Source organism: Spirosoma fluviale (genome assembly GCF_900230225.1).
Classification (GTDB): domain Bacteria; phylum Bacteroidota; class Bacteroidia; order Cytophagales; family Spirosomataceae; genus Spirosoma; species Spirosoma fluviale.
The window spans coordinates 1,671,970-1,729,170 of the sequence record NZ_OCNH01000001.1 but is presented as its reverse complement, the minus strand read 5'-3'; the positions used below and the strand labels follow the sequence as shown (position 1 = coordinate 1,729,170).

61 protein-coding genes (2 of these 61 cut by a window edge) are annotated in these 57,201 nt (G+C 46.0%); 26 read left to right on the top strand and 35 right to left on the bottom strand.

Going from position 1 to position 57,201, the window contains the following annotated elements; genetic code table 11:
• From CRO74_RS07300 to CRO74_RS07225, 16 genes are all read right to left on the bottom strand, one after another.
• Window positions 1-678, bottom strand: the 5' portion of a protein-coding gene (locus tag CRO74_RS07300) for a glycosyltransferase (protein WP_097125320.1). It extends 258 nt beyond the left edge of the window; only the first 678 of its 936 coding nucleotides appear in the window; the start codon lies at window positions 676-678; its stop codon lies off the left edge, out of view.
• Complete coding sequence (locus CRO74_RS07295; RefSeq protein WP_179830142.1) at window positions 675-1,502, bottom strand: glycosyltransferase family 2 protein; 828 nt, start codon at window positions 1,500-1,502, stop codon at window positions 675-677. The genes CRO74_RS07300 and CRO74_RS07295 overlap by 4 nt, the downstream gene beginning before the upstream one ends.
• 311 nt (window positions 1,503-1,813) lie before the next feature.
• Window positions 1,814-3,100, bottom strand: a complete 1,287-nt coding sequence (locus CRO74_RS07290) for a glycosyltransferase (protein ID WP_097125318.1) — start codon at window positions 3,098-3,100, stop codon at window positions 1,814-1,816.
• 1 nt (window position 3,101) lies between these two features.
• Window positions 3,102-3,950, bottom strand: coding sequence for a class I SAM-dependent methyltransferase (locus tag CRO74_RS07285; RefSeq protein WP_097125317.1), 849 nt, complete (start codon window positions 3,948-3,950; stop codon window positions 3,102-3,104).
• 12 nt (window positions 3,951-3,962) lie between these two features.
• Window positions 3,963-4,793, bottom strand: a complete 831-nt coding sequence (locus CRO74_RS07280) for an FkbM family methyltransferase (protein ID WP_097125316.1) — start codon at window positions 4,791-4,793, stop codon at window positions 3,963-3,965.
• 10 nt (window positions 4,794-4,803) lie between these two features.
• Window positions 4,804-6,051 (bottom strand): ABC transporter ATP-binding protein, encoded by a 1,248-nt coding sequence (locus tag CRO74_RS07275; RefSeq protein ID WP_097125315.1) that lies wholly within the window; start codon window positions 6,049-6,051, stop codon window positions 4,804-4,806.
• 20 nt (window positions 6,052-6,071) lie between these two features.
• Window positions 6,072-7,721, bottom strand: coding sequence for an LIC_10190 family membrane protein (locus tag CRO74_RS07270; RefSeq protein WP_097125314.1), 1,650 nt, complete (start codon window positions 7,719-7,721; stop codon window positions 6,072-6,074).
• Window positions 7,722-7,735: 14 nt separating this feature from the next.
• Entirely contained in the window at window positions 7,736-8,584 is an 849-nt protein-coding gene (locus CRO74_RS07265) for an ABC transporter permease (RefSeq protein WP_097125313.1), read from the bottom strand.
• A gap of 137 nt (window positions 8,585-8,721) precedes the next feature.
• Window positions 8,722-9,684: a Gfo/Idh/MocA family protein gene (locus tag CRO74_RS07260; protein WP_097125312.1), complete on the bottom strand. Its 963-nt coding sequence runs from the start codon at window positions 9,682-9,684 to the stop codon at window positions 8,722-8,724.
• On the bottom strand, window positions 9,681-10,256 hold the full coding sequence (locus CRO74_RS07255) for an acyltransferase (RefSeq protein ID WP_097125311.1): 576 nt from the start codon (window positions 10,254-10,256) through the stop codon (window positions 9,681-9,683). Before CRO74_RS07255 ends, CRO74_RS07260 begins: the two co-directional genes overlap by 4 nt.
• A 3-nt stretch (window positions 10,257-10,259) precedes the next feature.
• The gene (locus tag CRO74_RS07250; RefSeq protein ID WP_245877774.1) at window positions 10,260-11,405 is read right to left on the bottom strand and encodes a DegT/DnrJ/EryC1/StrS family aminotransferase; all 1,146 of its coding nucleotides are present in this window, start codon (window positions 11,403-11,405) and stop codon (window positions 10,260-10,262) included.
• 32 nt (window positions 11,406-11,437) lie between these two features.
• Window positions 11,438-12,529, bottom strand: coding sequence for a sugar transferase (locus CRO74_RS07245; RefSeq protein WP_097125310.1), 1,092 nt, complete (start codon window positions 12,527-12,529; stop codon window positions 11,438-11,440).
• A 57-nt stretch (window positions 12,530-12,586) separates the two neighbouring features.
• The gene (locus tag CRO74_RS07240; protein WP_097125309.1) at window positions 12,587-13,858 is read right to left on the bottom strand and encodes a nucleotide sugar dehydrogenase; all 1,272 of its coding nucleotides are present in this window, start codon (window positions 13,856-13,858) and stop codon (window positions 12,587-12,589) included.
• A gap of 41 nt (window positions 13,859-13,899) precedes the next feature.
• Complete coding sequence (locus tag CRO74_RS07235; RefSeq protein WP_097125308.1) at window positions 13,900-16,272, bottom strand: GumC family protein; 2,373 nt, start codon at window positions 16,270-16,272, stop codon at window positions 13,900-13,902.
• Between the two features lie 15 nt (window positions 16,273-16,287).
• Window positions 16,288-17,112, bottom strand: coding sequence for a polysaccharide biosynthesis/export family protein (locus tag CRO74_RS07230; RefSeq protein ID WP_097125307.1), 825 nt, complete (start codon window positions 17,110-17,112; stop codon window positions 16,288-16,290).
• 923 nt (window positions 17,113-18,035) lie between these two features.
• Window positions 18,036-18,554 carry a hypothetical protein gene (locus CRO74_RS07225; protein ID WP_097125306.1) on the bottom strand — a complete coding sequence of 173 codons (519 nt, stop codon included), beginning with the start codon at window positions 18,552-18,554 and terminating at the stop codon, window positions 18,036-18,038.
• 233 nt (window positions 18,555-18,787) lie between these two features.
• Here CRO74_RS07225 and CRO74_RS07220 point away from each other — a divergent pair, with 233 nt between their 5' ends.
• Complete coding sequence (locus tag CRO74_RS07220; protein ID WP_097125305.1) at window positions 18,788-19,963, top strand: MFS transporter; 1,176 nt, start codon at window positions 18,788-18,790, stop codon at window positions 19,961-19,963.
• A gap of 263 nt (window positions 19,964-20,226) precedes the next feature.
• On the opposite strand, the gene CRO74_RS07215 is transcribed toward CRO74_RS07220, so the two are convergent.
• Window positions 20,227-20,919, bottom strand: coding sequence for a deoxynucleoside kinase (locus CRO74_RS07215; protein WP_097125304.1), 693 nt, complete (start codon window positions 20,917-20,919; stop codon window positions 20,227-20,229).
• A 182-nt stretch (window positions 20,920-21,101) separates the two neighbouring features.
• Between CRO74_RS07215 and trhO the strand changes: the two genes are divergently transcribed.
• The 3 genes from trhO (at window position 21,102) to CRO74_RS07200 (ending at window position 23,680) form a co-directional block, all read left to right on the top strand.
• The gene (trhO, locus tag CRO74_RS07210; protein WP_097125303.1) at window positions 21,102-22,082 is read left to right on the top strand and encodes an oxygen-dependent tRNA uridine(34) hydroxylase TrhO; all 981 of its coding nucleotides are present in this window, start codon (window positions 21,102-21,104) and stop codon (window positions 22,080-22,082) included.
• 175 nt (window positions 22,083-22,257) lie between these two features.
• The gene (locus CRO74_RS07205; RefSeq protein WP_097125302.1) at window positions 22,258-22,917 is read left to right on the top strand and encodes a glycosyltransferase family 2 protein; all 660 of its coding nucleotides are present in this window, start codon (window positions 22,258-22,260) and stop codon (window positions 22,915-22,917) included.
• A gap of 7 nt (window positions 22,918-22,924) precedes the next feature.
• Window positions 22,925-23,680 (top strand): hypothetical protein, encoded by a 756-nt coding sequence (locus CRO74_RS07200; RefSeq protein WP_097125301.1) that lies wholly within the window; start codon window positions 22,925-22,927, stop codon window positions 23,678-23,680.
• A gap of 114 nt (window positions 23,681-23,794) precedes the next feature.
• Here the strand turns inward: CRO74_RS07200 and CRO74_RS07195 are convergent, their stop codons facing one another.
• The gene (locus CRO74_RS07195) at window positions 23,795-24,793 is read right to left on the bottom strand and encodes a phytanoyl-CoA dioxygenase family protein (RefSeq protein ID WP_097125300.1); all 999 of its coding nucleotides are present in this window, start codon (window positions 24,791-24,793) and stop codon (window positions 23,795-23,797) included.
• 156 nt (window positions 24,794-24,949) lie between these two features.
• On the opposite strand from CRO74_RS07195, the gene CRO74_RS07190 reads away from it, so the two are divergent.
• The 3 genes from CRO74_RS07190 (at window position 24,950) to CRO74_RS07180 (ending at window position 28,473) form a co-directional block, all read left to right on the top strand.
• Window positions 24,950-25,795, top strand: a complete 846-nt coding sequence (locus CRO74_RS07190) for an AraC family transcriptional regulator (protein WP_097125299.1) — start codon at window positions 24,950-24,952, stop codon at window positions 25,793-25,795.
• Between the two features lie 235 nt (window positions 25,796-26,030).
• A complete protein-coding gene (surE, locus tag CRO74_RS07185; protein ID WP_097125298.1) occupies window positions 26,031-26,807 on the top strand; it encodes a 5'/3'-nucleotidase SurE in 777 nt (258 codons plus the stop codon).
• 121 nt (window positions 26,808-26,928) lie between these two features.
• A complete protein-coding gene (locus CRO74_RS07180) occupies window positions 26,929-28,473 on the top strand; it encodes a GH3 family acyl-acid amido synthetase (RefSeq protein WP_097125297.1) in 1,545 nt (514 codons plus the stop codon).
• A 118-nt stretch (window positions 28,474-28,591) separates the two neighbouring features.
• On the opposite strand, the gene CRO74_RS07175 is transcribed toward CRO74_RS07180, so the two are convergent.
• Window positions 28,592-29,230: a LysE family translocator gene (locus tag CRO74_RS07175; protein ID WP_097125296.1), complete on the bottom strand. Its 639-nt coding sequence runs from the start codon at window positions 29,228-29,230 to the stop codon at window positions 28,592-28,594.
• A 104-nt stretch (window positions 29,231-29,334) separates the two neighbouring features.
• Window positions 29,335-29,883, bottom strand: coding sequence for an NUDIX domain-containing protein (locus CRO74_RS07170; RefSeq protein WP_097126044.1), 549 nt, complete (start codon window positions 29,881-29,883; stop codon window positions 29,335-29,337).
• Window positions 29,884-29,957: 74 nt separating this feature from the next.
• On the opposite strand from CRO74_RS07170, the gene CRO74_RS07165 reads away from it, so the two are divergent.
• From CRO74_RS07165 to CRO74_RS07155, 3 genes are all read left to right on the top strand, one after another.
• A complete protein-coding gene (locus CRO74_RS07165; protein ID WP_097125295.1) occupies window positions 29,958-30,953 on the top strand; it encodes a cation diffusion facilitator family transporter in 996 nt (331 codons plus the stop codon).
• Between the two features lie 152 nt (window positions 30,954-31,105).
• Complete coding sequence (locus CRO74_RS07160) at window positions 31,106-31,822, top strand: SIMPL domain-containing protein (RefSeq protein ID WP_179830141.1); 717 nt, start codon at window positions 31,106-31,108, stop codon at window positions 31,820-31,822.
• A 440-nt stretch (window positions 31,823-32,262) separates the two neighbouring features.
• A complete protein-coding gene (locus CRO74_RS07155; RefSeq protein ID WP_097125293.1) occupies window positions 32,263-32,526 on the top strand; it encodes a hypothetical protein in 264 nt (87 codons plus the stop codon).
• Window positions 32,527-32,599: 73 nt separating this feature from the next.
• Here CRO74_RS07155 and CRO74_RS07150 read toward each other — a convergent pair whose 3' ends face one another.
• The gene (locus tag CRO74_RS07150) at window positions 32,600-33,322 is read right to left on the bottom strand and encodes a helix-turn-helix domain-containing protein (protein WP_097125292.1); all 723 of its coding nucleotides are present in this window, start codon (window positions 33,320-33,322) and stop codon (window positions 32,600-32,602) included.
• A gap of 131 nt (window positions 33,323-33,453) precedes the next feature.
• Between CRO74_RS07150 and CRO74_RS07145 the strand changes: the two genes are divergently transcribed.
• The 15 genes from CRO74_RS07145 to CRO74_RS07090 all read left to right on the top strand — a co-directional run bounded on the left by CRO74_RS07145 (window position 33,454) and on the right by CRO74_RS07090 (window position 41,528).
• A complete protein-coding gene (locus CRO74_RS07145) occupies window positions 33,454-33,678 on the top strand; it encodes a hypothetical protein (protein ID WP_097125291.1) in 225 nt (74 codons plus the stop codon).
• A gap of 54 nt (window positions 33,679-33,732) precedes the next feature.
• Entirely contained in the window at window positions 33,733-34,092 is a 360-nt protein-coding gene (locus CRO74_RS07140; protein ID WP_097125290.1) for a hypothetical protein, read from the top strand.
• A 5-nt stretch (window positions 34,093-34,097) separates the two neighbouring features.
• Window positions 34,098-34,364, top strand: coding sequence for a hypothetical protein (locus CRO74_RS07135; RefSeq protein WP_097125289.1), 267 nt, complete (start codon window positions 34,098-34,100; stop codon window positions 34,362-34,364).
• A gap of 149 nt (window positions 34,365-34,513) precedes the next feature.
• On the top strand, window positions 34,514-34,654 hold the full coding sequence (locus CRO74_RS31510; RefSeq protein WP_179830140.1) for a hypothetical protein: 141 nt from the start codon (window positions 34,514-34,516) through the stop codon (window positions 34,652-34,654).
• A gap of 8 nt (window positions 34,655-34,662) precedes the next feature.
• On the top strand, window positions 34,663-35,670 hold the full coding sequence (locus CRO74_RS07130; protein ID WP_097125288.1) for a Rad52/Rad22 family DNA repair protein: 1,008 nt from the start codon (window positions 34,663-34,665) through the stop codon (window positions 35,668-35,670).
• A 58-nt stretch (window positions 35,671-35,728) separates the two neighbouring features.
• Window positions 35,729-36,022, top strand: coding sequence for a hypothetical protein (locus CRO74_RS07125; protein WP_097125287.1), 294 nt, complete (start codon window positions 35,729-35,731; stop codon window positions 36,020-36,022).
• A gap of 4 nt (window positions 36,023-36,026) precedes the next feature.
• Window positions 36,027-37,175, top strand: a complete 1,149-nt coding sequence (locus CRO74_RS07120; RefSeq protein WP_097125286.1) for a hypothetical protein — start codon at window positions 36,027-36,029, stop codon at window positions 37,173-37,175.
• Window positions 37,172-38,608, top strand: coding sequence for a replicative DNA helicase (locus tag CRO74_RS07115; RefSeq protein WP_097125285.1), 1,437 nt, complete (start codon window positions 37,172-37,174; stop codon window positions 38,606-38,608). Before CRO74_RS07120 ends, CRO74_RS07115 begins: the two co-directional genes overlap by 4 nt.
• Window positions 38,608-38,976, top strand: coding sequence for a hypothetical protein (locus CRO74_RS07110; RefSeq protein ID WP_097125284.1), 369 nt, complete (start codon window positions 38,608-38,610; stop codon window positions 38,974-38,976). Before CRO74_RS07115 ends, CRO74_RS07110 begins: the two co-directional genes overlap by 1 nt.
• Window position 38,977: 1 nt before the next feature.
• Window positions 38,978-39,511, top strand: a complete 534-nt coding sequence (locus tag CRO74_RS07105) for a hypothetical protein (protein ID WP_097125283.1) — start codon at window positions 38,978-38,980, stop codon at window positions 39,509-39,511.
• Window positions 39,512-39,530: 19 nt separating this feature from the next.
• Window positions 39,531-39,683, top strand: coding sequence for a hypothetical protein (locus tag CRO74_RS31505; protein ID WP_179830139.1), 153 nt, complete (start codon window positions 39,531-39,533; stop codon window positions 39,681-39,683).
• On the top strand, window positions 39,658-40,434 hold the full coding sequence (locus CRO74_RS07100) for a nucleoside triphosphate pyrophosphohydrolase family protein (RefSeq protein WP_097125282.1): 777 nt from the start codon (window positions 39,658-39,660) through the stop codon (window positions 40,432-40,434). The genes CRO74_RS31505 and CRO74_RS07100 overlap by 26 nt, the downstream gene beginning before the upstream one ends.
• Entirely contained in the window at window positions 40,377-40,760 is a 384-nt protein-coding gene (locus CRO74_RS31500; protein ID WP_179830138.1) for a hypothetical protein, read from the top strand. The genes CRO74_RS07100 and CRO74_RS31500 overlap by 58 nt, the downstream gene beginning before the upstream one ends.
• Complete coding sequence (locus CRO74_RS07095; protein WP_097125281.1) at window positions 40,675-41,292, top strand: hypothetical protein; 618 nt, start codon at window positions 40,675-40,677, stop codon at window positions 41,290-41,292. The genes CRO74_RS31500 and CRO74_RS07095 overlap by 86 nt, the downstream gene beginning before the upstream one ends.
• 11 nt (window positions 41,293-41,303) lie before the next feature.
• Window positions 41,304-41,528, top strand: coding sequence for a hypothetical protein (locus CRO74_RS07090; RefSeq protein ID WP_097125280.1), 225 nt, complete (start codon window positions 41,304-41,306; stop codon window positions 41,526-41,528).
• Between the two features lie 19 nt (window positions 41,529-41,547).
• Here the strand turns inward: CRO74_RS07090 and CRO74_RS07085 are convergent, their stop codons facing one another.
• The 6 genes from CRO74_RS07085 to CRO74_RS07060 are packed head-to-tail and all read right to left on the bottom strand — an operon-like array spanning window position 41,548 to window position 49,221.
• Entirely contained in the window at window positions 41,548-41,892 is a 345-nt protein-coding gene (locus CRO74_RS07085; RefSeq protein WP_097125279.1) for a hypothetical protein, read from the bottom strand.
• A gap of 6 nt (window positions 41,893-41,898) precedes the next feature.
• A complete protein-coding gene (locus tag CRO74_RS07080) occupies window positions 41,899-42,927 on the bottom strand; it encodes a lipase family alpha/beta hydrolase (RefSeq protein ID WP_097125278.1) in 1,029 nt (342 codons plus the stop codon).
• 43 nt (window positions 42,928-42,970) lie between these two features.
• A complete protein-coding gene (locus tag CRO74_RS07075) occupies window positions 42,971-45,841 on the bottom strand; it encodes a type I restriction endonuclease subunit R (protein ID WP_097125277.1) in 2,871 nt (956 codons plus the stop codon).
• Window positions 45,842-45,888: 47 nt separating this feature from the next.
• The gene (locus CRO74_RS07070) at window positions 45,889-46,515 is read right to left on the bottom strand and encodes a hypothetical protein (protein ID WP_097125276.1); all 627 of its coding nucleotides are present in this window, start codon (window positions 46,513-46,515) and stop codon (window positions 45,889-45,891) included.
• Between the two features lie 49 nt (window positions 46,516-46,564).
• Window positions 46,565-47,641 (bottom strand): restriction endonuclease subunit S, encoded by a 1,077-nt coding sequence (locus CRO74_RS07065; RefSeq protein ID WP_097125275.1) that lies wholly within the window; start codon window positions 47,639-47,641, stop codon window positions 46,565-46,567.
• 2 nt (window positions 47,642-47,643) lie between these two features.
• A complete protein-coding gene (locus CRO74_RS07060) occupies window positions 47,644-49,221 on the bottom strand; it encodes a type I restriction-modification system subunit M (RefSeq protein ID WP_097125274.1) in 1,578 nt (525 codons plus the stop codon).
• Between the two features lie 601 nt (window positions 49,222-49,822).
• On the opposite strand from CRO74_RS07060, the gene CRO74_RS07055 reads away from it, so the two are divergent.
• On the top strand, window positions 49,823-50,683 hold the full coding sequence (locus CRO74_RS07055; RefSeq protein ID WP_097125273.1) for a leucine-rich repeat domain-containing protein: 861 nt from the start codon (window positions 49,823-49,825) through the stop codon (window positions 50,681-50,683).
• A gap of 132 nt (window positions 50,684-50,815) precedes the next feature.
• Here CRO74_RS07055 and CRO74_RS07050 read toward each other — a convergent pair whose 3' ends face one another.
• From CRO74_RS07050 to CRO74_RS07015, 8 genes are all read right to left on the bottom strand, one after another.
• Window positions 50,816-51,517 carry a hypothetical protein gene (locus tag CRO74_RS07050; protein WP_097125272.1) on the bottom strand — a complete coding sequence of 234 codons (702 nt, stop codon included), beginning with the start codon at window positions 51,515-51,517 and terminating at the stop codon, window positions 50,816-50,818.
• A 23-nt stretch (window positions 51,518-51,540) separates the two neighbouring features.
• A complete protein-coding gene (locus CRO74_RS07045; RefSeq protein WP_097125271.1) occupies window positions 51,541-53,430 on the bottom strand; it encodes a hypothetical protein in 1,890 nt (629 codons plus the stop codon).
• 5 nt (window positions 53,431-53,435) lie between these two features.
• A complete protein-coding gene (locus tag CRO74_RS07040; protein WP_144035884.1) occupies window positions 53,436-53,876 on the bottom strand; it encodes a hypothetical protein in 441 nt (146 codons plus the stop codon).
• Window positions 53,877-53,892: 16 nt separating this feature from the next.
• Window positions 53,893-54,621, bottom strand: a complete 729-nt coding sequence (locus tag CRO74_RS31810; RefSeq protein ID WP_218840205.1) for a CHAP domain-containing protein — start codon at window positions 54,619-54,621, stop codon at window positions 53,893-53,895.
• On the bottom strand, window positions 54,608-55,429 hold the full coding sequence (locus CRO74_RS07030; RefSeq protein WP_097125269.1) for a hypothetical protein: 822 nt from the start codon (window positions 55,427-55,429) through the stop codon (window positions 54,608-54,610). Before CRO74_RS07030 ends, CRO74_RS31810 begins: the two co-directional genes overlap by 14 nt.
• A gap of 18 nt (window positions 55,430-55,447) precedes the next feature.
• Window positions 55,448-55,894, bottom strand: a complete 447-nt coding sequence (locus CRO74_RS07025) for a hypothetical protein (protein ID WP_097125268.1) — start codon at window positions 55,892-55,894, stop codon at window positions 55,448-55,450.
• 25 nt (window positions 55,895-55,919) lie between these two features.
• The gene (locus tag CRO74_RS07020) at window positions 55,920-56,654 is read right to left on the bottom strand and encodes a hypothetical protein (protein ID WP_097125267.1); all 735 of its coding nucleotides are present in this window, start codon (window positions 56,652-56,654) and stop codon (window positions 55,920-55,922) included.
• Window positions 56,655-56,856: 202 nt separating this feature from the next.
• On the bottom strand, window positions 56,857-57,201 hold the end of the coding sequence (locus CRO74_RS07015; protein ID WP_097125266.1) for a hypothetical protein. The gene runs 2,007 nt beyond the window's last position; the window shows 345 of its 2,352 coding nt (coding positions 2,008-2,352); the start codon falls outside the window, past its right edge; it ends in the stop codon at window positions 56,857-56,859.

Sequence of the window (57,201 nt, the reverse complement as noted above, 5' to 3'; positions counted from 1 at the left end):
TTCATTAAACCTATATACGGCACAGATTTCATTTATTAACTTTGCCTTACCAAATTTAGAAAGCATTACAAAAAGAGTATCATCATTCATATATGTAGTATAGTACCATTTAGGGAAACTTTTAATTAGATAGTTACGAAATAAAATAGATGACATGTGTGCCAAGGTCTGTATTTCGCCATATTTTGCGGCTTTTAAACTATTATGTTCTTCTAATATATCTCTTGTTGTACAAGTATCCCAAATATTGACTTTAGCCTTTCTTTTCTCATTAGTATAATCATTGATTATATAAGAATTTGTAAAACACATTACATAATCTGCATTGTTTTCTAAAAAATCAAATTGCTTTTGTAGTTTGTAATCATCAATCCAATAATCATCTCCATCGCAATGTGCAATATATTTACCCTTTGCAGACTCATATACTTTTATTGAGTTTTTAACGAAGCCCTGATTTTTGGCAGATTTAAGTAATTTTATTTTAACATTCGGATTCAACTCAATATATTCTTCAATGATTTGAATTGTATTGTCAGTGCTACAATCATCTGAAATAACAATCTCAAAACTGAAATTCACTTTTTGTGACAGCCAACTTTCAATTGCTTGTCCAATGTACTTCTCTCTATTAAATGTAGTTGAACAAATGCTCACTAATGGCTCTTCAAGAATCATAATAATTTTAAAAGTAAATAATATTTCCTTTTTGCAGCATCAGCAACTCTACAATAAATATAAATTGCCTTAAAGTAAACAAATTGTAAATATTTTTTATTTCGCTTATTGTTAATGGCAGCATAGGTTGCCTGTTCTTTTAATTTTGAAAGATTAAGCTTATTTGTTCCTAATTTAACTAACTTCTCAGGCAACTCGTCGAAAAAAAAATCATCTTTCTGTACTGAACTATATCCTGTTTCAGAATACTTTGCAATTATTCTATTAAAAAACCTATTACTAATTCTTTCGCTAAAAAACCATTTTAGATTGAAGTCAGCATCTGCATATACTTTATACCGTATACTGTAACCCCCCAAAATTTCAAATACTTTCTTCTGATAAAAAATAGCTTGATGACAAATTAAGTTAGTTTGAATCTTTTCAAAATTAAATTCACCGTCATTTATTAATCCCGACTGCATCATCAGTACATTCCCGTAGATTACATTAACTTCCTGATTAGATAATTGAATAAAAACATCATTCAATACATCATTATCGAAGAGGGTATCATCACTTCCTATAAAATACAACCATTCTCCTTTTGAACGCAAAATACCCTTGTTCATAGCATCGTAGATGCCTTTATCTGGCTCTGAAAATATTTTAATTCGATTGTCATCATAATCTCGGGCAATTGTTAAAGTATTATCAGAGGAAATACCATCAATAATCAAAATTTCAAAATTACCAAAATTTTGATTTAGTATGCTTTCCAAGCAGCAGTCAATAGTTCTAGCGCTATTATAGGTTGGGATTATTATACTAAAGAAAGGTCTCAAAATTTACTTTATTATTAACCAGAGCTTGGAATTGGACACTAAACGATTTTTATACTATTGAGGTCTTCTAAAAGAATTTTCTTGATGGGAGTTGTTGCATAAATAAAAGATTTAGTCTCAAATAAAAGAATATTCTTTTTCTATGGCCTAAAATTAGATGCGCTCATGAAATAGTATTCTGTAAGCATTCCTTAAGCTGGATAAAATTTGCATTGTTGAAATGTATATCATGAGTTCTTTATCATCATTAATCGCTTGAAATCAATTGGCCCAAAATTATTCATGAAAAACTTTGGGCTAAATAGAGTTTTTCACTGGCTCAGAATAGATTCATAGAGCTGAATATATCTTTGCGCCTGCACCTCTAATGCGTATTTCTCTTTTGCTTCGTGCGCTATTTTTTCTCTATCAAATACAGTAGGATTATCTAAAAACTTCTCTATAGTTTCTCTAAGAGATTGTACGGATATTTCGGGGCAGAGGTAGCCTGTTTGTGCATTAATGACTATACTAGGGATTCCGCCAGTGTTGAAGCCTATAACGGGTGTACCGCAAAGTGCCGACTCGATCATGGTATTGGGGAGATTATCTTCTAAGGAAGGAATTACAAAGGCATTGGCGGCACTGTAGGCCATCGCCATGAGCCGCTCATCATGCACGTGCCCTAGTTCTATCACTTGATGATTGCTGGATAGATGAGCTTTGCTGCCTATAGCGCATAAAAAAACCTCTTGCTGATGCGTCTCCGATAGACATTCGAGGGCTTTTTGCAGATAGACATAACCCTTGCGTGAATTATCTACAGAGTCTGCTACAAAAAGCAATACCGTTTTGTCCTGGGGAATGCCTAAAACTTCTCTGCAAAACAGCCTATCATAAGGTTTGAAAATATCTGTAGGATAGCCATAGGGAATATGATGATGCGAAAACCTTCCGAGTAACTCACTATTTTGAGAACTCTCTACCAACCATTTAGAAGGAGCTACAATGTGTAAATTTTTTACTTGCTCTAAAGCACTTCTTTTAATGTCCAGTATTTTTTTTTCCTCTTCTTGTTCTTGCTCGGTGTATTTTCTTGAGATAGGATAACCCTGTGCATCTAGGCCCAAATAACGCTCCGCATAATGCTCACCTCCCAAAAAAGGGTTTTGGTCGTGTAGTGTCCAGACTACAGGCTTGGTATTTTTGATAAAAAAACTCTGCCAATCCAGAAAATCTGCCACCCAATGCAGATTGATAATATCTGCAGCTAGGTACTCAGGGCTTTGTGTAAGGTCGATATCGGTGTAGTGAAAACTAAAGGCTTCTAGGCCTTTGGGCCTTTGTTTAAGAAAAGTAATTTGTGGAATTATGGGGTCTTTGGGAGGTGCGACTATCTTGAGTTCTAATGCTATTCGCTTCAACTTAGCCCTGATTTTTTTCTGCGTGCTTAGAACTGGTTCTAAAGGCTGAAAACGAACACTGTTTGCAATGTTTTGTGTTTTCTGCTTTAGCAATAACACAGAGGTAATCTCCTCAGCCAATAGCCCTTGATGCAAACGAATACAAGATTTTGCAGCTCCGCCAACGTCAAAGGTGTTGATGAGGGTGATGTTCATGTTATTTTTTGGCTTCTATGAACAGAGAGTCAGGTTTGAAGATAATACCTTCTTTTGTTTCTAGTTCATAACTATTCCAGTTAGGAATTTGACTTTCAAAGGCCGTTTGGATTTTTACCTCTTTGAAGCCTATTTCTGTGAGTAACTTGCTGAGTGAATAGCTATCATACATCCATTGATGAATCTCACCACCCAGACGAAACTTACCTAGTGTTATGTAGTGTAAGTTCTCTTGGTAGAACTTTATTTCAGATTGAAAGAGTACCTGTCGCAAATTATTTTTTAGTTTGCTCAATACCTTTCTAAACATACTCCGTTTGTCTTTTGGGGTGCTTGGCTCTTTTTTAGGTTGATTGAGAGAGGCTAAATTGCCTTTTCTTAGGTTTCTTGCTTCTTCTCCTAGCCTAGCAAATACATAGTCCTCATTAGGGATTTCGGGCTGAAAAATATAATCAGCCATTTCACCTCCACTTTTGCTTCTCACTACTTGGTCATACAGCTCAAGCATAATCCACTCATAATCTTGCGGGGCTTTTGCATCGCCTTCTAGAGCCTTTTCTAAGTTTTTGGTATATTCTCTGACTATTTGCTCCAAATCAGGTACAGCAATTCTGATAGTACCATTTGGCTTGAGTACTCTGTAGCACTCTTGAATAAATTGCTTGCCATCAGCTTTGCTGAAATGCTCCAATATATGAGAATGATAGACTACTTCAAAACTATTCTCAGAAAAGGGTATTCCTTGCAGTAGATTGTGTGCCAATACCCCATCTCCTGTACTCACATAATCTACATTTGTCCACCCTGTTTGGTAGCGATAGCCGCAGCCAAGATTTAGGTAGGTTTTCATAGGGCTGACAAGTTATTGATTTCTAACGGCAAAAATATTTAATTGATTATCCATACCTAAATATTGATGAATTTGACAAAAGGGATGAGAAGAAAATACCCCAATATGTTGTACGTTGTACCTAAACCCAGCATTTGCGAGGAAGAGTAAAAGTTGATGTAATTCCTGTGGCTTATCCACAAAAGAATGATACTCTACAAACAGCCTTTCTACATTATGTAACAAATTGGCACAATCTTCTAACACGGTAGTTTCAGCACCTTCTATGTCTATTTTCAAGAAATCAACTTTTCTATTGAGGTACTTTCTCAGACTTTCTGTAGGCACTTGGATAAGCTGTGTGGCATCATTTTTAACAGCTACCCTGCCAGCGTCAGCTCCCTCTGACATAAATTCTAATTCTGTTTCTTCATTCCAGAGGGCTTTTTTGAGGTATGTTACATTTTCAAGCCCAAAAGACTGCACATTATAACTTAGCGCATCAAATACTTTTTCATCAGGCTCAAAAGCAAGAATTTCGGCATCAGGGTAGAGTTGTTTGAAATACAATACACTTAATCCAATGTTTGCACCTGCATCTATGATGTAGGGCCGTTTGTTATTTGTTTCGAATTGATAGATTTTTTTATTGAACACCTCATCATAGATAAAAGCAAATGATGTAGCATCTGTAAATTTAAAAGGATTACTCAAAATAGTACTTATTCCTCCTTGATAGCGAGGGAGCTTATTTAACCTATTAAACTCCTGCTCTATCTCAAAAATAGCGCTGTATTCAGGGTATTTTCGAAGGCGGTATTGGTGCTTGAAAGTCTGAGGAATAAGTTTTGATAAAATGCCCATCTTTACTAAGTCATTTCAATGGTTTTGGTTCTTTTACCAGATCAATATTATTCTCAATTATAATATCTCCATGGTGTCCAGTATATTTAGACAGCAGGCTGCCCTCATCAATTATTTCAAAAGAAAGGGCACTTACTACATAATCAAATAAAATTTGATTAGGAATATCAACTGCCAGTAAAATAGAATAATGATTAGGTGCTAATAATTTACTAGGCAATTTTATAGAAAAACGATAATTGCCTATTTTACAACTAAAAGGGTATACATTACTGAAAACACGCTGATCAAACTTATTTACTACTGCAAAACTAAAAGATGTATTTGAAGCCTGTATTTTGGATGCAACCTCTACAATAATTTTAACTTCCTCTGAAAATAAGTAACCTTGTTTTTCCCTTTCAAAATAAGCCTTCCTAATAAATACTTCAGTTTCCCCTAATGGAGCGTTGTACTCCGTTCTCTTTGAAACATTCTGCAAATATTCGTCTATAACTGTGTCAATACTACCCTCGCATGTAACTTGTCCTTTACCGATGAGTAATCCACGTGTACATAACTGGCGAAGACTGCCCATATTATGACTCACAAACAACACAGTCCTCCCCCCTCCTTTACTGATGTCTTGCATCTTGCCAATGGCCTTTTTCTGAAACTCAGCATCGCCTACGGCCAGTACTTCGTCCACGATAAGGATTTCGGGGTCGAGGTGGGCGGCAACAGCAAAGCCTAGGCGTACGGTCATGCCTGAGGAGTAGCGTTTTACAGGGGTATCAATGTATCGCTCACAGCCTGAGAAGTCAATAATTTCATCTAATTTCGCGCGAATTTCGCGCTTGGTCATTCCTAAGATGGCTCCATTGAGAAAGATATTTTCGCGGCCAGTGAGTTCGGGATGGAAACCTGTCCCCACTTCCAACAAACTTCCGATGCGTCCGTTGTAGTCTATGCGCCCAGTGGTGGGACCAGTAACTTTTGAAAGTATTTTGAGCAATGTAGATTTTCCGGCCCCATTTTTTCCAATAATTCCTAATATTTCTCCGGGCATTACTTCAAAATTGATGTCTTTTAAGGCCCACACGTATTCACTTTTACCCTTAGTGCTTCGATCATTACTTTCGCCAATTTTCAGGAAAGGGTCATCTTTACCTCGAACTTGGTGCCACCATCTTTTGAGGTCATTGGATAATGTCCCTGTGCCGACGCTGCCGAGTCGATATTGTTTGGAAAGACTCTCTACCTTTATAATGGGCTTCATTCTTAGTAAAATTGCTATTTTTAATTTGCAGATAAATAAAACCCTTGTCCAATGGTTTTACCGCGAAGATGTAACCTATTGTTTATCTCTTCCATACTACACGGTAATTCGCAATCAAGGCATTGTTGAGTTCCTTTCGGATAATAACACTTTACCCTATTATCTATCATGAAGGAATTAAACCGAATAGGTTTTTCGTTTGCTATAGAATATGGAAGAATAACCCTTTCATCAGCATGTTTCATGAAGTGCCACGGATGAAACCATTCTTTAGTCAAAAAATTTGCAATGACAACTAAGCTGAACCCATAAAATAAATACTTGTATAAAATTTTAGTATTACCTATATAATCAGTAACTATCAGGACTAAAGCTAAAATGAACCCAACACTATATACTAAAGTTGGTACGTTGAACATCATAAATAATACCCCGCCTAAACAAGCTATAATAGCTACTAATTCATAATAACCTTTAAATTGTTTTTGAGCTCGAATTTTAAGTAAAAATAGTAACAGTAATACGGGGAGGCTTGCTAAAAGTAATAAATCTATAATATTTTGATGATTTAACCATGAACTTATCCAATCTGATTGACTATTTTTCCAGTTTCCCTGCGCATATATTTTAAGACCCTCTTTTAAACCAACTACATTAATTTTTGGAACTTTCCAGTTGAAAGGAAAAATATCAATATATGGAAAAGGATATAGTAGCCAACCCGTCATTAGCACATTTTTAATTATCCATCCAGTCATAATTACTCCACAACTCAATAAACTTATTACATATTTTCTTTCGAATAAATCTTTATAGTTTATTGCCAGTATTCCTACAACGAGCAAAAGAGCAGGTGCTGCTGATACTCTTATTGTTACCGAAAATACCAGCAAAATTAATGCAAAGTATATATTATCTTTATACTTTTTTAGACATAATATAGATTCAAAGGCTACAATCAGTATTATAAATATTGATATATTAACTGTAGTAGTTGAAAGATGTGGGAAATAATGAAAAACAAATCGTTCAAATATTAATACATAGCAACTAGCTAATAAATATTTTTTGTTCTCTTGAGAAGTAGTAATCTTCTGTAGGAGCCAAACTATAAAGTATAGCGTCAACGTAATATTTATTGAATAAATATTTTGCCCATAAAAATCTTTAAAGGAAGTAGCAGCAAACCAGCTAAATATATTGAAGTTATATCCAAAAAAAGGATTTAAGTTAGCCAGTCCATTTATTGTTGGGTACTCTATAATCCATTTTATAGATTGAATATGATATAGGCCAGCATCGGCGTGAAGAGACGGGGCGTATAATGATTTAAAAAAGCAGATTATACAAATAATAGTCGCAAAAAATGCTGTAGTTTTATTGGTATTAATTTGTGCTATAATATTACACACTGCCTCTCGAATATAGTTATTTAACCATCTGGCATTAAAAACTGCCACTAACATTATTGAGCAACTGAATGAAATAACAACCTTAGTATCAATAGCAAAAAATATAGAAATTAACGTCAAGACTCCATTGCATATGGCAAAGCCAATTAGAAAATCAAGAAAGTAGGATGCCTTCCACCTTGCATATCGTTTTAATAATGCTCCTACTGTGGAAGAGCAAAAAGTTACAAATAAAATTGAGGTTAATTGGGCTATCATCCCTTATTCAATTATTAAACTACGTCTATAAAATTCTTTTCCGTATAATTAAAAACCACCAAACCTACCAGAAAAGCGATTAGGGTAAATCCAGCTGAATAGCCCACCAATTCCCACGAAAATATACCTGTCTTAAAAAAGCCATATTTAAATGTTTCGATAACGCCGGTCATAGGGTTAGCCAGCATGATAGGCTGGTATTTAGCCGGTACAGCAGATAGGGGCAAAATAACCGGTGTAGCATACATGAGCAATTGAACACCAAACTCAACGAGGTACTGTAAATCGCGGTAGCGCGTGGTCATGGCCGAGACGAGCATACCCAAACCCAGGCCCATAAAACCCATGATGATAATGAGCAGCGGCATGAGCAACAATGTGCTGTTTGGATGCAGCGGATAGCCCCGCAGGGCGAAGTACGCATACAATACCAGAAAGAGCAGGAGCCCGATGCCAAACTGAATCAGGTTGCTGATCACCACTGACAGCGGCATCACGGCCCTTGGAAAGTACACCTTGCCAAATAAGCCCGCGTTCGTGGTAAAGGTGTTCGACGTTGACCGCAGGCAGTTGGCAAAATAATTCCAGGCCGTTACACCGGCCAGGTAAAACAGAATGGGGGGCGCACCATCGGTAGAGAGTTTAGCCATACCACCAAACACAATGGCCATGACTGCCGTCTGAAAGATTGGCTGGATAAAGAACCAGAGCGGCCCCAGAATCGTCTGCTTGAACTTGGAAACGAAGTCCCGGCGAACAAACAGGACCAGAAGGTCGCGGTACTGCCAGATTTCCCCCAGGCGCAGGTCGAATAGCTTGTCCTTGGGGGTAATGGAACTGGAATAGGTTTCTTTATCAGTCATTGTTTTTTATCGACAGGATTTACAGGATTGACAGGATTTACTTCTCTTTCGTAAGGATGAGAGGGCTCCGTCAATCATATTCATCCTGTTAATCATGTGAGTCCTGTCAGAAAAACACGTTAAACCTGTCAGGGGATTTACTGAGATACCACCGTCCGCTGGCGGCTGTTGGCCATGGGGTGATAGTCGCCGTTGAGCGGTGTTAGGCTGGCGTTCCGGATATGGTGAACGATCTCGATGGAAGGGCAGGCTTCGAGCAGACCGAATCCTTCACCGGAAAGGATGTGTTCGTAACTGTGGGTGTGTAAATCCGTGAAGCCATCGCTGAACTCAATTTCTTCCCCTTCAATTTGCAGCGAGCGGTAGGTTCGTTTACCGGCCAGTTGAACCGCTTCGGGCAATGCCGTATAGTCGGTGCTCAGGAACCAGCGCACACGGGCGTTTTCCAGCTCCAGGTAACCGGCCGCGTTGTTCTCTTCGTGAATATGTACCTGATTCAGCTTTACCTTACCGAATATCCAGCTGAGCATATCGAAAAAGTGAACGCCAATGTTGGTGGCGATACCCCCCGATTTACTGGCATCGCCCTTCCAGCTGATGTTGTACCATTTACCCCGGGAGGTGATGTACGCCAGATCAAGGTCATAGATCTTGTTGGTGGGGCCTTCGGCAATGCGTTTCTTCAGCGCAACAATACTGGGGTGCAGCCGAAGCTGGAGAATGTTATTCACCCGTTTACCTGTTTCTTTCTCCATTTCGGCCAGGGCGTCGATGTTCCAGGGGTTCAGCACCAGCGGCTTTTCGCAGATCACATCGGCCCCATTTCGCAGCCCAAACCGAATGTGGGCGTCGTGCAGGTAGTTCGGGCTACAGATACTCACATAGTCGATGGGATTCCCCTTCCGGCGCAGCTTATCCACCTGCCGGTCGAAGCGCTCAAATTCAGTAAAGAAATCGGCTTCGGGAAAATAGCTATCCATGACGCCTACCGAATCGAACTTATCGAAAGCGGTGACGAGCTGGTTACCCGTTTCTTTAATGGCTTTTAAGTGGCGGGGCGCAATAAAGCCGGCGGCACCAACCAGGGCAAATCGTTTCATAAAAGAGGAGCTAGTTTACCGTTCGTGAGGATATAGCGGGTACCGCTTTCGGGGCAGGTGGCTAAACCGTCCGGCTCGAAGCGCAGGCGGTGGCCATATTCGCTGATCCAGCCCAGTTGGCGGGCCGGGTTACCAACGACGAGCGCGTAGGGGGGCACCGTTTTGGTAACTACGGCCCCGGCCCCGATAAAGGCATATTCGCCAATGTCGTGGCCACACACAATGGTGGCATTGGCCCCGATGCTGGCTCCTTTGCCCACGTGGGTTCTCAGGTATTGCCCCCGCCGGTTGATGGCACTTCGGGGGTTATTGACATTGGTAAAAACCATGGACGGGCCCAGAAACACATCATCGTCGCAGGTAACACCCGTGTAGATGGATACATTATTCTGGACTTTCACATTATTGCCCAGCACAACGTCCGGCGAGATGACTACATTCTGACCGATGTTGCACTTCTCCCCCAGCGTACAGTTGGGCATGATGTGCGAGAAGTGCCAGATTTTGGTGCCTTCACCTATCGTGCAGCCTTCGTCGACAATAGCGGTTGGGTGTATAAAAACGGACTCCAAAGTTTAGGCGAAGTAAGTGGTTATCGTTTCGGCAATGTAGGCTATCTGCGGCTCAGTAAGCTCCGTATGCATGGGTAGCGACAACACCCGCTGACAAAGCTCGTGCGTAACCGACAAGTCGCCAACGACCCGGCCTACATCCTGATACGCTTTTTGCCGGGTGAGGGATTTCGGGTAATACACCATGCTCGGAATGCCATTTTGTTTAAGAAATTCGATGAGGCCATCCCGTTTTTTGGCCGGTACCTTAATAGTATATTGGTGAAAAACGTGGGTTGAATTGGGAGCCCGGTAGGGAATTTCTACTTCTGAGATGCCATTCAATAAATTATCGTACCAGGCGGCAGCTCTCTGACGGTTAGCTGTATACGTAGCGAGTGATTTTAGCTTTATCAGTAAGATGGCGGCCTGGAGTGAGTCGAGCCGGGAGTTGATACCTACCACCTCGTGTTCGTACTTTCGGGCCTGCCCATGATTGGCAATCATGCGAACTTTACAGGCTAACTCCTCCGTTCGGGTAAAAACGGCTCCTCCATCGCCAAAGCACCCCAGATTTTTCGACGGAAAAAAAGAGGTTGTTCCCAGATCACCCAGACACCCGGCAGCAAGCACATACCCATTGGGAAAGGTGTAGCTGGCACCAATGGCCTGGGCAGCATCTTCAACAATGGCAATCTCGTTGGCCTGGCACAGGTCCAAAATGCCGCCCATATCGGCACACTGGCCAAACAAATGAACGGGTACCACCAGCCGGGTTTGGGGGGTAATTGCTTCAGCTACCAGCTCCTTATTGATGGTGAAGGTTTTGGGATCGACGTCGATGATGATGGGCTTGAGACCAAGTAAGGCAATGACCTCGGCCGTGGCCACATACGTAAAGGCCGGTACGATCACTTCATCATTCGGTTTCAGATCGAGCGCCATCATGGCCAGTTGCAGGGCATCTGTTCCGTTGGCGCAGGATATTACATGCGGCACGTTCAGGTAAGTGGCCAGTTGGCGTTCAAACAGGGCTACCTGTGGGCCTTTGATAAAACTCGTTTCATCAAGACATACCTGAATAGCCTGGTCAACAGCCGACTTATTTTTCAGGTATTGATTTTTGAGATCAACCATCTGTATTTGCCCTATCGTATGCTGACTAGCCATGCCTGTTGTCGTTTACGGACGCTCCCCTCGGTTCACTTACTCCGGACCTTATTTACCAGAATATTGATGATTATTTTCCTGAAATAGCGGATGTCGGTCAGAAAGGGGCTTTCGTCAAAAGCCTTCATGTACTTCAGTTCCGACTCGACAATCTCCTCGAACGTCTCCGGCAGATCGGCATAGAACGGAGGCAATAAGCCAGGTTTGTGTTTTCTCCGGATTTCCTGCGCGTGGGACGGATACAAGCTGAAATAGTGGTTACTAATGGGCCGTACGCCTACCAGCTTCAAATCACCAGTCAAGACATTATAGAACATTGGAATCTCGTCGAGCCAGTATTTACGAAGAATTCGTCCGCCGGTACTTACCCTGAAATCATTTTTAAACTTACCGCCTTTATCCAGGCCCTGGGTGTCGTGAATATATGCCTGCACATACTCAGCGTAGGGGTGCATGGACCGCAGTTTGACGACCGAAATGGGCAACCCATACTGTCCCATACGCTGCATGCGAAAGAAAAAACCTTCGCTCGGCGGAGACTTGATCAAACTTGGGATAGTCCTGGGATTCCGCCTGGCAATAAAGAAAGTTTCACTATCCATTTCGATGAGGTCGACCAGATCGAAACCGGTAAACATCAGTCGGCCAATAAGTTCAGCTTTCGACACATCGACCGGCATTCGAAGCAGGCGGCACAATTTCCGGAACCCGTTGAGTTTGGGCAGGACGCGTCTAAACAGGAAGTATAGGGGGTAATACAGCCACAGAAAAGCCGAAGAATAGTTCTCCTGAAGTTTATGTTTGCAGTTCTCTGCGGTAACGAGGTTGAAGGCAAAATACCCGTCATTATTCAGCAGTTGATGTACCCCCGTAAACAGGGCATTGAGATTCTCCTGTTTATGGCATCGATCCTGAATGAATATATTTTGTACCGGCAGCCGGGTTAGTGACTGGCTGGCATTAGTCCTTAAGAAGGTTGTCCAGGATGCCGGATGCCCATACCCCTCAAGGCAGGCAGGCAGTTCAGCCGAAACCTGATCCGTAGCAATTATTGCTGATGGTCCCGGAGCCGAACTCGCTTTGTCAACCGTTTCCCCGCGTAGCGACAGGTGGCTGTGTCTCATGCGAACGGGGTGTGAATACGGTCAAAAAGAATAGACGTAGCGCAGACCAACAAACCGTTACAGCCGTAAATCAACAAGGTCCTTCTTAAAGATTGACTTAATATCGAACACAATGGAGGTCTTTTCTTTCTTTAGTGAATTGATATCCATTGTCAGGAACTGATGGTGAGCCACCGCGATGATAATAGCATCGTACGTATGCGCCGTTAGGGTAGTGCTGAGGTGAAGCCCGTGATTATGGAGCACATCGTCAGCAGATGCCCAGGGATCGTATACCTCCACGGCCAGACCAAAATCGTTCAGCTCGTGGTAGATATCAATCACTTTCGTATTTCGGCTGTCGGGGCAATTCTCTTTAAAGGTAAACCCTAAAATCAGGATTTTGCTGGACTGAATCTGCAAGCCATTGGCAATGAGCCGCTTGAGCACTTTTTTGGCAACAAATACGCCCATGCCATCGTTCACCAGTCTACCGGATGAGATCACCTGGGGATAATACCCCAAGCTCTGCGCCTTATGTACGAGATAATAAGGATCGACACCGATGCAGTGTCCGCCAACCAGTCCGGGTTTGAACTTGAGGAAATTCCATTTTGTCCCGGCGGCATCGAGTACCTCATTGGTATCGATACCCATGCGGTCAAACATCAGGGCCAGCTCATTGACGAACGAGATGTTAATATCCCGTTGTGCATTCTCGATCGCTTTGGCCGCTTCGGCTACCTTAATGGAAGGCGCGGGGTGCGTACCCGCCGTAATGATGGAGCGGTATAACTGATCGACGAAAGCCGCTGTTTCCAGCGTTGAGCCAGAAGTGATCTTGACTATGGTTGTCAGGGTTCGTTCTTTATCACCCGGATTGATTCGTTCGGGGGAGTAGCCGCAGAAGAACCCTTCATTATAGGTCAGATTACTGAACCGTTCCAGAACCGGCACGCAATCCTCTTCGGTACAGCCCGGATACACCGTCGATTCATAAATAACCGTGTCCCCCTGTTTTAATAGTTTCCCAACGGCCGTGGAGGCCTTTATCAGAAAACTCAGGTCTGGTTTTTTAAATAGATCGATGGGGGTAGGCACGGTAATGATGTATACCGTACAGGCGCTCAGGCTGTCAATAGAACTCGTCAGGGAGAGAAACGTCGCCGAGCGTAGATCTTCCGGCGACATTTCAAGGGTTCCATCGATCCCTTCGGCGAGTTCCTGGATACGTTGTTTGTTGACGTCGAAGCCAACGGTCACGTATTTTTTCCCAAATTCGACCGCTAAGGGAAGGCCAACATACCCGAGGCCTATTACACCAATTTGAATATCTTTCAGAGGAGGCATGGTGAAGATGGTATACAGTGAGATCAGTTATACCGGTAGGATCAGCTGGCTTTACGAAACCGATCGCGAAAGCTTTTCTTTGCGGGTGGTTGGCCATACCCCTCTTTTTGTCCGTAGCCGTACCCATAGCCGTAGCCATACCCATAGTCGGCAGAGTGTTTATAATTGACGCCGTTGAAAATCAGATTCAACGAGGCAAACACTTTCCGTTTGTTCAACTCGGCAATATTTTTCAAATAGAGCCGGGGCGTTTTTTCGTGCCGGATCAGGTAGAAACATACATCGGCATAGGGAGCCAGCAGGGTAGCATCGGTTACCAGGCCAAGCGGTGGGGTATCGATCAGAATAAAGTCAAATGAATTCTCTACCTCTTTCAAAAAGAACTTCATCCGTCCATTGGCCAGTAATTCGGAGGGGTTGGGTGGAATGGGACCACTCGGAGCCAGAAAAACATGCGGAATTTCTGTTTCCTGAATGACCTCGTCGGCTCTTACCCGACCAATGAGGTAATTGGAAAGACCGACCTTATTACTCACATTCATGGTCTGATTGATCTTGGGCTTTCGCATGTCCAACCCCAGAATCAGCACCCGTTTATCAAGTAAAGCCAGCGATGCCGCAATGTTTAGGGTAACAAACGTTTTACCTTCCCCACTGGTCGAGGAGGTCAGCAAAATGACGCGGGCTTTTGCTTCCTGCTCCTCCAGAAACAAATATTGCATGTTAGAGCGGATCATTTTAATCTGCTCACCCACAAAGCTTTTGCTGTCTACATCGATCAGTTCACTTTTATCCTTTTTGGGTTTTACACCCACTTCGCCAAATACTTTTAAACCCGTTTTGCTTTCAATTTCCTTCTTCGATTGAACGGTTAAGGTCAGTAGCTCTTTGAGAAAGATTATGGAAAAGGGGATGATCAGACCCAGCAATAGAGAGGTCATGTAAATATTCTGCCGGTCTGGCCGAATAGCTCCTCCACTGGCAAAGGGCACATCCACCACCCGACTATCCGTAATGGTGGAGGCATAGGAAAGCGCCGTTTCCTCGCGCTTTTTCAACAGCATCAGGTAAAGATTCTCTTTAATACCTGCCTGCCGCTTTATTTCGATGTATTCCCGCTCTTTTTTAGGTACGGCCGAGATGGACCCATCCAGGCGATTATTGAGGGACTGAATGCTGTTTTTAGTGAGGAGCAGGTTATTCTTCTGGTTCGTCAGGTTTTCTTTGATCGCCTGCTTCACATTACGCATCTGAGAATTAACGGTTTCCAGATACGTATTACCCGGCTGCACACTCTGGGCCAGTTTACTGCGCTCTACTTCCAGCTCGGACAGCTGAGCGATGTACGAGTTCAATACAGGATCATTTACCATTAATGTTGAGGGGGCCACCACACTGATCTGCGCCCCGTCGATGTACCGTTCAACCCCTTCCAGAATCTTTAGCTGAAGGTCGACTTCATTGATTTTGGCGTCGTTCTGCTCTACTTTCTGCAGAAAGAGATTGGCTTCTGAACTGATATCCATAACGCCCTTATCCCGCCGGTACTGCTCCACGTCCAGCTCCACGTTGCCCAGCTCAGCAGTTATTAACTTCAGGCGTTCTTCAATGAACCTGAGTGTGCTGGTTGCCTCGCGGTTTTTGTCATCCAGGGACGTGAAGGCGTACTCATCCAGCAGTTTGGAGAGAATATCTTTCCCTTTGTTGGTCAGCGCGTTTTCCAGACTGATCGATAGTAACGAGCTTTTTGGATTTACCGGGGAGATAGCCAGACTACTAATCAACTCCCCAATTAGCGCATCGCGATCATGAAACCGAATTTTGATGGGTGCTGCGTCGGTCATAGCTATCGAATCGCGTCGAAATACCCGGAACTTGCCATACTTGCATTGCACCGGCTCACTATATCTGAATGTGCCTAACACCACTTTTTCCTGGTCCAGTACCTGGAACCGATCTCCGGTTCCCGGCTGAATGAAAAGCGGCTGGCTATAGCCCAGGCCGGTGATGTTGGTGGCATTGATTTTTACGGGGCTGGCGGTATAGATTTCAACATCCCGGCTGCGAGCCTCGGTCCAGTACGTTACCGATAGGTTCAAGGCGTCGATCACCTTACCCAATAACGCCCTCGATTTCAGTACGGCGATTTCATTCTCCAGTTGCTTACTGGCTCCTACCGAAAACTCTTCGACGATGTCATCCCCTTTTTTTACGGCTTTTTCATCCCGGATGAGTAGGGTTGCGTAGACCTGATAAATGGGGGTGTAGCGTTTTAAATACACATAAGCGCCGGCGAGGCTAATACCAATGGTAAGCACAAACCAATACCAGTACCGTAAATACTTGAAAATATAGGCGAGCAGATCGAAGTCATCTTCCTGATCGTCTGCAAAAAAACTGTCACTTGTGGTCATTCGGATGCTGAACTCTTAAAGCCTTGAGAATAAGGCAATCAACGAAATTACTGATGTAAATAAGCCCAGGTAAACAGGGATTCGCTGCAGATTTGGGTTTAACTGCCGGAAAGGAATCTCTTTATCTTTCGTAGGCTCTACGTAGACGATGTCTCCGTTCTGGAGGTAGAAATAAGGCGATTTAAAGACCTCCCGGCTCCGCAGGTTGACCCGCCCGATCTCACGCATGCCATTGTTAATGCGTATGACGGTAACGCTATCCCGTTTACCATAGAGGGTAAGGTCTCCGCAGGCAGCCAGCGCATCCAGAATGGTTGTCTGATCGTCGAGCAGATTAAAAGTGCCAACCTGATTTACTTCGCCCAGCATCGAAAACTTGTGGTTCATGAACCGGATGTTGACGGAAGGCTCTTTCAGTGTCTGCTCCAGGACGGTCTTGATTTTAGACTCAGCCATCTCCAGCGTGAGGCCCGCCACACGCTGCTTACCAATAATGGGCATGAACACACTACCGGACGAGTCTACCGGAAAGCCCAATGGCTGGCTCCCTCCGCCCACACCTGCTCCTGAAAATGCCGAGACAGGTAAGGTATTCACGTTCGAGAAGTTCAGGATTTCGTTCGACTCTTTATTGAGCGTGCTGACAATGATACCCAGAATATCCCCTTTCTTGATATAAGATACCTGAGGCACAACCGTTTCGATCAGGGCCGGAAACTGCGGGTTATCGCTTTGGAAGTATTCTAATTTAGGCGGCTTGGTACTTACACAGGATAGGAGTTGAGCACTAAAGACCAGCACGACAGTCAGGCGCCCGAATACACGTAGAGTTTTGTACATTTTGATAGCTTAAGCGCCCTTGTGACTTAATAATGCACTTTTGGTTACTACCAAATTGGTAAATTTAACGGGACTCATAGAAAACAGTCTAAAAGAACAGCACCTATTGTCTACAGCTTCGCCCGGTCAGTCACATTCAATGACATTTCGTACTTGGTTTGGTAGTATATGATGTGTCTTAAAAAGAAACAGTTACCATATCCTTCCCTGACTTGAAAAACGGGGTAAAGGAGGATACAACTATACTATTATGAAAATAATGATCACAAATCGGCTTATTAATTAGTTACCAATTCCTGCTCGATTCATTGCATAGTGACCTTTGCTTCTTAAAAGCGGTCGAAATATATAACAAAACTAGATCACATTATTTAGGTACATATTATTATACAAATTTTGATCATGTGTTTATTACAATAAAAGTCAATTACATGTTTACGATATACTTTATTAGAAATATTAATTAACACTCAAGTGCTTTATGTAGAAAACTTGTTAAGTTATAGTAACACATAAAAAAGAATATCTGAAGAAACAAATCGCAAATAGTGAACAATTGATTCTATGTGTCAATCAACAGTTAATTCATTGAAAATCTGTTTTTTGTTCTCTACCTATAGTCTAAATTTTCATTTATAATCTATCTAAATTGGATGATTTTGGTCCGTTAAATAAATTAACTAATCAAAATGGCTATGTTTTTAGTTGACCACGCCATTAAAACGCGGGGCACCGAAGTGGTAAGGCTCGCTAAATATCAGAAATGTCATCGTAGGCTTCTAACGCAACGAACCCGGAAAGTTGAGTTGGTACTCTCTTTCCCGGGTTCGATAATTGCCTCAGTTGCGTTGGTCTTCTGAGACAGCTACTCCTTTGAGTTTGCTCTTTTAAGATTGTAGCCCTCATATAATCTTTACGAGTGGCTAATTACCTGTTGTCTCCTCCGTGGACAGCACTTGCATTTTGTAACTGATGATGCCGTGTAAAGGTCGACGAAGTTTCTTGGCAATTTCGTTAAGGTATAAGAACCCCTCTTGTGCAAGCAATGGCTTACGTTTGTCTTTGGCGTAACCAATTGATAAAGGTGTCACTTTGATCGGCTGGTTAGAAACCGACTCATTGGGTGATTGCATAGTACCGGTTAACTTGACAAGACCGGCATTGACCACTAACTGACCCACAAACTCGGTCTTCTTACCTGACTCCCCAGTATTGACCGGTAGTGTAATCAGCAAACAATCATCACCTGCTGAAAATAGTATACCCTGCTCCGTTAACACGCGTCCAGCAACCAGATAAGCCTCCTTATCGGCCAGATCGGTTGTAATCAAAATAACGTTAGCTCCTTCAAACGGAATAGACTGCGCTTGCGCAGGAGGGAAAATCAAGGTTAGCAGTAATCCTACCAAGTAGGCACGCTGCACACATAAAACTCGTCTCATATGTTATATATAATCTTGTAAATAATGCCTATTTGACTGAGGGTGTTAACAACGGTCATGTTAGCCACTAAACTTTTCATGATTTGACTTTAGGTGGGCAGTTGTACATTAGATGAAGTTGAGTCAAAAATGTCACCCAAGCCGCGTACGATATACATTGAGCTGAAAACTTTACCAACCAGCGCCTTACTCCTATGTAGCCGCTTGTTATCGACCAATGTCTATCTTTGGCAATGCTTGCTTCTTCCGGTACCAGAGGTCAACTGCTGGTTATTGTCATTGCTCAATTCGCGGGTACTTCACTCTGGTTTGCGGGAAATGCAATCCTGCCCGAATTACAAACACTGCTCAAAACGACCAGTCTGACGGGCTGGATCACCTCGTCGGTACAGATTGGCTTCATCATCGGTACGCTCACGTATGCCGTTTTAGCCATACCTGACCGTTTCCGGTCAACTCATGTGTTTCTGGTATCGGTAACGGCGGCAGCTATGGTTAACCTGATCTGGCTCCTGCTACCCCTGAAAGCGGAAACCGTTTTAGGGAGTCGGTTCATAACGGGTTTCTTTCTGGCAGGCGTTTATCCGGTAGGCATGAAGATTGCCGCCGATCGGTTTAAAGCCGAATTAGGGAAGGCAATGGGGTTTCTGGTTGGGGCGCTGGTATTGGGTACTGCTTTTCCGCACCTGATCCGGTGGCTGGGCGGCAACCTACCCTATCGTACGTTGATGATAGCGGTCTGTTTACTGGCTATAAGCGGTGGTGTGCTGCTCGCTCTGGCGGTACCGTCGACAGCTACAAAAAATACGGGCAGTCTCTTTCGTATTCAGGCACTTCTGGCGGTGTGGAAGCCCTCAGCCTTTCGTCCAGCCATGCTGGGGTACTTTGGCCATATGTGGGAACTCTATACCTTTTGGGCTTTTCTGCCAACATTATTGATGTACTACGCTCAACAACACCCGACAATCATCACGTCGATTTCACTTTGGGCCTTTGCTGCCATTGCTGCCGGAGCCGCCGGATGTGTAGGCGGAGGGTACCTGGCTTTACGGATCGGTAGTGGCCGGGTAGCCCGGTACTTATTACTTACCTCGGGGCTTTGTATTCTACTTATGCCCTTACTGCTGGCACTGCCGCCCTATCTTTTCGGGTTCTTCCTTCTACTCTGGGGAGCCGCTGCCGCCGGTGACTCTCCCCAATTTTCAACGCTGGTAGCCAGTAATGCCTTTGTCGATAATCGAGGCAGTGTTCTAACCCTTGTTACCTGCTTTGGCTTCTTACTGACAGTGCTATCCATTCAACTCATGGCGTGGCTGATCGGTACGATAGGGCTATCCGGCTGGATTTTTTACATACTGATTCCCGGGCCCTTGCTGGGAATGCGGGCCATGCGTCTTTACGCTCAATAAGGGTTGCCTGACCACTCACCTACAATCCTGCCAACAAAAATTCATTGCTCGATCAATAACCCCAACTCAGCAAATGGGTATCCCTGAAAGTTTGTCTGGAGCAATCCAAAATTACTCTACTATTCGTATATACTATTCTTTCCGCTTTCCACACCCGACAGGCCGCGTTCTTACCGAGAAGCGGCCTGTCTTTATGAATAAGCCGCCTATCTCAGCATCAATAGTCGTTATGAGTGAAATTCTGGCTGCTTTTAGTCATGTACTTAAGCAGGCTTCCCTTCGAACCGGCTGTTTATCTGCTCAACAACGTACTCAAAATCAGTCGGGTGCTTTGCATAATCCAGCGTATCTACGTCAAGAATCAATAAGGGCCCTAACTTATACGATGTAATAAACTCCTCGTAGAGTTGATTCAGGTTGCCCAGGTATTCGTTACTGATAGACTGCTCGAACAACCGCCCTCGTTTTTTAATCTGTTCGCGGAGTTTAGGCAAACTGGCGCGTAAATAGATCATCAGATCGGGGGGACGAACGAGACTCATCATGTTGGCAAAGAGTTGGCTGTAGGTATTGTAATCCCGCTCACTCATGTCGCCACTTACGTACAGGTTCCGCGCAAAAATAGCGGCATCCTCGTAAATGGTTCGATCCTGCACTACAGTATGCCGACTGCCCGAACCAGACTGGGTTAGGCTAAACCCTCCAGACCCGCTTTGGAAGGTTTGGTGTTGATTGGCAGCCTGAATGTCAATAATCCGTTTCACCTGAAGAAACCGACTATTCAGGAAATAAATCTGAAGATTGAACGACCAGCGCGGCATATTGCTGTAGAAATCAGCCAGATAGGGATTTCCTTCTACCGCTTCGTACAATACTTCCCACCCATAATAAGCAGCTAGTTGTTCGGCAAGGGTCGTTTTACCCGCCCCAATGTTTCCTGTAATGGCAATATGCATACGAAGCTAGTAAAGCGTGAACCGTGGAAGGAGCTCCACCTTAAGGAACCAACTTTAGCAAATTGGGTTTAATTTTGTACATATAAATAAAAATCAGACGTTTTTCACTGACTGAATTTCCCGACGAACCTGTCGGATTAAGGTAAGTTTTTTACCCCGTTGTCAGACTCTTTGCTGTAGCTATGAAACCGTACCGCGTTCTCCTGTACTATATCTATTCGCCCATCGAAAACCCTGAGCACTATCGGGAAGAGCATCATTTGCTGTGCCTCCGCCTGAATCTTCTGGGGCGAATTATTGTGGCTCCCGAAGGATTGAACGGAACCGTATCCGGACTCACGGCCGATTGTGAAGCCTATATGGAAACCCTCAAAGCCGATCCGCGCTTTGCCGGTATTTCCTTTAAAGTTGATGAAAGCGATGGCCACACGTTTCAGAAACTGCACGTGCGGGTAAAACCCGAAATTGTCCACTCTGATTTACCGGTCGATCCGTTGCGGCAAACCGGTATTCACCTGGAACCAGAGGATTTCCGCCGGTTGAAAAACGACCCGGATGTGGTGCTGGTCGATATGAGGTCCAATTATGAGCACGAAGTCGGTAAATTTAAAGGGGCCATCACGTTCGACATGGAAAACCTGCGCGAACTACCCGACCATGTTCATGAACTCGATCACCTTCGGGATAAAAAAATAATTACCTATTGCACAGGCGGCATTAAATGCGAAAAAGCATCTGCCTACCTTTTATCACAAGGCTTCGAAAATGTTTACCAGCTTCACGGCGGTATTATCCGCTACGGTCTGGAAACGGGGGGCAAAGATTTTGACGGCGAGTGTTACGTATTCGATAACCGCGTTACGGTGCCCGTCAATCATATAAATCCGGTTACAGTATCGGTATGCTACCGTTGTGGCACACCCACAAGCCGGATGATCAACTGCGCCAGCCCCGTTTGCAATAACCACGTTACCCTGTGCGAATCCTGTGGCGACGCCCACGGCGGCACCTGTACCGATACCTGCAAAGAAGACCCAAACCTCCGCCCGTACGATGGAACGGGCTATTATGGCAAACAAACGCAGAGCTATTCCCCAATCCAAGGCTTCAAAAGCCAAGTGGGCCAGCGCGTAGAGGTCAACTTATTACCTGGCAAATTATAGCTGTTCTCGTCATTTTACGTAAGTTGATTAGATCAGTTATTACCAATAAAGCTGGATTGACTAAATCATGTGGTCAATCCAGCTTTATTGGTAATAACTGAAATTTACTTCCTATGCCAGTTGTTATACTTGCCGACACGTATATTTGTGGAAGCTTTAAAAAGCTACCCACCAAATGGAAAATAGAATAAACGTGTCGGTGTTAATGGCCGTCTATAACACCGACTTTGTTTTAGTGAAGCGGGCTATAGATTCGGTATTGAACCAGAACTTCCAAAATTTCGAACTAATCATCATTGACGACGGCAGTTTAAACGATCCTCAAAATCGGATTCTTACCTACGCAAAACAACACGAGGATAAAATTGTGTATCTCCGCCATACGAATTGTGGTCAGTCAAAGTCAATTAGCCGGGGAATATTAAACAGCACCGGAGAATTCATTACGATTCTGGATGCCGACGATGAGTACAAACCCCATCATCTGCAAGCCTGTTTACAGGAAATGGACCACACGGACCTGATTGCCTCCACTACAGAGACCGTCGTCGATACAGAAAACGACTACTATGTTTCTGACAAACAGGACCATACCAAATTCATTCATGTGGATAAGTGCATTTTGTTCGCTACGCTTTTTGGCCGGAAAGAGGTTTTCAGGACGATAAATTTTCTGGATGGGTACGGGGCTGACGCTCGTTTTTTCGAACGGGCAGCGCAAACCTACCGGGTCAGAAAAGCCGATCTGAGAACGTATATTTATTACCGGAACATGCCGAACAGCATTTGTTCGACCCTTAAAAAGAAGCATACGCTCGTACCTGCCTTACTATAACGCCAACATGCTTTTTTCTTCCGGGCAAAAACAGGTCATTTTAGCCTGTCATATTACGGGTGTCTTCGATGTGAATCGCAACAATACGTTACCCCACGATTCGTATGAGCTCGTTCAGGAGTGGGTTGACTCCGTTACTGCCTTAAAAATACAGGGCGTACTATTCCACAATAATTTTACCGAAGCAACCTGTGAGTTGTTTCAAAACGAGTACGTCACCTTCGTCCGGATCGTACACAACCCCCTGTTCAACCCGAACGTATATCGGTATTTCGTTTACAGGGATTATATACGGGATCGGAGCCACGAGATAGTCAGTTTTTTCGTTACGGATAGTTCGGATGTGGTCGTTCTCAACAATCCTTTTCATCAACCACTTTTTGTCGATAATCCAACAGCGTTGTTTTGTGGCGATGAGCTTAAGTACCTTGATAACGACTGGATGAAGGCGCATGCCACGCTGTTGCGAGGCCGGATTGCCGATTATGCTGATTATGAGAAAACTTTCGCGACTGAAACCCTGCTTAACTGCGGCATTATTGGCGGGAATATGACCCTTATGCAGCCATTTATCGAGGTCCTATGCCAAATTCATGAGCAGTATAATCATGATAATCAAACTGCTTACACGGGCGATATGGGTGCCTTTAACTACCTGGCACGAACTCGATTTAACGAACAACTCATTCACGGAGAACCCGTAAACACGGTGTTTAAGGCGTACCAGACAGATCGAACGGATTGCTGGTTTCGGCACAAGTAACCGTCAACCGTACTAACGCCGGAACTGCTCATTATTTCTGACAGGATTTACGGGATGAACAGGATTCCGTTTAGCTACAAATCCTGTTCATCCCGTAAATCCTATCCATAAAACTTACTCCCAGCTATCCAGGCCGAGCAGTTTACGGCCAAGAGGGGATAGTTCGGCGGTTTGGTAACGCTCCTTCTCCCAGTTGCGGGGGTCGCCCGGAAAAGCGTACCCTTCGGGAGCCTGCCGGTCACGCCACGACATAATGCGCCATTGCCGTAAAGCCTCATTGTCTTCTTCGGCGGGCATCATGGAAATGTACTGCGCAATGCGCACTTTGTCGGTCGACAGGTTGGGGCGAATGCCGTGTGGCTGGGTGCTGTTAAAAATCAGGAGGTCACCTGCTTCCATTTTCACTTTTACGAAGTTGAAACCCGTGGTGTCGGGCTTGAAATGATCCCGGTCGTCGGGCTGGGTTAGCTTCCAGGTATCGTACGTCCGGTAGAGTTCAGGAATGCACTGAAAGCCACCCATGTTCTCATCGGTCTGATCGGCCAGTGCCAGTACACCCTGCACGTTTTGGGGACGGGTTTCGGGGTCGTAATCCCAATGGATGAACCCTTTAAATTCATGCCCCGGCCGAACGGGGAAATTCAGGTTGGCGCGGTCGATGGTCACCCATAGTTTCTCGGTTCCCCAGATGTCCACAAAGGCATCATAGACCCGTGGGTACTGCCGGTTGTCCCATTCAAACTGATGATTATACAGTTCAACCATACCGCTGTTAGTCAGCTCTTTCATCTTCATTTCGGCACGGGGTGGCGCATACCAGGTGGCCGGGTCGTTGGGGACTTTCTCTTCAAACTCCCAGATCAACTGAGCCAGCCGCTCGGCGTTTTCTTTGGGTACTGCCTGTTTAACGACAATATAGCCGTTCTCTTTCCAGAATTGCCAGTCTGCTTCGGACAACACCCGCAACGGTTTTCCACCCTCCGAGCGATCACTTAATTTCAGTTTACTGCTGGTTGCGGTAGATGGGTTTCCGGGAATGTCTTTGTGGGCATTGTCGGGAATCATTGTAGCAGGCGTACCTGTAGGTGTCATTGTGGGCTGCATCGTTTCCATGAATTATTGGGGTGTTTAGGGCTTTTTGTTGACTCAAAGTTAGTACCTGACCGGACCGATGTGTTACAACGAATCTGGCAGGTTTTTGCACTATATTGCTCTCTAATTAAAAGTGTTATCATTTATGTGTCATTTAACAGCAAAATAGACGAATGTATGAAAGTTGCCTTTGAGCAAATTAGCCCTGACGCCAACAGTTCATTTCATTTGTTGTTAACGCCACACTTGAGCGACGTTTTCCTGTGGCATTACCACCCGGAATATGAAATCGTGTACATTGAAGGGGCCAATGGGACCCGTCATGTTGGTGGTCATATTTCCCGCTACGAAGGCAGCGATCTGGTCTTTATCGGGCCTAATATTCCGCACCTTAATTTCGATTACGGCGTAAAAACAGATCACAAAAAGGTAGTAGTCCAATTGAAAGAGAATTTTCTGGGCGAGGTACTGTGGCAAGCCCCCGAATTTGCGGCTATCACTACACTTTTTGAGCGTGCCCGATCGGGCATTTCCTTTTACGGACAGACTAAGCTAGCCGTAGGCGAGCAACTTCATCAACTGGCTCACCTCCCTCCTTTTGAACGGCTTATGCAACTGCTGGCCATTTTTCAACGTCTGGCAACCAGCACAGAATACGTCTCCCTTCAGGGCGAAGCGGTCAGTACTACGTACAATCTGACGGAGCAACAGCGACTCAAACGCGTAAACCAGTTCATTGCCGAGCACTACAGTCGGCGTCTGCCAATCGCCGAAGTTGCCGCCATCGCCAGCCTGACCGAAGCCGCTTTCTGCCGGTATTTTAAGCGAATGACCCGACTAACCTTCACCCAATTCCTGAATCAGTACCGCGTCAATCAGGCACAAAAACTGTTACTGGTCGACAGTACTGTAACCGAGGCCTGTTTTGCGTGTGGTTTCGAAAGCTTATCTTATTTCAACAAAATTTTTCGGCGCGTAACGGGCGAGAACCCGCTTCAGTTTAAAAAGCGGCACCTTTCGTAAAAAATCCTGTTCTCTAAATAGAATCGTGAGCTATACACCTTGGTAAGCCCGGCATTCTGTCAACAAAACATTGGACCAACGTTCCACCCTAACCCTAAGTTTCGACCAGCGTTCCGGCGTATTTGTGTAGCTTAGCGGTGTAAAAAGCAGGTGCCGAATGGCACGGTAGTCCTGCCGGTGCGTAAGCGATTGACCACCACTGTTATTCGCAATTGACCCTTGATATCCTGATTATATGTCTGAGAAAAAACCGCTGATTTTAATAACAAACGACGACGGAATTACTGCCCACGGCATTCGTACCCTCGTTGATTTAATGAAACAACTCGGCTCGGTAGTGGTCGTAGCGCCCAACAGTCCGCAATCGGGAATGGGCCACGCGATTACGATTGCGAACCCGATCCGACTCTACCCTTCCGACATTTTTGGCGATGTTCCCGCTTACGAATGTTCCGGCACCCCGGCCGACTGCGTTAAGCTGGCTAAAAACCATATTTTGAAAGACCGTGCTCCCGATCTGGTTGTGAGCGGTATCAACCACGGCAGCAATTCGTCCATCAGCATTCTTTATTCGGGTACCATGTCGGCGGCAATCGAAGCCGCCATTGAGGGCATTCCGGCTATTGGTTTCTCCCTGGGTGACTTCACCCACAACCCCGATTTTTCGCACACCCACGAGCACATACTCACCATTGCCCGCAACGTGCTCGAACGGGGCGTGGACCGGGGCACGGCCCTGAACGTTAACTTTCCGGCCCGCACCGCCGAACCGTTGAAAGGCATTCGGATCTGTCGGCAGGCGAATGCCAAATGGCAGGAAGTATTCGACGAACGACGTGACCCACATGGCCGACGGTACTTTTGGCTGGCGGGCGATTTTGTTAACTTCGACACCCATGCCGAAGATACCGACGAGTACGCTCTGGCACAGAATTACACCTCGGTAGTGCCCTGCAAATACGACCTCACCGCTTACGGTATGCTCGATACGTTGAACGAGTGGAAACTTTAACGATGCAGGCAATATGATGTATGATATAGGATGTATGATGTATTGATTGCCCGCCAGCTACATCCTGCCTCATATATCCTATATCATACATCCTATCTATATCCTATATCATACATAAATCATGGCTTTATTAGGTAGTATGCTCAAAAACGGGATTCGGCTAACGAATGTCGTCCGACTACGAACGTTCAGTCCTGTTCGTCTGCAGCGCAAAGTCTTCCGGAAGCTAATCCGAAAAGCGCAGTTCACAAAATTCGGTGAAGCCTACCAATTCGACAGCCTGCTCCGGGCGGCCGAGTTTGGTAACGACCGTGAATTTTACCAAAAATACAAGCAGTACGTACCCATCCACGACTACAACAAAATGTTCGATGGGTGGTGGAAGCAGACCCTCGCCGGTGAGAAAAACGTGGCCTGGCCGGGCCGGGTTAAGTATTTCGCTCTCAGTTCGGGCACTTCAGAAGCGGCAACCAAGTACATTCCTGTTACGAAGGCCATGTCAAAGGCCATCCAGCGTACCAGCATCCGCCAGATTCTGACGCTGGGCAAATACCAGAATCTACCCTCAACGCTGTACGAAAAAGGCTGTCTTATGCTGGGCGGCAGCACCGATTTGAGCGTTCGGGAAGGCCATTACGAAGGTGATTTAAGTGGGATAACCGCCAGCAAAATTCCGTTATGGTTCGAGCGGTTCTATAAACCGGGCCGGGATATTGCCCAGGAACGCGACTGGGCACTCAAGCTGGATGAAATTACAGAACAGGCAGCCAGTTGGGACATCGGTTACGTAGTAGGTGTACCCGCCTGGATTCAGTTGCTGATGGAGAAGATCATTGCCCGGTATAAGGTAAAGACCATTCACGACATCTGGCCCAACCTGATGGTATTTTGTCATGGTGGCGTTTCGTTCGAACCGTATCGGCAGGGTTTTGAGAAGCTCCTCGCCCACCCCATCACTTACATCGAAACCTATCTGGCCTCAGAAGGCTTCATTGCGTACCAGACCCATCCTAATGCAGAAGGTATGCAATTGGTGTTGAATAATGGACTTTTCTTTGAGTTCATCCCGTTTAATGAGCAAAATTTCTCGTCAGACGGCGAAATCACTGACACACCCGAAACCCTGATGATCGACGAGGTTGAAGAAGGCAAAGAGTACGCCCTTCTCATTTCAACCTGCTCGGGTGCCTGGCGTTACTTAATTGGCGACACCATCCGGTTTGTCGATAAGAAACAGGCGGAGATTGTCATTACAGGTCGCACAAAGCACTTTTTGAGCTTATGTGGCGAACACCTGTCCGTCGACAACATGAATAAAGCCATTGAGATGGTTTCTGAAGAGCTGGGCATCTCTATCCGGGAATTCACCGTAGCGGGCGTTACCCACGATACGCTCTTTGCCCACCAATGGTACATCGGTACGAACGACGCGGTAGATACCAACGCCCTCCGCGATCGGCTTGATGCCCGATTAAAAGAACTCAATGACGACTATGCCGTTGAGCGTCGACACGCCCTGAAAGACATCAGCGTGACGGTTCTGCCCACGCAAACATTCTACGACTGGATGGCCTCCCGAGGCAAGATGGGCGGCCAGAACAAATTCCCCCGCGTCTTGAAAAAAGGCATGATCGGGGAATGGGAAGCATTTTTATCTAAGAAGTGAGGAGTTAGAAGCGAGTAGTGGGGGGGCTGACGCATGTGTTATCGCTGACGCCGGTTCGCCGACCGGCTGCGGTGCGGTCAGCCCTCCCACTACTTGCTCCTGACTCCTACTACTCTCCCTACCAGTTCAGTGCTCTGGATAGGGGTTCGAGCAGGCGGGTGTAGGCGATGTTGGCGGCCCCGATCAGAAAGACCACGCCGGTAGTGCGGTTAAAGATAAGAACGACGCGTGGTGTAAAGAGTCGCTTGAGCCGGTTGGCATAATACGCCAGCGCCGATTCGGTAACGAATACGCCCACGAGCGCGGAAATCATGAAGCCATACTGCTGTATTTCCGAATAATGCAGGTGTGAGCGGATATAGGCAACGATAGCCACCCACGAAACAAAATTGACGGGATTGAGCGCGTTGAGGAAGAAGCCCGTCGTGAAATAATAAACAAAATTCCCAAAACTGGTTTTTGGGTAGGCCAGTCGGGGCGTTCCTTTCAGAATGTTGACCAGGCCCATGGCCACCAGGAAGATCACGCCAACGGCAGCCATTATGTTTTCAAAGCCCTGTACTTTCGGGATAAAGGCGGTACCCAACAAAGCAGCCAGAACGAAGAGCGTGTCGCCGGTAATAACGCCCAGAACGATCTTCATGCCCGAGCGAAACCCATTGTCGACGCTGTTCTGAATCAAAGCGAAGAAAACTGTTCCAAACGTCAGGCAAAGGGCAACGCCAACCAGGAAACCGAAAAAAATTGGTAAGAACACAGATAGTTTATTGTTTGAAGTTTATCGTTTGTGGTTTTTAAGTTAATGCGCTGGATAACTCAATACAGAACATCAACTTACAAACCACAAACGCCAGACTAAGTTTAGATTCCCCGTAGCCGGGCAACGATTAACAGCGCGCTTACACTCAAGGCGTCGGTAATCCGGCTGGTCATGGCCATTTCGATGGCTTCGGTCAGCGGGAGTTTCCAAAGGCGTAGGTCTTCGGTATCTTCAGGCTCGTGCTCGCCTTCGGTCAGGTCTTCCGCTATGTAGAGGAACCCTTCCTCGTCAGTAGCGGAATTTGATGTATGAATGCGGGCAATTTCTGTCCAGGTTTTCGCTTCCAGGCCCGTTTCTTCTTTAAGCTCCCGCTTGGCTGAGTCAAGTGGAACGGTACCCAGCGGAGAGCCGCCCTCGGGGATTTCCCACGAATACTCATTTAACGCATAGCGATACTGCCCCACCAGATAGGTGTTGCCATCGGCATCAATCGGTACTACGCCAACGGCTTTGTTTTTAAAGCTGACAACGCCATAAATACCGGGTGTTCCGGCGGGCGTTATCACTTCTTCGTGACGAATTGAGAGCCAGGGGTTTTCGTACGGTACGGATGAATTGAGCGTCTGCCAGGGGTTTTCAGTCGATTTCATATTGGCGAAAGTACGAACAATACCCATACGAATTGTTAGCTTTGCAGTATCTATCATCTATTCAACAAGGCTTCATGAGCGCCAGCCAACAAACTAAATACCGCTGGATGGGCATCTCGCTGGGACTGAGTATTACGCTGCTGGCACTCAAATTCACGGCTTATTTTCTGACCTATTCAACGGCTATTCTGAGCGACGCCGTTGAGTCAATCGTTAATGTGATCGCCAGTGGGTTTGCCTTTTATAGTATTTATCTGGCCGGACAACCCCGTGACCTGAATCACCCTTACGGGCATGGGAAAATAGAGTTCTTATCGTCGGGTTTTGAAGGTGCCATGATCCTCTCGGCCGGTCTGGTAATCGTCTGGCAGGCTATCCTTAGCTTTTTCGAACCCAAAGAATTAACCAATCTGGATTGGGGGTTTGCCCTGATTGGCATCACAGCGGTAGCGAACGCCTTTGTCGGCTGGATGCTTATCCGGTCGGGTGCCCAGACGGATTCGGCGGCCCTTACTGCCGATGGAAAACACCTGCTTACAGACACGTTCAGCAGTCTTGTCGTTATGGCGGGCGTTGCGCTGGTAGGCTACACCGGGAAACACTGGATTGATAGTGTTCTTTCCGTCCTGCTATCGTTTGTCATTATTTATAACGGGTTTCAGATTACCCGGCAGTCGGTGGCGCGGCTCATGGACGAGGCCGACGTGCCGACCCTACACCGGGTTGTTAACCTCCTGAACGTCCACAAAGACCGTAACTGGATCGACGTTCACAACTTACGGGTTCAGAAATACGGGGCCGATCTACATATCGATTGTCACCTCACCCTGCCTTATTACTGGACACTTTCGCAGGTACACGAAGAGGTCCACCATTTTGAAGATACCCTTAAAGACGGCTTTCGGGGCGAAGTTGAGATTTTTGTGCATACCGATCCCTGCGAGAAAGAGTGTTGCCATTACTGCCGCGTTGCCGATTGCCCCGTTCGGTCCTATGCCTTCCTCAATGACATCGACTGGAATGCCGATAATCTCCCCCTCAATCAGAAGCATTTTGTTACTCTGGTCTGACCTAACCGCCCAGTAAAAACTACCAGTCAGGTAGACAAAAGTTTTTGAACTTTCCAAACGCATAACGCGGCTCATTTTATAGCCATTTAGCAATCGATACGGTCAGGCATCACTATCTCAACAAATTTTCAATGTATAATCAACTTCATCTTATGAAAGCCCTATCCCTCTTTTTTTGCCTTTTTCTAGGTTCATTGGGATCCAGTGCCCAATCAACTGACAATCATTTAACGGTACTGGGCGATGCGTCTGAGGAAGTACCGGCAGATCAGGCCACCCTGAACGTGAATCTTTCGTACAGCGATGAAAAAGATATTACCCTTGTTTATGAACAGCATAAAACTGGCAGGGAGCGCTTAATGGCCTTGCTAACCGAACTTAGGGTACCAGCGAAAGACATTCAGCTTCTACAGCTGATGGTTCGTAAAGAGCGCGATTTTTCGATGGGCGGTGGTGGCATGGGGCAACCTGTCGAAAAATTTAAGGGGTATCAGCGGATAGCGATTAAATTCGACGACTTGAAGCGGTATGCTCAGGTGCAGCAGCGGTTGGCTTCGGATGGTTTTATCGACTTATCGTCTGTTTTCTCGGTCAGCAACCAGCGCGAGATTGAACTTCGGTTATCCGACCTGGCAATAGCAAAGGCTAAAGAAAAAGCCGAGCGAATGGCAAAAGCGATCTCCCGAACAATAAAACGGGTTGTCCGAATCGGCGATATAGAAGAGACAGAGGCCATTGGGTATGTACGGGCTAATCAGAATAACATCTATATGAATTCTTATACTATGGACGTTAACCGCCCCGTTTCGACAATTGCTCAACAATTTCGGCTTACAACTTCCGTGAAAGTCGTATTCGAAATGAATTGATCTCCGATCTTTAGGCTAGGGCCGTCTTTTATTTTATCAGAATAGTTGTATTTTATCTTTTTATTTACCAATTTTGTCTCACTTGCTGCTCACGCAGCACCCAAAATTGCTTTTTTCAATTCAGGTTGTATTCAAAATACAGCAAAAAACGCCTTCTCCCTGAGGATTGAGGGCGTTTTTTCTTTTATAGTACAACATTCGTACAACACCTCTAAACATTTACAATTTATTTAACGGAGAAGAAATCGAACGACGGGGTGAATTCGTGGCTATGCTAGGGCCTTTCACAACCACAGAATAGCCGACTTTCCATCAGCTATCGGAAATGATTCTATACTAAAATTATATACTATATATAATACATATGAAAGAATATTATTATCATATTTGTTTTCCCAATCAAGGAACTTTAAACTTAACCAATCCTGTAGCTATCCGTAATGTCCAGTTATGATGCCAATGAGTTATCAACGTTTACCCGTGACGAACACAACGACATTCTTCAACAAATTATCAACAATCAACAAGAAGTTTGCGCCGGAATGCGCATGGCCTTATGCCAGATGAGCCTGTATTACCAGTCACGCCTGAATGGCGTGAACCATGACTTGTCGCTTGCCCTCAGTTATTCAGCAGGAATTACCCTGCATTTTGATGACGAAGGGATTCCCTACTATGTGGATACGCTGATTGCGGACAATTAGCGTATTCATCGATCTAAATAAAAAACGGCACGCCAGATAGACCAGCGTGCCGTTTTTTATTTAGATCGATGAATTAGGGTTTTGTCAGCTTTAATTCAACGTGAAAGACGCAGACGAACTGAGAAGCGGCTACCTCCAGCAATTCGAGCGAATTGACAAAGCGAAAGCGGTATACCCCCTCTGCCATACCATTATACTCAGCAAACAGTAATTGATCCGCAAGCTGGATTACGTAGCTCATACCCGTCACCATATCCTGATAGGAAGGCAGCAGACTACAGATTAACCATGCTCCATGCGGAAATAGGGGAGCCATCGACGACTCGGCCACTTCAAAGGCCCAGGCATCTTCATTAAGCAACGGAAACGGTGTCCGGCGCATCGTACCCGACCCGATTGGGCTTCGCAGAAACGCTCCGCGCTCACGCACCGCGACCCAGGTTAGATTCCCTGACTGCCGTGTTGTTTTAATCGGCGGTAAGGTCATTGACCCAATAGCCGCTTTGATGCGTAATTGCTGTTCAGTGGTGGGTTCGTTGCTTTCGTCGGTGAACATCGCCCCTACACCCTCATCGAGCCACTGACGCCGAACATTAAAGCGGGCTTCGATTCGAGACTGCACATCATCCCCAAGTTTTTTTCGCCCCTGCTCGATAGCGGACAAATAATTTTGGGATACAACTTTACCGTTGCGTGTAAGCTTTTCGCCAAATTCGGTTTGCGTAAGCCCCAGTTGCAGACGGAGTTGCAGTAACCGTTGCCCTTTCTTTAAGTCTTTGTCAGTTAGTAAAGTCATAGAATGGAATATATATCCGTGCAAAATATTTACTCTACAACTTTAATAGAAAAGTAAATCTTTACTATTTTTGCTTTCGATTAACATATCTACACGTAGTCTCTATTGAGTCTGCAAAATTAAACTTTTATATGAAGATAACTGAGAAAGAGCGGGAAGAGTTGAGCCAACGGTTAAAATTACTGGAAGACATGGGCGGTAAAACCTTTATAGCCAAAGAGATCAAAATCTCAGTAAATTCCATCTATAACCTGTTAAATCCTCAAAAGGAAGTAAAGCCGATAACGTATCACAAAATAAAGAAAGGCCTGATGAAAGTCGAACGGACTAAAGAACGTCTAATCAACAAAAAGTAATCATTTTTTTTGCCAGCCAATAGTAAATATTTACTTTTATATACTACTCTTCATATGAATCCTATTACTGTACTGACGGACGACCAATTCAAGGGATTACTGGAGGACCGAAATATGATTCTGCGCCGGGAAGCGCAGGCCTTATCGGACGTTAGTAATGCCAACGATGAACTGTTCGTCATCAAAGCCGGACTGCGCCACTATACAAAAGAGGATGTTGCTGAATTTTTCTGCTGTTCGACCAAGCAGGTCGAACGCTTCGAGAAGGAAGGCTATCTGCGGCCAGTCCGTTTAGGCAAGAAAGTGATCTATTCTGCTCTTTCGCTGATCGAGTTTGCCCAGGCTTTCCGCAAGCAGGAAACCATTGAGTCGATCAGCGAAGCCCTCCCCCGTAAACGTAAACGTACATCCTAAAGAAAATGCCTGCGACGATCCGCAACAGTGAGTACACCATGACCCTGGCATGGTATGAAGAAGTAGTAGCAGTGGTCTGGTCTGACAGGCCGGAATTTAACGAGCCGTTTCACTGGCGTCGGGAAGCCGTTGAGGATATTTATCACCAGTTCCGGGCAAAGGGGCACCCTCATCAGATGGCCCTTTCGGATACGATTATAGCTCTGCCCGATTTAGAGATGAAAGTGGACGGGCAGGTAGTCTACAAACAAAAATCCCGCCAACGAGCGTAAGCGGGATTCGGCATTTTACCATATAAAAACATAAGTGCGTGGACCCATATCCAGCCTGTGTTTTTTCTGCCGTAAAGGTAACGTCCCCTTTCCAAACTGCAAAAGGAAAGCCCTGTAAGCGCAACATTCACAAACCATATAAAAGACCCATGCTCATCGAATTAAATTATGACAATCCGGCCAGTGGACGAGCCGCCCGTTATGGGTTCCTCCACCCGCGCCGATGGCTACCCACCCTGCTGGCGCTGGTCACTCTATTGTTCCTGCTGTTGTTTTTTCACGTTTTCTAACCTCCATCATGGCTAATACCCTCACCGAAGAGCAAATACTTTTGCTCCAGAAGCCCCTGCCTGACGCGGCCATCTCGCCCCACCCCACCAAAAAGAATATGTCCTCCATCCGACCCATTTACGTGGTCGAACGGCTCAATGAGGTCTTTGGCGTGGGACAATGGTCGCTAAAAACTGACTTGTTGCCCGTTAACGGCAACGGCGACACAATTCTAACCATCAATAAGATCACCTCGACCAACAAGGAACGAACCGAGTATAGCTGTATCGTCAAAACCATTCTGACCATTCCTGAGTACGGCATCTATTACGAATGCATTGCCGGATCGACCAATGACGACATGGGCGACGCGGCCAAAGGGGGTATCTCCGATGGCTTATCCAAAATCTGCTCGTGGCTCGGTATCGGCATGGCTGTCTATAAAGGCGAACAGGATAAGGCCAACCAGCAATGGCTAAAGCTCATCAGGCCCAACGTCCAACAGGCCATTAATGACCTTCTGGATTGTGAGTCAACCCAGGACTTAGCCGTCCTGAAAGATCAGCTCTATTCAGTCGTTCTTGAGAACAAGGAGTTTATCACGGCGGCCAGAGAACGCTACGCACAGCTGATAGCCCTCGAAGAAGCCGCCCAGAGCACACCAGTCAAGCCAAAGATGCTACCGGAGGGTAAGGCCGAAAACCTGCCTCAGAGCGAAGAAACCCTTGCTTCTGCGGAGGTAGAGCAGGCCCCCGCCCCACTCCTCGCTGAGCCGATAAAACCCGGTTCGTTAGGCCCCAATATTCCCGATGGCAAAGGGGGATTCGTCAATGTGGGCAAGTATATAACCGAAGCCAACGATGCCCCCAAAGTGATGGGTACCGTTCGCTGGCTACGCATGAAACAGAGGGATGGCTATAACGTCAAGGCCTGGATGGATGCCATCCACGAGAAAGCCATTACTCAGCTTGGCCTGATTCCCGTTACCGACCCCGACACAAAACTGGTCACCTACTGCGAAACGCAAGCCGCTTAAATCGTATTTATCATACCTCAGCCGGGGTTCACTGACCCCGGCTTTACCGCAAACAATCATGTTAAGTAAACCCCAGATCACATCCATTGTCGGCTCCCATAAGGGTCTAAAAATGATTATCGCTACCGAACCCCTTGAGGGCAAACAAGGTGGCATAAAAGGACTTCCCCGCACCCATATCGGAATTGTTCAGGGCATCGAACACCGGCCCGTTGGTGGCGAACGAACGTATTACCGCTACCTGATGCTGGAAACCGAAGAAGGAAAAACCATCGAGATTCCGGAATGCTGTATCACCTCAATCGCCCAGCCAACCATCACGACTAACAAACGTATAGCCTTAAACGGTTAACTCCATGACGCATAGTTTTGATGTCCTCGACGCCGAACGATTCGGTGTCGAGGAAGCGGTAGTTATTCACGCTCTTAAATACTGGCAGTCGCTGAATGCGGTCAACAGTACTCATTACTACGAAGGGCGTACCTGGGTTCGGATGCCGGTAGCTCGGATGATTAAGTTTTTCCGGTATTTCAAATATCCCCGCAAACTGGCCAGAGTTCTGGAATCACTGGAGAAGCAGGGAGCCGTTCTGGCCAGCAAGAAGTTCAACAAATACCGCACAAACCAGACTAAGTTTTATTCTCTCTCCGACGAAATTACCGTACCCGTTTACGATGATGGGCAAGGAAGCGGGGATGATGATTGGGATGCTACCCAACAGGAAGACACGCCAACGGCCAGCCTGCTTAATCGGGTACCTATGGCCAGTACAGCAACCAGCTCACTTGGTGTCTTGACAATTCCGACCCTGCCAATTGACAATTATGACAAATCCGCGCAGGACAAAACTGTCAAATCCCGCGAAGACAGTTTTGTCAAATCCGGGCAGGACAATACCGTCAAATGCCAGGAATTGCAGATACCAAATTCGTCAAGTCCAGTTGACAAATCCGTCAATTGTATAGGTATTAATAATGAAGGTATTTATAAAGATATGGATACTGTTGTTGTTATAGGCGAGGAGGAAAAAAACGACGACGACAACCCCTCAACCTCCGAAAAATCCGTCGAGCAACAGATTAACGACTTCGTTGCTTCCTACGAGCAAAAAAAGGCGAGTCCACCAACACCCCCCCAGCCCCCCCGGCCGATGGGAGATGAACTGCCCGTTCTGGATTACGTCCGGATTGCCGGAAAGGACTACAGCCGTCAGGCCATTGAGAAACACCTTCGGGATTACCATAATGGATCGAGAGGGGAAGACTGGCGATGCAAACACCCCGGTCTGGACTTTGAGGCCATTCTGGATGCATTCCTTGAGGACATCGACCAACAGAAGTTTGATCAAACGTCCTACCTTAAAAACCGTTTTCGGATGTTTTCGGACGATTTTCTGATTGGCAAACGTACCCTCAAATTGACTACGCCTACCGCTACCGTGTCTTCTACGGGCAGGCCGGTCATCATCGCTAAACGGCCCCAGGCCCCAACCAATGTACGATGAATTACGAGTTAACCACAAATCACCTGGTCAATGTCGATGAACATCTGGAAGCAGCCATTCTGGGAACAATCTTGAGTGAACCCCGGCAAGCGGGGACCATGCTCAACATCATCCGGAAGCGAAGCATCTTTTATTCGACCCGGCATCAGCTGGTTTACGATGCCATTGCTGAACTCTACGCCCAGGATAAGCCAATTGATCTGGTGATTGTCAATCGGTGGATGCGTGCGCATAAAGCCGATCAGGACATCAGCACATCCTATTTGCTGGATTTGATGGGGCAGAGTTACCTGACGACCATCGAGCCACATTGCCTGATACTATTCCAGTTGGCGGTTAAGCGGTATCTGGGCCAGTATGGGCGCGATTTGAGCCGATACGCAATAGACCCCGCCATTGATGCCTTTGCGCTCATTTCCCGGCTCAGTACCGACATTGATGCCATCATGACCAACGTCACGGCCATGCAGCGCAAAACCGCGAATGACTACCTGCGTGAGTCATTTCAGGACATTGAAGATAAAAAGGCAGGCCGAAAAACCGGCATCACCTTCGGCATTAAACAGCTTGATGAGCGTACCGGCGGCTTTTCGGAAGGTAATCTGGTCGTGTTGGCCGCTGGTACCGGACAAGGTAAAACGGGCGTTGCCACCCATGTTATCCGCCACCGCTGTATCGACCTCCAAAGTCCAACGGGCGTAGTTACGCTCGAAATGACGGGCAAGGAGTACATGGACCGCTTTATTGCCGCTGAAACCAGCTATTCCAACAGCGAGATTAATAAAGGGATTGGCGTCGATGAGATGGTGCTTTTCAACCGCACCCGGAGGCTGGTAGATTTGCCCCTGTACATTCATGATAAGCCCGACGAGTTTCCTCAACTGGTACTCATCATCCGGGAGTGGGTACGCCAGCACAAGGTAAAAGTGGTCGTTATCGACTACCTACAGAAGATCAAGGATTCGCGGTTTATCAAGGCGCTTGAACGGGTAACCCGGCATTCGGGCGATTTGAAAGATCTGGCTGCTGAACTCGGCATTGTGATTCTGCTTTTGGCTCAGTTCAACCGGGATTGGGAAAAACGCAAGGAGTGGGATAAACGGCCCATGATGTCCGATCTGAAAGAATCGTCCAGCATCGAGCAGGATGCCAACGCTATTCTGTTTTTGTTCCGGCCCGACCGCTTCGGTCTTCAGTACGCCGATTTGACCTGCGATAAATACACCATGGAGCTGGCCGGAGCCAAATTCAGGGGAGCCGAACCGACCGACCGTGATGACCCCTGGCTGCTGGATTATGACGGAGCCTGCAACCGGCTGGCGCCCTTCAATACGCTCAAGCTAAAGGCAGGGTTTCCCCGATTAGAACAGTTTCCGAAAGATGCGGCTAAATCGTTTTCCGAACCAATTAAAGAAGGGGAGGAAGGATTCTAATGGCAAATGACAAAGCCAAAATCCAGTCAAAAGGCAAGCAAAAAAGCACCTCACTCTACGCCATTCCAAAGGCCCTGCGAACAGCGGCACCCAAAAAGGAAAAAGAGCAGAAGCCCGATGGCGAGATATGCCGCATCGACCGCTGGCCAGTCGAGATCATTGAAGGGTATCATCCCATTCAGGGACACTACCACCAACTGATTCGCTTTGACAACGGCCTGATTCGCATCAAACGTAGCCCGCTGGTATGTATAAACCCCGCTACCGGAGAGGAGCAGGTAACGATATTCGAAACGCTCTACGAGTCGGCCGAGAACCACCAATGGCTATGGTATCACATTTCAAAAAAACCAATCACAAAAAACTAAAATGGCAGTAGCGACCCAAACTTCCGTTGTCCTGGCCAAATTCAAACTAACAAAACTCGGTGTCGAAGCCGATTATGAGGAGTACGAAATGTTCGAGGGAACTTCCCTGAGAACCGATGTGTCCAAGAAATTTCCGTTTCAACCCAAAGATGAACTGTTGGCCGCATTTGATATGCTGGTGCCGCACCTGCTGATGATGTGCGAGTTCGTCAATGAGTCGACTATCGAGAATCCCAACGAGATTTTAGACTATTCTATAGCCGAGAACTTCAAAGTGACCGGCCTTTTGGTGAAGGAGTCGGGCGTTACCATCATCGGTCGACGCATTCTGAAGGGCAAAAAGGTATTGAATTTGACAACCCCGTTCTATCCCTGGGATACGCCCGACGAAGCCGACGGCTATGCCTTTGCGCATGGTTTCCAGATGGCCGTCAGCATGGCCACTGAACAGGCACTAGCCTACCTGGAAGGCGACTATATCAGGCAAGCCGCCCAGCTCTCACTGGATTTCGATAACCCAACCGATCAAGTGTAAACCCTAATTGTCTACTTGTATGGAACAATTATTTGAGGACTCTGCCCCTATCGAGGTGGTGAAATCCCAACGCCCCAGCAACAAAAAATCAGCCATCCTGGAACGCTACCCGAAAGCCTTCAGTGACCTTCAACTAACCCTTCAGGATGGTACGTTCCATCAATCACATTGAAGGTACGCAATTCTGCATCGATCACCGGATCGCTCAGGACTTGCTGACGAATCTGGTCAGGCAGGGCTATCTGATCGAGAAACGAAGCTCGGCCAGATACCGGCATTATATGGGTGCCCAGAAGCTGTTCAGCGACGACGTGGCTCTACTGTATCTGGAGACTGACTACAATTCGGTAGCCGGTCCACTGACCACCAAGACCCAGCTTGACGCCCAACCCGTACCTGCCATTAGCACCGAACCCGTTGTACTTAGCCCGGCCAGCCCCGCCCTGCCTACTTCCACTATTAGAGAAGTTGTCCGGGCCGTGATGAGCCAGTACAAAGCCGAGCTACCCCCTTTTAATTTAGGCGAAATGGCCGAACATGCTTTTCAGACCGCCTATTCGAAAGGGTTTTATCAGAAACCGCGCGAACTGGCCGCTTACCTGATGGAAGTCAATACCGAGATTGGAGAGGCACGGGATGCCCACCGGAACGGGATGCGGGCCAACTACAGCCAGATCAACTTCGAGTCCCTTATGTCGGATGCCGAGTTTGAGCAACGCTACGAACAATACCTCCATAAACACGATGGAAGCCGAGTTTGCCGGGATTCTGCTACGGACGCTGAGCCTGTCAAGGCACCTCAACATCGACATTCAAAAAATTACCAACCTTACCATGCGCTACAACAAGTTGCGCCCACTGCTCAATGGAAAAACATACTGAACATTACCGGCTGTCCTTGCAGTACCTACAGAACAAACTGACACAGTGCTTATCCGTGCTCAATGAAATGGGGACGGAATTAACCAAAACAGGCGGCATCAGCATCCATATCCAGTCCGATAGCAACCCCTTCTGTTCGCTTCGGCTGGAAGCGGTAAGCTCGTTGTTGCACGATTCCAGGCTGAGCAATACGACCGAAGAAACCAATATGGTCAATGAGATCATAAACGGCCTAAAAAGCAATTACGAATCCAAACTGGCTTCTGTAGCCAACCTGATCAATGACCTACCTGACACCTGCCCAGCGCGAGAAGCTGCTACCGAGCCAGCAAGTAGAAACCATCAGCTTAGCGGACTTTCTGACTAGCCGACGAGCTAAAAAGGGCAAACCCGCCAGTAAGAAGAAAGCTATTCCCAAAGTTGTCCAAACCTTCTTTCAGGGCCGCTGTGAGCTGAATAAAAGTAAAATTAACATCGGCATCGACCCTGACCGGGAAAAGTCCGGCATTGCCGTCTGGAAGCGCGCAGAAGGCAATACCAAAGGCTACTACCTATGTCTGAAAACGATGACCTTCTTTCCCCTTCTGCGTTACGTAGAAGGGGCTTATTCGCCCGATACAACGGTGATCTATCTGGAAGCGGGCTGGCTCAACAGGAAGAAGAACTTCCACAAGGATAGGGGGGAACGAAGGCGCGAAAAGATTGCGGCCGACGTGGGAGCCAACCATGAAGTGGGTAAGAAACTGCTCGAAGGATTGCTTGAATTGAGCTATACGGTGGTGCTGATGCGACCCCAGACCGAGAAATGGGATGCCGAACAGTTTATGTTGTATACCGGCCTGAATTATGGCTTTAATGAGGAAATCCGGGATTCGGCCAAATACGTTTTTAACTCATAAACCCAAGGCACATGAGCAAGTACCTCCTTGTAATCCTCCTGTTGTGGGGCTGTCAGGAACCGAATACCCGGCGGATTACCACCTACCTGCGGGGCAGGCCTACGGCCGACAATCCCCTGCTGGAGCAAAACCGAATCCGGATGGCTGAACTGGGCTACACGCTCCGTTCCACAACGACCGAATGTTTTCCCCAGAAGTACGAATGCCAGACCGTACAAGTCTTTGTAAAGCCATGAAAAAGCCACTTACCCAATGTTATCTAAATTCATAATTAATTTTAACAAAAATTTTTCCAATACCTTCAACTTCATACACTAAATTGTCGGAATCTGGAAGAAGCAAATCTGGGCCTCTCTTAAAACTCATAAGATCTTTATTTATTGGATAGTTGTCTTCAATGTATTCAATAACTGCTTTACGAATGTCATCAGACAACCATTTCTGAAATTGAAATGTAACACTATTGTACTCAATAGGTATTGGTTTACACTCGCCATAGCATTGCTTATCTTTCCCCCTAATACATATGGCAACATGCCGTGGAGGGCATGTTGTTCCACCGCCGTCTGGATGTGTACACTTACATTTTATACTGCTCATCTAACATTAGGTTTTAATGAATATATAATTTAACGTCCTCCCGTCTTTCTTAACCGTATATTCAGGTAATTTATTTATTGAAAAATCTCCAACTTTAGTAAAAAACTCTTCAACAGAATTTCCGCTAATATTACCTTCTCTAAGTGGTGTTTTGAGCTCTTCTAACGAGAAGCAACTCTTATCCACTTTAATATTTAATGAAGAAGCTACTGCGTCAACAAAAAAACCAAAAGGCGTTTGATCATCTATGCCTACTTCAACTGAGCCAAATGGTTGCAAAACTATCTTTAATTCCTTGAGAATTGTCTCAAAAATGAGATTATTTCTTCTATCTTTAAAAAGTAGTACTGAGAAATGGTTATCGCTAGTACTGATAGTTGAATCTGTAGGCACGTTCGGTGGGATAGCCGACTGCCTTGGAACCACAGTATCTTGATTTCCACTTTGATAAACTATTTTTGGTTTATATCTTAGATCAGCATAGCGTTGATTTATTTGTGTGGTAAAATCGGCGATTAACCGAAGATCTTTCAATTGAGGGTTATCACCTAACAACGAATCTCCTAATTGAGCAAGCGAAGATCCAATATGAGGTACAGAAAGAGAAATAAACAATTGTATCTTTTTTAGAATTTCTTCCCTCATCCAAGTGAATGAGCTTTTAACTACAAGACCACCCATACTATGGGCAATAATCGATATGGTTTCATAATTATTATAAATATTTCTAATTTCAGACTCAAAGTCTTGCGAAATAGGATTTATACCTACATTGAATCCTATGGCGTCTTCTTTAGGCTTTACTTTAATGAAGCCTAAAAAAAGACTTATTATTCTCTTAAACCAATTAATTTCAAATATTTTTGTTCTATAACTAAATATAGCAACATTAAAATTATTTTTTATTAAATCTTCTTGAACTAGATTTTCTACTAATCTTTTTTCCTCACCTTTCCATGAAGCATCGGAACCGTTTAATCCATGAACTAAAACCAGTAAATGTTTATTCTCGACTTCTTCTATTTCATAGTCCATATCTATAAAGATTTACAATTTAACTTGCGTTTAGTTAGTCAATCTACTCCACCACCGGAATATCATTAAAATACGTCTCGACAAAATCCAGTATCTTTTCTTTGATCCGTTCTGTAATGGATTTACGGGCCAGTAGTTTCGGTTTTTCGGCGAGGATGCTTACGATTTCATCATTTAAGGGTGCCCGTTCTGTAAACAGATAATCGCTGATCAACTTTTGCAACCCTTCTTTGCTGAGTTTTTCTTCGTCCGATAGTTTATTGAGTGCTTTATCTTTTTCCACCTCAATAAATTCGTCAAAAGATTGGGGCACATCATCTGCGGAAGCGATACCGGGTAAATTTTCGGCTATAAATTTCTCAATAAGCTCCCGCTTGCTTCGTAGTTGTACCTCACTGTCCAGCATTTTCTGGATCTCTTTCTTCTGCCGTTCCTTATCAGCGGGTTTAGCGGCAACTAAAGCAGCCAGTAACCGAAGTATATAAGCAACGTTGATGTCATCCCGCTGAATAAGCTCTAGTTCAAAATCTACATCATTCAGGATGGATTCCTTGCCTTTTTGAGTACTCCCCTTAACCTTATCGTGTAAGTCCAGATACTTGCTTTTGTAGTCCTCAAAGGTCTGCTCATCCATGGCCAGACCGTCAAAGTCGAAATCACTAAAGCAGGATAATATGTTTTTCAGCCGGATCAGGTCCCGAAAGGCTTTGACAAACTCCAGTTCTTCATCCTCGCTGGGTAGCTCATCGACGCTATCAACAGTGGGCGTCAGAGCAATCAGTAGTTGGTAAGCTTTGTCAAATTTATCTACGTAATCTTCATACGGCTGCATGATGATCTCTTCGATGGCATCTTTATTGGAAAAGAGGGTAATCGACTCATCCGTAGCGGCTTTCAGATTACGAAAGCAAACAATGTTGCCTTGTGATTTCTGCTCGTTTAAGATTCGGTTGGTTCGGGAGTAGGCTTGCAGTAACCCATGATAACGTAAATTTTTATCGACGTAAAGCGTATTGAGCTTCTTGGCATCGAAGCCCGTCAAAAACATATTCACCACCAAGAGAATATCCACCCGGTCTTTATCCAGAAACCCTTCCTTTTCCCGCTCCTTTACCCGCTTGGCAATATCCTTGTAGTAGTTGTAGAATGACTGACTGTCCTTTGTGGTGTATTTAGTGCCATACAACTCATTATAGTCGCCAATGTATTCTTCCAGCTTATCACGGCTGTGCTGGTTGATCCTGGCATCCGAAGGTACCTCTACCTCGTCGTCAGGAATGTAGCCGTTCGCGTCTTTATCTTCTTCGTTAGCCGTGTAGGAAAAAATAGTGGCGATCCGAAGATTATGCTTCCCGGCCTCCTTTTTTCGCTTGAAGGTATCATAATAGCGCGTCAGCATGTCTACGCTGCTCACGCAGAACATGGCCGAAAACTCCTTGCCATGGGTTTTCCGGGGGTGATTGGCGATCAGGTAATCGACGATCTTGTCCATCCGATCCTCCGACTCCATTAACTCTTTGGTGTCAATGGCTTCAACGTTGATGTCCAGTTCGGTACGGCTGTCGTCTTTATGGCGATAACGACCAATGTACTCGACCGAAAACTTCAATACGTTCTCGTCCCGAATAGCATCCGTAATCACGTACTTGTGCAAACACTCGCCAAACAGCTCTTTGGTCGTGCGTTTTCCCAGTTCATTCTTTACGGCATTGTTGACAAAAATGGGGGTGCCTGTAAACCCGAAAAGCTGGCTATTGCTGAAATACGCTTTTATCCGGTTGTGGGTTTCGCCGAACTGCGAGCGGTGGCATTCATCGAAAATAAAGACAATCCGCTTATCCTTCAGAACATCCATCTTGCTCAGGTGCCTGCCTTTACTGATGGCGGTGTTGAGCTTTTGAATGGTGGTGACGATGATTTTACTTTCGTCGCCAAACTGTGTAACGAGCTTGCTGGTATTGTCGGTTGTATCGACGCTGCCTTTGGCGAACGTGTCAAATTCGCGTTGGGTCTGGTAATCCAGGTCTTTGCGGTCAACGACAAAGACGACCTTATGCACTTGCGGCAAGGCGGTCAGTAGTTGACTGGCTTTAAAGGAGGTAAGGGTTTTACCGCTGCCGGTCGTGTGCCAGATGTAGCCGTTCTTATTACCCGTTTTTACCCGCTCAATAATGGCTTCCACGGCGTAATACTGGTACGACCGTAACACCATCGGCACATTTGTGGTGGGCAGGACGATGTAACGGGTTATCATTTTGGAGATGTGGCAGGGCTCCAGAAACGCCTGGGTAAAGGCGTCTAATTGCTTGATGGGCTTGTTCTCGACATCCGCCCAATAGAACGTTTGCTTAAACGACTGTTTTCGGTTGTTGGCATAATACTTGGTATTGACGCCATTGCTGATAACAAACAGTTGTACGTACTGGAACAGCCCCAAACCGGCCGAATACGAATGCCGCTGATAACGGTTTGTCTGGTTAAAGGCTTCCTTGAGTTCCAGGCCGCGCCGTTTCAATTCGATCTGCACCAGCGGCAGGCCGTTGATTAAAATAGTTACGTCGTAGCGGTTTTTGTAGGTGCCTTCAATGGTAATCTGGTTGGTGACCTGATACTGATTCTGGCACCAAAATTCCTGATTGATAAATTCCAGATACAAACTACTCCCATCCGTCCGGGTCAGCTGCATCTTATCCCGCAGGATTTTAGCCCGTTCAAAGACATTGCCTTTGTTGAGGTGGTTGAGGACTTGCGTAAATTCAGCTTCGGTCAGCAGTACGTTGTTGTGCTTCTCAAGTTGACGTTTAAGGTTGGATAGTAAGTCTTTTTCGTCCTTTATGACTACGGGCTTATATGCTAAGCCGACTAATTGCCGGATCAGGTTTTCCTCTAAAGCCTGTTCTGATTGGGTTGCCATGGTGTGGGTAGTAGTATACGGTGTATGGAAGGGGGTACGGTCGATTTTTAGAGGAAATCCAGGTCCAGGTCGAAAAGGTCTTCTGAAGGATAGCCATAGGTATTGATCAGATCGACCTCTGATAAATGCCGCCGTTCAGGATCAATGATAGTACCCAGGAAATAGTCGATTTCGCCCAGGTCAATCGCTTTCCCAACGGAGTCCGATAGCATAACCGAATACATCATGTACCAGTCAGCTTCCAAAACACCCTGATTAAAGGCTTTTATGGCTGCTGCCTGCCTCTTAAACCGGACTAATCTCCTGTAACAGCTCTCAAGCCGACTCAGTACGTTTTCGTCGCCGGGATCTTTTGGTCTTGGGCCTTTTTGGTAGCCGCCTTTCATCTGCTGGCTGCTCATATAGGCCAATATGGGCGTATAGGCTTGCAGGTTCCTATCGCTGATAAAATCCCCGGCCAGTAGGGCTTCCAGACTGTCCTTTAAGCTCAATTCTGCCAGTTCAGGTATGAATACCTTTACCAAAACGGCTAGTTGTTTGAGCCTGACTTGCATTGGAGGGTAATGCTTGGGATGATCAAGCACCCATTGTTCCTTGTCAGGAGCTTGAGCTTCCAGATCGAGTAATTTTTCCAACAGGTCGAGGCCGGTTAGTTTGGTAGGGTCTTCGCGCATTGGTGTGGATGATTTGGCCAGCAAGTTTTGTTTAGCTGATGATGTGTAGTTAAACAAAAAGCTGTTGAAGAAGTCCTTTTTTGTAGGTTTTAGTAAATTCGAGTTGTTTATCTATCATATTAATTTTATTATCAATTACAAAAAGGAAATCTGAAATTTTAGTTTGTTCCGGTAGTGTAGGAATACTTAAATAAATCTGTTCAATTGTGCTTTTTGATAAGCTAGGTACACCTCCTGCTTCGTTATGCTGTTTCCAATTGATTTTTAGAAATAAAATATACACAAACTTTGGAAGAACATCAACAAATGAATGAGTATAAAATAATGTATCAACAGTCCATATTTTACCGTTAAAATACATAGGTCTATCTATAGTTCCCTTCCTACCTATACAAACAGTTTCTCCATCATATAAATAATCATCAACTTTAGTCATTAAGCCGCCAGTGCCGAAAACAGGAATGTCTCCTTCTCCTAAATGTCTATAATCTCTGCCATTACCAATAGTTAAAATTTGCTTCAATTTCTTCACTTCCCACTTTGGAAAATCTTCCTCATTATCATCTTTAAAGCGTATTTTCTGGCTAAAAATCTGCTGCATAACACCTTTCTTATACTGCTCCAAGAGAGATTTCTTTTTGTTCAGTAGTACAATTTTAGTATCAATGGCAGTAAGGAACGAAGCTATCTTTTGTTGTTCGGGGAGAGAGGGGAGAACTAATTGAATTTTCTCAATTATACTTTTAGATAAACTTGGCACACCTCCTGCCTCATTATGCTGTTTCCAATTAATTTTTAGAAATAAATAATATATAAATTTTGGAAGTGAATTGTGGAATGAATGAGTGTAAAATAACGTATCAACAGTCCATATTTTACCGTTAAAATACATCGGTTTATCTATTGTACCTTTCCGACCAATACAAACAGTTTCTCCGTCATATAGATAATCATTAACTTTAGTCATTAGACCTCCAGATCCAAAAACAGGAATACTACCTTCTTCCAAATGTTTATAGTCTCTACCGCTCCCTATAGTTAGTATATTTCCTATTTTAAACTCCTTCCAGTCTCCTTGAAATTCTAAAAAGCGAAATTCGGGAACTTTACTTTTATTATAAGACATAATTAAAAAGGTGTAGCAATATTAAGTTGTTGGCAGAATTCGGCTATCGTTGCGTCTGTTGAAGAAATGTCAGTTTCCAACATTTTCAACTGTTCTGCTATGCTTTGGAGATCTATAGCTTCTTCATCGGCAAACGTATCCACATAGCGCGGGATATTTAAGTTGTACTCGTTCGTCCTTATCTCATCCAACGAAGCCCGGTAACTATACTTTTCTTCTATTGCCCAATTGCGGTAAGTCTCAACAATTTTGTCAATATCGCTTTCGCGTAGACTATTCTGGTTCTTGCCTTTTTCATAGTAGGCGCTGGCATCAATAAACAGAACGTCATCGGGATGCTCACGGCACTTTTTAAATACCAATATAGCCGTTGGTATACTGGTGCCGTAGAAAATGTTGGCCGGTAAGCCAATCACCGCATCGAGATAGTTTTTATCAGCAATCAGGTGTTCGCGTATGTGTCCTTCGGCTCCTCCCCTAAATAATACGCCGTGGGCAACCACAACGGCCATTGTGCCGTTTTCGGCCAGGTGGTGTACCATGTGCTGCACAAAGGCAAAGTCGGCTTTGCTGGCGGGAGCTAATTTACCGTACTGGCTAAAGCGGTCGTCAGAAATAAATAGCGGGTTCGCACTCCATTGAGCCGAGAAGGGCGGATTGGCTACGATGGCTTCAAACCGTTTGTCAATATGGCCGGGGTGTTCCAGGGTATCATCCTGCCGGATGTCAAACTTACGGTAATGCACGTCGTGCAAAATCATGTTCATCCGGGCAAGGTTGTAGGTTGTCCGGTTTAGCTCCTGCCCGTAGAAGTTAGATACCTCCTTTACTTCTTTGGCTACCCGTAGCAGTAAGGAACCGGAACCACAGGTTGGGTCATAGACAGATTTTAGCTTGGTTTTGCCACTGGTTACAATCTTGGCCAGAATTTTAGATACCTGCTGAGGGGTATAGAATTCACCTGCTTTTTTCCCGGCACCACTGGCAAACTGTCCTATCAGGTATTCGTAGGCATCGCCCAGTACATCCGCTTCAATATCGTCCAGCTGAAAGTCAATAACATTGAGGTGTTCCAACACCTTAATAATCAACGCATTTTTAGCTGATTCGGTACGTCCCAGCTTACTTGAGGTCAGGTCCAGGTCTTCAAAGAGTCGGTTAAAATCCTCCTCACTATCCGTACCCATCGTACTTTGTTCGATGTTGTTAAGGATATTGGCCAGGTCGCCCAAAATAAAATTGGATTGACCCTCTTCATCCTCCTTCCCCTGCCCACGTCTGACAATCTCCTTGAAGAGTTCAGAGGGCTTGAGAAAGAAGCCTAGCGTTTGAATGGCTTCTTCTTTAATGACGGCCATAAACTCCCGGCCTTCCTCGCTCTCCTCATCCAGTTTGACGTACGTAATACCATCTTCTGCCAGTAACTGATTGGCATAGAGTTCCATTTTCTCGGACAGGTATTTGTAAAAAATGAATCCTAGTATATAATCCCGGAAATCGTCGGCGTCCATTTTACCCCGCAGGGTATTGGCAATATTCCAGAGCTGTTGTTCTAACTGTTTCTTTTGTTCGGCTGACATTAGGTACTTTAAATAAAACCTTCCTAAGTAAATGAATAATGGGCGGATATCGCGACCAAAAATAAACTTTTTAAAGGCTTACCAGTACTTAACCGACAATTTTACAAATTAAAGATCAGGGCCTTCATCAGTATTGCCCTTGAATTGGGAGAAGGACTCATGATATTATCTAACCTATTAGTTCACTTCAGAAGCTATTACGTTGGCGGTATGACCTTTTTACCAAGTCAAGTCTTACCTTGATTGTCAAATATAGTCTTAGAAAAGTTACCAAAACAATAAACAAGTATACCTATTTGCAAAATTTAATACTTCATCCCTATTGGGTTGACTATCAGAGAACTATTTAATTTCATGAAACACATTTGAAATAAATAGTTATTTCTTCAGGTTATTACTATTTATTATTGGCTTCTTCTTATTATTATGCGGAATTCTATTAAACTTACTGCCATAATGTGAATTAGGAGACGCAAGTTTTGGGCATTATTTAAGTTTTTGAATTTTCATGAACTGTTTTATATTATACCCTTTTAGTTTTCCATGTAAAATAACCAACAGTCAAAAACGAGATTTTCTCAAGAAAGAATTTAAAAACCATATGGAATACGATAGTTATCTTGATAAATTAAAGATATGGAATACCATAAGTAATGAATACAAGTCTGATTTAGCATTATCAGACCAATTAAATAGTTTGATACATGAGAGATTTGAAGGAGAACGTAATTATGAAGATGATTATATAGACTTTATAGATAATTTTTTTCTGGAATATTACTTTAGTATTCGTTTTGAACAAACCCGAAAATATGACAATGATCTTGTCAGTAGGAGAAAGCTTTTATTTGATACCTATTTTTATACCGCACCCGCCCATTTTAACGGTGGAGATTTAATTAGCTCGACCTATGCCAATGATAAGCAAAGCCAAGAATCATACCCGAAGTCGAACCATAGTTTCCAATGGGCCCATACATTACCATTTATTATAACGAATACAGGTGGTTCCTTATTAATTTTCAAATCACTTAGATGGCTAATCTTAAAATTTAGTAGATTTGAACCGGAAGAACTTAAAGCTCATTCAAAGACACTAATTGGGCTAGTTATTCATCAATATGCCCCAGATGCTTCCGATTTAGAAGAATTAATCGAACTCAAATATCTAGACATTTCAATGGGTAATTGGTGTAGCGGTGAGACAAATGAATTTGGCGATGAGGTTATAGACATGGGTATCACAGATTTGAGTTGCCTTTCGTCACTTCAAAAACTTGAATATTTAAATTTATCTTCAAATTATTTTTTAAGCAATTTAACTCCATTATACGGTCTCTATAATTTAAAAGTTATTGATCTAAGATATTGTAAAGATGTCGATGATCGTGAAATTATGCAACTAAGGAGGGAACTTCCTAACTGCGAGGTATTGTTCAGAAGGCCTAATTATTTCTATTAGTTAGCCATAAATAGAGAAAATAAAACAAGGTACTCCCAATTACTAGACCGCTGAAAGACATAGGCTCAAACAGTTGCGGTAGGTAGCTATTCAATAAAAATAAAAACTCCAAATATTCACTTCTCCGAAACTTCACATTAGCCGTTTCCGCAGCTGATGGGCGTAGCCCCAGTATGCGTTCTTATATTCAATAAAATAAGCTTCTTTTTCGTAACCCGTACTGGTCGTATTGGCCCCATGCCGAACGTCCAGTACGGGCTGATCACCATCCACCCGTCGCCAGGAGCCGCCCCCGCCCATCCCCAGTTCAAAGGCCTTATCGAGCTTCCCCGCATTATAGGCCTCCAGGTCAGCCCGCGCAAAGCCCATCAGGGTATCGACGTAACCACCGGCACATGATTGCAGGGTACGGGTACCATTCGAATCACTGGCCCAGAATTCTGTTCGTTGCCCATCCCGCAAATCCAGATGACGCAGTAAGGTATAGTAATAAACGCTCCCCGCTTCGGTCATCGCTGCGCTCATCTGATCGAGGTACGTTACCGGATAGAACACGTCGTGTTCCAGCGTCAGCACCCGATCACCCCCAGGTATCAACGATAACCCGGCTATCATCTGGGAGTAGATCGCCGGAATCCAGTTGGCATTGTCAGACTTATGAAAAACCTTCCGTGCCCGGTCCGGTAGCCGGGCATCCGGCCGATGGCAGGAAATTACCAGCTGCTCATCGGGCAGACCCATCGCCCGAATCGTGGCCAGCGACTGGGCCAGCACACGATCCGGTACCAGATGATGGGTATAGAGTAATCCCCATACATTGGATTGATTCAACATGGGTAAATCAGAAATAAGACGTCTTAATTTTTATAGTGACGAACCGTCTGCAGACTTTCCCACACATCGCCAATGGCCGGTGTCTGAGCATATAACCCCCGATAATATTTCGCATAGTCGGGAACATCCCACAATTCGAGTTTGGCATTTACGTCCTGAGCCGATGGTTTGAGAATTTGGCTACTGACCGATACCCCCATATTATTGGCCGCCGAGTAGTAGTCAATCTGCCGTCTGCCTCCCTGCTTGTTGATAATGCGGGTACCCGACGTTTTCGAGCGGTCCAACACGTAATTGGTAAAATCCTCATCGTAGGCCACATCAGCTTGCGAAATCGCTACGCACGCAATGCCGGAGTACCAGACATCCACATTGGGACTCGCCAGCCAGGTCAGCCGATTAAACGTCTTATAGCCCCCCACAACAAAATCAGTTCGCTTCTGATGAGTTGCCATCGGTGTAAGGGTAGCGTTATCCGTTTCGATCATCGTTGAGGTTTGTATATACCAGAAGTCCGAAGCCGGTTTTAAGCTAAAGCCAACCGTCAAATCGGAAGCGGACAGAGCCACCGAGTTGAGGTAGAAACTCACACTCGTCAGCGATTCGTCCCCATGAACCCCACCCGTAAAATCGCTTTTACCGACCGCCTTCCAGACATTCTCACTCTCTCCATTTGTCAGCAGATTCACTCCTGAGGCAATCATACTTCCCCCCAAGTATTGGTATAGGTCAGCACCCATAATGCGGTACATATCTGCCCGCTCCGTTGTATTCACGTAGCGTTTGAGTATGTAGCCGACATAATAGGTCGAGCCGGGTGCATACCGGCAATACACTGTGAACGTTGCCTGGGCACCGCCCGGCGGGCTATAGGACACAAACAGATTCGGCAGGGAGCTACTTGATCCGGTTGCACCTGCTACGCCGGTAGCGGTATAGGCCGCATAAGCGGTTCGGCCGCCTAACTCTAACTGAGCCGTGGCTGCGGAGGCTGTCTGCCCCACCGATTGGATGTTAAGCCCGACATAGGCCGCCGTTGAGCTGGTCCGAAAGGAAATAACGTTCACCAGCGTACCGCTTTGGGAGAGCACCCGAATCCGGCTGGACTGACCGGCACTGGTAAATTCGGAGCCGACAAACGTAGTGTTTACGCCCGACAGGGTATAAATGGTATGGGGACGAACCGGAATCAACCCGGTTCGCACCCAGCCCGAAGCGGTTGTTATGGTATTGGATGAGAAACCGTAATAGCTCCCAGAAACCAGACCGGCCGGGTCGATCAGGTTGGTACCTACCGTGGCGTAATCCTTCTCATACATCACCCCCGCAATCCGACCCGTCACAAACTCACCTTTTACGGCTGTGGGCAAAAACGACTCATATCCCACTGCTGTAGCTCCTTCGTTGAGCATAGCTGTATTGTCAGTCCCAAAAACCGCGTTGGCATTGATGTTCAGCCCGACATAGGCCGTAGTGGGCAATGTCGTGAATGTGTAACTGGTGAAGACGCCACCCGCTGTACTTAACGGAGAAGAAACCGTCAACAGGGAATCATACTGGTTTCCGACAAAATTTACATTGATACCCGAAACCGTATAGGTCGTGCCGGGTTTCACCCGGATAAAACCTGACCGCCTGCCATTGAACGAAGGGGTTGCAAAAAAGCCATTCACATTCGAGTACTGGCCTGGCACAATCAGGCTTTTGTCAAGTAGATTGCGGCCTCCAACCTGAGCAATCACCGCCAATTTCGTACTGTCCTCATTCCGGTAATGTCTGGGAGACAAACCTGGCGAGTTGGGTTGCTGACGGAAAACCTGATCAGCAACTTCCCCAATGGTTGTCGCTGGCAATGACTGACCCTGTACGAAAGCGGTAATCAGGGAAAAAACAAGAAAGAGTATTTTTTTCACGCGTATTAATTGTCTTTGATTACTAAAAAGGAAGTCAGGTAACAGTCACCATTGGGCATCAGGTTGTAGGTCGTTGGCCCACCCCCGCGTTTTTCATCCGCCCGCACAAATATTTCAAGCAGCGTATTGGCCACCGGGACCAGGTTCTTAAGCTCCTGGTAGGTAGCGACGGCCCTCCAAGACTTTTTCTCGACAAGCTGGGCGTTTAAGGTAGCCGCATCGACACCTGACGACAACGGATCGGCCGACAAGTTTCCGTCGGGGTCCAGTCGCAGACCAGCCCCCACGGCTTTCACCGGAGAGACCGGCACGTAGGTCTTTGTTCCCAGCTGAAACTTGAGAACACCATCTATATACTTGAAAGTAACATCAGACTTTGTATTGATCTGAGCAAAGCCCGTTAGGCTGATGTTCAGCCCGATAAAGAGGAAAAGAATCTGTCTCACGATAGGAAAAGGAAAGTTAAGCGTACTCAATAAATCCCAGGTTGACCGACTTGACCGTTCGCCGGCTCAGTCGAAATACCCCCGTCCCTTCCCGCGACAGCGCCTGATTGGTGTTTCCTTCCAGGGTGATTAGCTGGCCACCCGCCCCCACCCGCTCCACCAAACCGGTATGCCCTGATGTGGAGCCCAGCTTCAGCAGAAACTGCATACCGGGCTTGACCAGCGCGGGATTCGCCTGCGCCTGGGCAGCCGTGATCCGTCTCAGGCCCGTTGACCGGTAGCCCGCCAAATCCCATAAATTCAAAACCCCCGCTGTTTTCGGACAAGGATTCTTTACCCCCAGCTGACGCGATGCCTGCCCAAAACACCAGTACACAAAAGCCGCGCACCAGGGATAGCCACGACCCAGCCCCACCGACGAGAGCACCATATCAATCTGTGGTCCGGCGTTGGACCCGACCGGAACCTCCGATACACCCACTTGCGAAGCCGCCACAACCAGCACTCGCTGAGGGAGCTTCTCAGCTAACGAAGGCGCGTATACGTCGAATAGAGCAGACTGTGTTTGCGGACCGTACTCGCCATCTACCGTCAGTCGTTTACCCTCCGGAGTGACTGAAGCATGCTGAAACCGAAGTAGTGTGTCGGTTAGGGTATAGCCGGGCGTATCGCATACGGCCCAGCCTAACTGCCGCAGTCGCCGGATTTGTTCGGCAACGCTGGCCGGTGCATTACTTTTGCTCATAGGAATGGGAGAAATTTTGAACCTGAACCATGTAAGTCGAGTCGGGATAAGCCGACGTGTCCCGGACGGAGATCAAGCCTTTGAGCCAGTTGAATACCCCCTTTTTTGGTTTTCCCTGCCGGATGGTATCCGGCAGGGTCTGCGCGGGTTGAGATTGCTGTAGCTTGGCGGGTTGTCTGGGGGAGAGCGGTTGTATGTGGGGAAGCGTAACCCGCTGGGGAACCAATGCATTTTTATTCCGGCCTTTCAGCAGGGCCGTCTGGTTTTGGCGGGAGTAGCCCAGTTCCGTTAGAATCTGCACCTTAAAGGCCCGATCTTCGGCCTGGCTGGATTCCAGATTGGCTACCCGGTAATCCAGACCATAGACCTGCCGGGAAAGCCCCCTGACGGCCAAAGCCACATCCTGATTCGATTCGATTAATTCTTTCTGGTCGGCCTGATGCATCACAAACCAGGTAGCCCCCATCGTCAGCAGAGCCCCGCCCCCAGTCAGCATCCCCATCCAGCGCAGGACAGTCCGCGAATACCGGATGGCTTCACCCGATAAGGGCTGGTCTTTCTGATAGGTAAAAAACACAACCAGAAACATAACCAGCATACCGATTCCGGTAACCAGTAAACTGTAGCGTTGCATTTGCTCACTGAAAATGCCGAAGGCGGCTATGCCCGTTGTGAGCATACAGACCAGTAAACCATTGTGCCACGATGCCTTGCGGTGCGTAGCGATCATCATTGTGCCCCAAAGTACGATTGAGGCCAGTATCAACACAGCGAAGGTGATAACCTTGATTCGTGCTTGCGTGTCCATCCGGGTAGAAGGTTAGAATTAGGGTTTATTGTTGACCGAGTTCCAGGCCGAGTAAGCGGCCCTGGCAACCTCGGAGATACGGGTAAACAGGGTAACAAAACCATCTGAGTTCTGGAACCAGGCCAGTATCCAGCGCAAACAGAAATCCGAACCGATCCCCAGGGCCAGACCCAGAATACAGAAGACGTAGGGGTTCCATTGAAGGGTATCAATGAGATAGCCCGAAATGAGTCCCATCAGAAAGACGGACGTAAACTGAGATACGTAGCGTTTGGTCAGACTCAGCGTTTTATTGGAATCGCTGTTGACCGAAGCATAGATCGACCCCACCAGAATGCACAGAATGACGACCCCGTTAATTACCCGGTCGGCCAGCCATTCGCCCACCGCATCGGCGCTTATGCTCCCGGCCATAAAGAAAAGGCCAACAAAGAGCATCTTGAATACTTGAATATGCAGAGACATCCTAGAGGAGAATTGAGTTAATAGATTAGGGCGTTACGGATTTACCCTCCCGGATCAGGCGTACAGCATCGGCCTTCTCCATTGCATTCTTCCGGCGGGCCTTACCCCGCAAATCCCCGAACCGGTGGGTTTGACTTTCTTTCAGCCAGCTATCTTCGGCTTGCAGACTGGAACGAACGGCCCCGTTGAGTTCGGTTTCCAAATCCGACACCTCCCCTTTCAGCCGGTCGTTGTCCACCTTCAGATATGCATTCGCCCGGTTCAAATCGGCAATCACCGTATCTTCATAGCGTTTGATCTTCCGCGACTGTTTGGCGATGATCGCATTGACGGCCGTATCGCGCTCGGTGGTCGGAAGTCCCAGCGCTACTTTGGTCGCCAGTACGCCTATATCGGCCGCGTGCTTTTTCTCCAGGGCACTCATTTGATCAACCGCCCGGTCAGACCGGTCATTGGCTTTCTGTAGCCCCGCCTGCATCTGCTCGACGCTGGTTTGAGCCTCGGCCATTTGCGTCCGCAGACTCAACCGTTCGTTGTCAGCCTTAAGGAACTGGTTCTCCAGTATCGTTGAGTCAACCTGAAGCTGCCTGCGATGTCTGCGTTCAACCCGCAGGCTGTCCCGCGTATCAAAAAGCGTAGCCGTTAGTTCCGTGATGGTCGTACCCCGGCCCAGGTAATCAACCACAAGCCACACCAGCCCCCCGACGATGGCAACCAGCAGCAGCACGCGCGGCAATAAACCAGATAGTAAAGAGGGCATTTTCTGTGCGAATTAAACCCAGCCTGAGGGGTTGGGTCAGGTAGCTTACCAATTGGGCAAGGATGGCTCAAAGCCAAACCTGCTAAGCCTAACTACCCGATAAAAGTAAGAAAATTATGTATGATGATTTATACATATATAAGGGAAGTAGTCGAAAATCTTTAGGTTTTCCCGCAACTGTCAACTACTTCCCTCTTTCGTACTACACTTTCCGAATCCGGCGCACGATCGCGTAGGCGTTGGAAGGTGTTGGCGTAATAGCCGTCATACCCACGTAGGAAATCAGGCTGTTGTCAGCCCCCCAGGGCACATCGAAGGTATAGGCCCGCTCGACACCATCCCCGTTGACACTAATCTGACTGAGCGAGTTGACACTATCGAACTCACCGGGCCGCGCGTATTTAAGGTTCAGCCGGTTGGTTCCGTGTACGGCCATGGTAATTTCGATACAGCGGAACTCGCTGGCTTTCCAGGCGCGTACGGGAGAAAGGAAGCGACCGTAGTTGTAGGTACCGCCGTCAACTTTCTCATCGCCCAAAAACCACTT

What these genes read in the sequence shown, in the direction of transcription:
- CRO74_RS07165 (WP_097125295.1), top strand. Translation starts at nt 29,958, where the DNA reads ATGAGCGCCAGCCAACAAACTAAATACCGCTGGATGGGCATCTCGCTG.
- CRO74_RS07235 (WP_097125308.1), bottom strand. Translation starts at nt 16,272, where the DNA reads ATGACCACAAGTGACAGTTTTTTTGCAGACGATCAGGAAGATGACTTC.
- CRO74_RS07065 (WP_097125275.1), bottom strand. Translation starts at nt 47,641, where the DNA reads ATGTCTTATAATAAAAGTAAAGTTCCCGAATTTCGCTTTTTAGAATTT.
- CRO74_RS07220 (WP_097125305.1), top strand. Translation starts at nt 18,788, where the DNA reads ATGCTTGCTTCTTCCGGTACCAGAGGTCAACTGCTGGTTATTGTCATT.
- CRO74_RS07290 (WP_097125318.1), bottom strand. Translation starts at nt 3,100, where the DNA reads ATGAACATCACCCTCATCAACACCTTTGACGTTGGCGGAGCTGCAAAA.
- CRO74_RS07285 (WP_097125317.1), bottom strand. Translation starts at nt 3,950, where the DNA reads ATGAAAACCTACCTAAATCTTGGCTGCGGCTATCGCTACCAAACAGGG.
- CRO74_RS07180 (WP_097125297.1), top strand. Translation starts at nt 26,929, where the DNA reads ATGGCTTTATTAGGTAGTATGCTCAAAAACGGGATTCGGCTAACGAAT.
- CRO74_RS07020 (WP_097125267.1), bottom strand. Translation starts at nt 56,654, where the DNA reads ATGCCCTCTTTACTATCTGGTTTATTGCCGCGCGTGCTGCTGCTGGTT.
- CRO74_RS07100 (WP_097125282.1), top strand. Translation starts at nt 39,658, where the DNA reads ATGGTACGTTCCATCAATCACATTGAAGGTACGCAATTCTGCATCGAT.
- CRO74_RS07205 (WP_097125302.1), top strand. Translation starts at nt 22,258, where the DNA reads ATGGAAAATAGAATAAACGTGTCGGTGTTAATGGCCGTCTATAACACC.
- CRO74_RS31505 (WP_179830139.1), top strand. Translation starts at nt 39,531, where the DNA reads ATGGAACAATTATTTGAGGACTCTGCCCCTATCGAGGTGGTGAAATCC.
- CRO74_RS07155 (WP_097125293.1), top strand. Translation starts at nt 32,263, where the DNA reads ATGTCCAGTTATGATGCCAATGAGTTATCAACGTTTACCCGTGACGAA.
- CRO74_RS07115 (WP_097125285.1), top strand. Translation starts at nt 37,172, where the DNA reads ATGAATTACGAGTTAACCACAAATCACCTGGTCAATGTCGATGAACAT.
- CRO74_RS07230 (WP_097125307.1), bottom strand. Translation starts at nt 17,112, where the DNA reads ATGTACAAAACTCTACGTGTATTCGGGCGCCTGACTGTCGTGCTGGTC.
- CRO74_RS31500 (WP_179830138.1), top strand. Translation starts at nt 40,377, where the DNA reads ATGGAAAAACATACTGAACATTACCGGCTGTCCTTGCAGTACCTACAG.
- CRO74_RS31510 (WP_179830140.1), top strand. Translation starts at nt 34,514, where the DNA reads ATGCTCATCGAATTAAATTATGACAATCCGGCCAGTGGACGAGCCGCC.
- CRO74_RS07265 (WP_097125313.1), bottom strand. Translation starts at nt 8,584, where the DNA reads ATGACTGATAAAGAAACCTATTCCAGTTCCATTACCCCCAAGGACAAG.
- CRO74_RS07135 (WP_097125289.1), top strand. Translation starts at nt 34,098, where the DNA reads ATGCCTGCGACGATCCGCAACAGTGAGTACACCATGACCCTGGCATGG.
- CRO74_RS07110 (WP_097125284.1), top strand. Translation starts at nt 38,608, where the DNA reads ATGGCAAATGACAAAGCCAAAATCCAGTCAAAAGGCAAGCAAAAAAGC.
- CRO74_RS07225 (WP_097125306.1), bottom strand. Translation starts at nt 18,554, where the DNA reads ATGAGACGAGTTTTATGTGTGCAGCGTGCCTACTTGGTAGGATTACTG.
- CRO74_RS07260 (WP_097125312.1), bottom strand. Translation starts at nt 9,684, where the DNA reads ATGAAACGATTTGCCCTGGTTGGTGCCGCCGGCTTTATTGCGCCCCGC.
- CRO74_RS07105 (WP_097125283.1), top strand. Translation starts at nt 38,978, where the DNA reads ATGGCAGTAGCGACCCAAACTTCCGTTGTCCTGGCCAAATTCAAACTA.
- CRO74_RS07090 (WP_097125280.1), top strand. Translation starts at nt 41,304, where the DNA reads ATGAGCAAGTACCTCCTTGTAATCCTCCTGTTGTGGGGCTGTCAGGAA.
- CRO74_RS07150 (WP_097125292.1), bottom strand. Translation starts at nt 33,322, where the DNA reads ATGACTTTACTAACTGACAAAGACTTAAAGAAAGGGCAACGGTTACTG.
- CRO74_RS07050 (WP_097125272.1), bottom strand. Translation starts at nt 51,517, where the DNA reads ATGTTGAATCAATCCAATGTATGGGGATTACTCTATACCCATCATCTG.
- CRO74_RS07200 (WP_097125301.1), top strand. Translation starts at nt 22,925, where the DNA reads ATGCTTTTTTCTTCCGGGCAAAAACAGGTCATTTTAGCCTGTCATATT.
- CRO74_RS07240 (WP_097125309.1), bottom strand. Translation starts at nt 13,858, where the DNA reads ATGCCTCCTCTGAAAGATATTCAAATTGGTGTAATAGGCCTCGGGTAT.
- trhO (WP_097125303.1), top strand. Translation starts at nt 21,102, where the DNA reads ATGAAACCGTACCGCGTTCTCCTGTACTATATCTATTCGCCCATCGAA.
- CRO74_RS07055 (WP_097125273.1), top strand. Translation starts at nt 49,823, where the DNA reads ATGGAATACGATAGTTATCTTGATAAATTAAAGATATGGAATACCATA.
- CRO74_RS07070 (WP_097125276.1), bottom strand. Translation starts at nt 46,515, where the DNA reads ATGCGCGAAGACCCTACCAAACTAACCGGCCTCGACCTGTTGGAAAAA.
- surE (WP_097125298.1), top strand. Translation starts at nt 26,031, where the DNA reads ATGTCTGAGAAAAAACCGCTGATTTTAATAACAAACGACGACGGAATT.
- CRO74_RS07075 (WP_097125277.1), bottom strand. Translation starts at nt 45,841, where the DNA reads ATGGCAACCCAATCAGAACAGGCTTTAGAGGAAAACCTGATCCGGCAA.
- CRO74_RS07085 (WP_097125279.1), bottom strand. Translation starts at nt 41,892, where the DNA reads ATGAGCAGTATAAAATGTAAGTGTACACATCCAGACGGCGGTGGAACA.
- CRO74_RS07190 (WP_097125299.1), top strand. Translation starts at nt 24,950, where the DNA reads ATGAAAGTTGCCTTTGAGCAAATTAGCCCTGACGCCAACAGTTCATTT.
- CRO74_RS07160 (WP_179830141.1), top strand. Translation starts at nt 31,106, where the DNA reads ATGAAAGCCCTATCCCTCTTTTTTTGCCTTTTTCTAGGTTCATTGGGA.
- CRO74_RS07245 (WP_097125310.1), bottom strand. Translation starts at nt 12,529, where the DNA reads ATGAGACACAGCCACCTGTCGCTACGCGGGGAAACGGTTGACAAAGCG.
- CRO74_RS07095 (WP_097125281.1), top strand. Translation starts at nt 40,675, where the DNA reads ATGACCTACCTGACACCTGCCCAGCGCGAGAAGCTGCTACCGAGCCAG.
- CRO74_RS07060 (WP_097125274.1), bottom strand. Translation starts at nt 49,221, where the DNA reads ATGTCAGCCGAACAAAAGAAACAGTTAGAACAACAGCTCTGGAATATT.
- CRO74_RS07080 (WP_097125278.1), bottom strand. Translation starts at nt 42,927, where the DNA reads ATGGACTATGAAATAGAAGAAGTCGAGAATAAACATTTACTGGTTTTA.
- CRO74_RS07195 (WP_097125300.1), bottom strand. Translation starts at nt 24,793, where the DNA reads ATGGAAACGATGCAGCCCACAATGACACCTACAGGTACGCCTGCTACA.
- CRO74_RS07120 (WP_097125286.1), top strand. Translation starts at nt 36,027, where the DNA reads ATGACGCATAGTTTTGATGTCCTCGACGCCGAACGATTCGGTGTCGAG.
- CRO74_RS07030 (WP_097125269.1), bottom strand. Translation starts at nt 55,429, where the DNA reads ATGGACACGCAAGCACGAATCAAGGTTATCACCTTCGCTGTGTTGATA.
- CRO74_RS07140 (WP_097125290.1), top strand. Translation starts at nt 33,733, where the DNA reads ATGAATCCTATTACTGTACTGACGGACGACCAATTCAAGGGATTACTG.
- CRO74_RS07145 (WP_097125291.1), top strand. Translation starts at nt 33,454, where the DNA reads ATGAAGATAACTGAGAAAGAGCGGGAAGAGTTGAGCCAACGGTTAAAA.
- CRO74_RS07130 (WP_097125288.1), top strand. Translation starts at nt 34,663, where the DNA reads ATGGCTAATACCCTCACCGAAGAGCAAATACTTTTGCTCCAGAAGCCC.
- CRO74_RS07275 (WP_097125315.1), bottom strand. Translation starts at nt 6,051, where the DNA reads ATGAAGCCCATTATAAAGGTAGAGAGTCTTTCCAAACAATATCGACTC.
- CRO74_RS07025 (WP_097125268.1), bottom strand. Translation starts at nt 55,894, where the DNA reads ATGTCTCTGCATATTCAAGTATTCAAGATGCTCTTTGTTGGCCTTTTC.
- CRO74_RS31810 (WP_218840205.1), bottom strand. Translation starts at nt 54,621, where the DNA reads ATGAGCAAAAGTAATGCACCGGCCAGCGTTGCCGAACAAATCCGGCGA.
- CRO74_RS07170 (WP_097126044.1), bottom strand. Translation starts at nt 29,883, where the DNA reads ATGAAATCGACTGAAAACCCCTGGCAGACGCTCAATTCATCCGTACCG.
- CRO74_RS07125 (WP_097125287.1), top strand. Translation starts at nt 35,729, where the DNA reads ATGTTAAGTAAACCCCAGATCACATCCATTGTCGGCTCCCATAAGGGT.
- CRO74_RS07215 (WP_097125304.1), bottom strand. Translation starts at nt 20,919, where the DNA reads ATGCATATTGCCATTACAGGAAACATTGGGGCGGGTAAAACGACCCTT.
- CRO74_RS07280 (WP_097125316.1), bottom strand. Translation starts at nt 4,793, where the DNA reads ATGGGCATTTTATCAAAACTTATTCCTCAGACTTTCAAGCACCAATAC.
- CRO74_RS07250 (WP_245877774.1), bottom strand. Translation starts at nt 11,405, where the DNA reads ATGGCTAGTCAGCATACGATAGGGCAAATACAGATGGTTGATCTCAAA.
- CRO74_RS07270 (WP_097125314.1), bottom strand. Translation starts at nt 7,721, where the DNA reads ATGATAGCCCAATTAACCTCAATTTTATTTGTAACTTTTTGCTCTTCC.